The organism is Streptomyces sp. NPDC001544 (assembly GCF_042894285.1).
Classification (GTDB): domain Bacteria; phylum Actinomycetota; class Actinomycetes; order Streptomycetales; family Streptomycetaceae; genus Streptomyces.
The window spans coordinates 726,224-781,561 of the sequence record NZ_JBIAVN010000002.1 but is presented as its reverse complement, the minus strand read 5'-3'; the positions used below and the strand labels follow the sequence as shown (position 1 = coordinate 781,561).

Genomic DNA, 55,338 nt, shown 5'->3' with positions numbered 1-55,338 from the left:
CCCGGCGAGTACTTCTACTCGGTCACCTTCAGCACGGACTCGCACCGGGTCGTGGTCGGCAAGGACCTGTACTACGAGATCCAGTTCGGCCACCGGGTGGCGTTCGTGCGCGCCGCCGACGTCAAGGTGGAACCGTCCGCCGGATAGCCGGTTCAGCCCTGCTGGAACAGCTCCGCCGGAAGCGGCTTCAGCAGGGCGTACAGGTCGTCCGTGATGGGGCGGTCCCAGGCGGCGATGGTGACCAGCACACCGTCGCTGCGGTCGAACTGCACGCAGGAGATCCGGCTCTCGGAGAGCTTCAGCCGACGCACGATCAGGAGGTTGTCGCCCTGGAGCACCGGCATGTCCTCGGTGCCGGTGACGGTGACCTCCTCGTCGTTCTCCAGCGCCAGCAGCAGCTGGGCCACCTCGAAGGGGATCTCGCCGTCGGCGACCTCACGGGCCGGGGAACCCTCCGGAAGGTTGCCGATGATCATGGCGGGGCCCCGGCCGCCGAACAGGTCGTAACGCAGGAAGACGCCCTGGCAGCTGCCGTCGGGAGCGGGCAGCAGTCCGGCGCCCAGGTTGCCGGGCCAGTCGCCCGGGTCCATGGCCAGTACGTCGAAGTCGGGCCCGGCGGGAGTGGCGCTGCGGCGGCGGAGGAACGACATGCGGCCATGGTACGTGCCCGGACGCGTTCGGCGCCGTGTGGGCGGCGTCTCATGCGTCCGCTCCCTCCTGCGTCAGGCCATCACGGCGGCCCTGCGACACGATGACGCCATGGCCCACATCGCCCTGTTCCACTCAGCTCTCGGCCTGCGCCCTGCCGAACTTCTCGCCGCCGAGCGGCTGCGTCGCGCCGGGCACGAGGTCGTCACGCCCGACCTCTTCGGCGGTGAGACCGCGGCCACCCTCGACCAGGGATTTCAGCTGATCGACCGGGTCGGCTGGGCAGCGGTGATCCATCGTGCTCGGCAGACCCTCGGAGGTATGCCGGACGAGACCGTGCTCGCCGGTGTGTCCATGGGCGCGGGTGTGATCGGCGATCTCTGGCCCGAGCGCCCCGCTGCCGCCGGCGTTCTTCTCCTGCACGCCACCGCGGACCTGTCCGCATCCGCCCCTCCAGGTCTCAGGGTGCAGTTGCACGCCGCTGAACCGGACGATTTCGCGCCGCCCGAGCGCGTTGCCGCTCTCTGCCGAGCGGCGCGGGAGAGGAGCGTCGACCTGGAGGTCTTCCGCTATCCGGGCGTCGGCCACTTCTACACCGACCGTGAGCTTCCCGATCATGACCGGGCCGCGGCCGAACTGACCTGGCGTCGGGTGCTGGACTTCCTCGATCGAGGTGTTGAGCGGGCAGGACGACCGCGATGACGCGGTGCCGGGTGCCGACTTCATCGATGGACCCGGCCTCGCCGGACAAGTGCGCCCCGGCTGCCGCACCCGACCGCCCCGACGGCAGCCGGTTGATCGTTCACCGGGACCTAGGTGAGATCGAACTCCCCCTCCCGCGCGCCGGAGACGAAGGCGCCCCACTCGGCGGGGGTGAAGATCAGGGAAGGGCTCTCCGGGCGGTCACTGTTGCGCATCGCGATGAATCCCTCGACAAAGGCGATCTGGACATCTCCCAGGCCTCGGCTGCTGGACCGCCACTCGGCGCTGCTGAGGTCCAGTTCCGGCTTGTCCCAGCCCATGAGCGGCTTCTGCTGGGTGGTGCTCTCGGCCACGTCCGTGCTCCTCCCGGTTCGTCGTCCGCGGCCAGCCTAGCGATCGGTTCCGACCGCCGACAGGCCACGTGAGCGGGACTTTCAGGAGTCGGGCGGCTGGGAGCCCACGAGCCACATGGAGAAGAACTGCGATCCGCCGCCGTAGGCGTGCCCGAGGACCTTCCGGGCCCGGTCCACCTGGTGTTCTCCGGCCTGTCCGCGGACCTGGAGGGCGGCCTCCGCGAAACGGATCATCCCGGAGGCGCCGATGGGGTTGGTGGACAGCACTCCGCCCGACATGTTGACGGGCAGGTCCCCGTCGAGTTCGGTCACGCCGGACTCGGTGAGTTTCCAGCCCTCGCCCTCGTCGGCGAAGCCGAGGTTCTCCAGCCACATCGGCTCGTACCAGGAGAACGGCACGTACATCTCGACGGCGTCGATGTCCCGTCGCGGGTCGGCGATGCCGGCCTGCCGGTAGACGTCGGCGGCGCAGTCCTTGCCGGCCTGCGGGGAGACGAAGTCCTTCCCGGCGAACAGGGTCGGCTCGCTGCGCATGGCGCCGCCGAGCATCCAGGCGGGCGGCCGGGGCGCGCGGGCGGCGCCGGCGCGGTCGGTGAGGACCATCGCGCAGGCGCCGTCCGAGGACGGGCAGGTCTCGGAGTAGCGGATCGGGTCCCACAGCATCGGGGAGGCCTGCACCTTCTCCAGGGTGATGTCGTGCTCGTGGAGGTGGGCGTAGGGGTTCTTCAGCGCGTTGCGCCGGTCCTTGTAGGCGACCAGGGAGCCGACCGTGTCGGGGGCTCCGCTGCGCCGCATGTACGCGCGTACGTGCGGGGCGAAGAAGCCGCCCGCGCCGGCCAGCAGCGGCTGCTGGAAGGGGATGGGCAGGGACAGGCCCCACATGGCGTTCGACTCGGACTGCTTCTCGAAGGCGAGGGTGAGCACGGTGCCGTGGACCCGGGCGGCGACGAGGTTCGCGGCGACGAGGGCGGTCGATCCGCCGACGGAGCCGGCCGTGTGCACCCGCAGCATGGGCTTGCCGACCGCGCCGAGTGCGTCGGCGAGGTACAGCTCGGGCATCATGACGCCCTCGAAGAAGTCGGGTGCCTTGCCGATGACCACGGCGTCGATGTCCGCCCATGTCAACTCGGCGTCTGCCAGGGCCCTTACGGCGGCCTCCCGGAGCAGTCCGGCGATCGACACGTCCCGGCGGGCCGCAACGTGCTTGGTCTGGCCGATCCCTGTTACGGCCACGGGCTCCTTGCTCATCGGGGATCCCCCTCGAGGACGGCGACCAGGTTCTGTTGCAGGCAGGGGCCGGAGGTGGCGTGGGCGAGCGCCCGGTCGCTGGCGCCGCGGTGGACACGGGCGGCGGCCTCGCCGATACGGATCAGCCCGGCGGCCATGATCGGGTTGGCGGCGAGGGCTCCTCCGGAGGGGTTCACCGTGACGCTGTCGTCGAGCCGCAGCGCCCTGCGCAGTACGACTTCCTGCGAGCTGAACGGCGCGTGCAACTCGGCGGTGTCCACGGGCCGTTCGAAGGCTCCCGCCTTCTCTGCGGCCAGCCGGGCGGACGGCGAGTCGGTCAGGTCACGCACGCCGAGGGCGTGGGCCTCGATGCGGTGGTCGATGCCACGGATCCAGGCGGGCCGCTCGCACAGCTCGCGGGCGCGGTCCCCGGCCGCCAGGATCACGGCGGCGGCCCCGTCGCCGATGGGCGGGCAGTCGCCGGTGCGCAGGGGCTGTACGAGGTAGTCGCCCTGCGGCACCGGCCCCCGGAGCTGGGCGTGCGGGTTGGCGGTGGCGACGGCCCGGCTGCGCGCACCGATCGCGGCGAGCGCCGGCTCGTCGGTCTGCCCGGCGTCGATGAGCGCCCGCGCCTGCAGGGCCGCCAGGGCGACGGAGTCGGGCCAGAGCGGGGCGACGTAGTACGGGTCGAGCTGCCGGGTGAGAACGTCGCGCACCGAGCCGGGCGAGGACTTGCCGTACGAGTAGACGAGGGCGGTGTCGGCGTCGCCGGTGAGCAGCTTGGTCCACGCCTCGTACAGCGCCCACGCGCCGTCCATCTCGACGTGCGACTCGGAGATGGGCGGCCAGGCGCCCACGCCGTCGAGGGCGAGGGTGAAGGAGAAGGCGCGGCCGGCGAGGTAGTCGCTGGAGCCGGAGCAGGTGAAGTCGATGTCGGCGGTCTTCAGCCCGGTCCGGTCCAGGACCTCGTGCAGCACGGGCATGAGCATCTCCACCTCGGAGAGCTCGTCGCTGGTGCGCCGGTGGACGGTCTGGGCGAAGGCGACGACCGCGATGTCCCGCGTCATATCAGCTCCTTGTACGTCTCGTAGTCCGCGTCGGGTTCGCCGGTCGGCCGGTAGTGGTCGGGGTAGCGGGCCCCCTCGGTCCACACCGGTTCGACCCGCAGGCCCATCCGCACCTGGTCGTACGGGATGCCACCGATGCGGCCGTGCAGGGGGAGGCCGGCGCCGTCGAGGGCGATGTGGGCGTAGACGTAGGGCACTTCGATGTCGAGGTTCTTCGCCTTGATGTTGACGATGCAGAAGGTGGTGACCGTGCCGCGGGGGCCGACCTCGACCTGTTCGGAGGTGGCGACCCCGCAGGTGGGGCAGGCGCCCCTCGGCGGGACGTACACCTTGCGGCAGGACGGGCAGCGCTCCCCGAAGGTCCGGCGGCCGGAGAGGGCGTTGATGTAGGCGGACTGGGCGCGGCCCGGCGAGTAGGTGTAGTCGAGGCGGGCGTGGGCGACGATGCCGGTGACCGGTTCCTCGAACTCGCCCGCGTGCACGGTGACTTCGGTGTCGTCACCGTCGTACGGCTCGAAGCAGGCGATGTCGGTGATGGCGCCGGAGCGCTCCTCGGCCCAGCGGATCCGGACCCGCATGCCGGTGTGCACGGCGTCGGGGCCGGGGGCGTCGAGGGCGTGCAGCAGGGCGGTGTCGGCGCCGTCGAGGCGGACCAGGGCCCAGGCGAAGGGGGTGGTGAGGGGCTGGCCGCGGCGGGGTTCGGGGTTCCAGGCCCAGGTGGTGACCGTGCCGGTGACGCCCACGTGGACGAGGTCGCGGATCTCCTCGGCGGTCACGGGGTCGTACTCGACGGGTGGGACGAGGACGCGTCCGTCACCGGTGCGCACTCCCAGGACGAGGCGTTCGCGCAGTCCGGTGAGGAAGGCGCTCTGGACGGGGCCGAGGGAGCGGGTGAAGGGGAACTCCACGACGAGGGGCGCTTTGAGGACGTCTGGCATGGAAGGTTCTCCTCCGGGGTCAGGCTCGCTTGTAGACGGGGGGCCGTTTCTCCGCGAAGGCGCGGGCGCCTTCCTTGGCGTCGGCGGTGTCGAAGACGGGCCAGCCGCGCTTCAGTTCGGCCGCCAGACCCTCGGTCTCGGTCAGCTCGGCGGTCTCGTACACCGACGCCTTGACGGCCTCCACGGCCAGCGGGCCGCAGGCGTTGATCTGCTCGGCGATCTCCAGCGCTTTCTCCAGCGCCGTGCCGTCGGGGACCACGTGCCCGATCAGGCCGATGCCGGCGGCCTCCCGGGCGGTGTAGGGCCGTCCGGTGAGCAGCATCTCCAGGGCGTGGGTGCGCGGGATCTGGCGTTGCAGGCGGACCGTCGAGCCGCCGATCGGGAACAGGCCGCGCCTGACCTCGAACAGGCCGAAGGTGGCGGACTCGCCCGCGACCCGGATGTCGGTGCCCTGCAGGATCTCGGTGCCGCCCGCGACGCAGTGGCCCTCGACGGCGGCGATGACCGGTTTGCGCGGGCGGTGGTGGCGCAGCATCGCCTTCCAGTGCAGGTCGGGGTCGGCCTTCAGCCGGCCCCGGTGGTGCCGGCCTTCCATGCCCTTGCCGGCCAGCGCCTTGAGGTCCATCCCGGCGCAGAAGGCGCCTCCGGCTCCGGTGAGCACGATGGAGCGGACCGCGTCGTCTGCGTCGGCCGCGAGCCAGCCGTCGTACAGGCCGACGAGCATCGGCAACGAGAGCGCGTTCCTCGCCTCGGGCCGGTTGAGCGTGAGCACCAGTGTGGCGCCTTCGCGCCGCACGGTGAGGTGTTCGGTTCCACCCATCGCCCATCTCCCCTCTGACAGAACGAGAACAGGTTGCAGTAGTGGAGGGGGCACTTCAAGGGTTTTCTGACAGTCAGTCAGATTTCTGGTCGGCATCTCTTCACAGTTGCCGCCCCCTTTGCTCTGATGACCGGCGAGCCGGCAGATGCCAGGTACGACTGCCCGGGGTCAGGAGGAGCGGTGGAGTACAACCTTGCCGATCTGTTCGAGTCGGTCGTCGACGTGGTCCCGGACCGCGAGGCGCTCGTGTACGTCGACCACCCCGGCACCGGCGCGGAGCGCCGTCTGACGTACGCGGAACTGGACGCCGCCGCCAACCGCGTCGCCCACCACCTGATGGACCGCGGGATACGCCCGGGTGAGCATCTGGGCCTGCACCTGTACAACGGCGTCGAGTACCTGCAGACGGTGCTGGGCTGCCTCAAGGCCCGGATCGTGCCGGTGAACGTCAATTACCGGTACGTCGAGGAGGAGCTGGTCTACCTCTACCGGGACGCCGACCTGGTCGCGCTGGCCTTCGACGCGGAGTTCGGCGGCCGGGTCGCGGCGGCCCTGCCGCGTGCGCCGAAGCTGCGGCATCTGCTGGTGGTGGGCGGGCCGGCCGAGGTGCCCGGCGCCGTCCCGTTCCCCGAGGCCGAGACCGGCGGCTCGCCCGAGCGGGGCTTCCCGGCGCGTTCGGGCGACGACCAGTTCATCATCTACACCGGTGGCACGACCGGGATGCCCAAAGGGGTGATGTGGCGTCAGGAGGACCTCTTCTTCGCGGGGCTGGGCGGCGGGGCGCCGACCGGTGAACCGGTGGGCAAGCCGGAGGAGCTGGCCGAGCGGGTCGCCGCAGGCGGCTCGGGGATCACCTTCTTCCCCACTCCCCCGCTGATGCACGGCACCTCCACCCTCACCGCGTTCATCGGCTTCAACTTCGGTCAACGGGTCGTCATCCACCGCAAGTTCGTCCCGGAGGAAGTCCTGCGCACGATCGAGAAGGAGCGGGTCACCAGCATGTCCCTGGTCGGCGACGCGATGCTGCGCCCGTTGATCGACGCGTTGAGCGGGCCCATGAAGGGCACGGACTGCTCCTCCATGTTCAGCGTCTCCTCGTCGGGCGCGGTCATGTCGGAGACGGTGCGCCGCCAGTTCCGGGAGCTCGTCCCGAACGCCATGCTGCTGAACAACTTCGGCTCCTCCGAATCCGGGTTCAACGGAACGGCGACGGAGGACTCCGGCCCCGAGCGCGGTTTCCGCATCCGTGTCAACTCCCGTACCACCGTGGTGGACCCGGCCACCCACGAGCCGGTCGCGCCCGGTGAGATCGGCCGGGTCGCCCAGTGCGGTCATGTGCCGCTCGGCTACTACAACGACCCGGGGAAAACCGCCGAGACCTTCTTCGAGAGGGACGGCCGGCGCTGGGTGCTGCTCGGTGACATGGCGACCGTGGACGAGCAGGGCGTCGTCACCGTCCTCGGACGCGGCTCCCAGTGCATCAACACCGGGGGCGAGAAGGTCTACCCGGAGGAGGTCGAGCAGGCGCTGAAGTCGCACCCGGACGTGTACGACGCCCTGGTGGCCGGCGTGCCGGACGCCACCTGGGGCAACCACGTCGCGGCGGTGGTGCAGCTGCGCGAGGGCTCCGCCCGGCCGTCCCTGGCCGACATCCAGGCCCACTGCCGTACCCAGTTGGCCGGGTACAAGGTCCCCCGCCAGCTGGTGATCACGGAGTCCATCCAGCGGTCACCGAGCGGCAAGGCCGACTACCGGTGGGCGCGGGAGGTGGCGGCGTCGGCGGACCGGTGACCCGCCCGGACCTACGCGGGTGTGCGGAGGAAGTCGGCGACCCGGCGGACGAACAACTCCGGGTCGTCGAGCCACGGGTAGTGCGCGGCGCCGGGCTGCACCGCGAGTACGCCGTGCGGGAAGGCGTCGGCGGTGCGGCGGGCGAGCTCGGGGTGGGGGTTGCCGTCCAGTTCTCCGGCGAGGACGAGGACCGGGGCGGCCAGGTCGGTGAGTGCTGAGCGGGTCGCGTCGGGGTCGAAGGCGCCGGCGGAGAAGTAGACGTCGGCCGCTTCCTCGTTGGTCTGCTCCTCGGTGGCCGCGTCGTGGACCCGCGCCGCCTCGTCCCAGCGGCCGTAGAAGAACGGAACGCACGCGAGGTCGAAGTCGCCGTCCCCCGCCAGCAAGGACTCCAGCGCCCGGAGCGCCTTCTCGAACCACGGCTCCGCCGCGCGGGACCGGGCGACCGCCAGTCGTTCCTCGACGGTGGCCCGCATGCCGAGGGCCGACGGGTTGGGGGTGATCAGCGCGAGCCGCCGCACCCGTGCCGGCCGGCGCGCCGCGTACAGCGTCGCCAGGCTGCCGGCCGCCGAGTGCGCGAGCAGATCCATGCGCTCGAGCCCCAGATGGGCGCGCATCGCCTCCACGTCGCCGACCATGCGGTCGCACCGGTACGTCGCCGGATCCGCCGGCGGCGCGGAGTCGCCGGTGCCCCGCAGGTCGAGGAGGACGAGCCTGCGGTGAGCGGTCAGTCCGCCCAGGTCGCCGAGGTAGGCGGAGGCTCGCATCGGCCCGCCCGGCAGGACGACGAGGGGCTCTCCCTCGCCGCGGAGGTGATAGGCGAGCTCGGTCCCGTCGGGCGCGGTGAAGGTCGGCATGGTGCCGATCATGAACCGCGGGCCGGCCGGCCGCAACGTAGTTCTCCGAAGTGCGGCCCGGCCTCTTGCCGGGGGCGGGGCGGGCGGCGTTGACTGGCCCCGAGGACTCGACCGAACGATCGGTCGAGAGGACGGACGGCTGAGGGAGAGCATCCATGGTGGAGGCGAGGGACCTGCTCGACGCGGGCGAACGGCTCGACGCGTCCGCGCTGCGGGCACTGCAGCTGGAGCGACTCCAGGCGTCCCTGCGGCATGCCTACGCCCACGTGCCCTTCTACCAGGAGTCCTTCGACAAGGCCGGGGTCCGTCCGGAGGACTGCCGCTCGCTCGCCGACCTGCCCCGTTTCCCCTTCACCACCAAGGCCGACCTGCGGGAGAACTACCCGTACGGGATGTTCGCCGTGCCCCGCGAGCGGATCCGCCGCATCCACGCCTCCAGCGGCACCACCGGACGCCCCACGGTGGTCGGCTACACGGACAACGACCTGTCCATGTGGGCCGACATGGTGGCCCGCTCCCTCCGGGCGGCGGGCGGGCGGCCCGGTGACACGGTCCATGTGGCCTACGGGTACGGGCTGTTCACCGGCGGACTGGGCGCCCACTACGGTGCCGAGCGGCTGGGCTGTACGGTCGTCCCGGCGTCCGGCGGCATGACGGCCCGGCAGGTCCGGCTGATCCAGGACCTCCGGCCCGGGGTCATCATGGTCACGCCGTCCTACATGCTCACGCTGCTCGACGAGTTCGAGCGGCAGGGCGTGGACCCCCGTTCCACCTCCCTGCGGGTCGGTGTGTTCGGTGCCGAGCCCTGGACCGAGGAGATGCGGCGGGAGATCGAGGAACGGTTCGCGATCGACGCCGTCGACATATACGGGCTGTCCGAGGTGATCGGGCCCGGGGTGGCCCAGGAGTGCGTGGAGACCAAGGACGGCCTGCACGTCTGGGAGGACCATTTCCTCCCGGAGGTGGTCGACCCGGTCACGGGCGAGGTGCTGCCGGAAGGTGAGGAGGGCGAGCTGGTGTTCACCTCGCTGACCAAGGAGGCGATGCCGGTGATCCGGTACCGCACCCGTGATCTGACCCGGTTGTTGCCGGGCACCGCCCGGGTGTTCCGGCGCATCGCCAAGGTCACCGGCCGCAGCGACGACATGGTGATCCTGCGCGGGGTGAACCTGTTCCCGACGCAGATCGAGGAGATCGTTCTGCGCACCCCGGGCGTCGCCCCGCACTTCCAGCTGCGGCTCACCCGCGAGGGCCGCCTGGACTCGCTCACCGTGCGTGCCGAGGCCCGTCCCGGCGCCGGCCCGGAGGCACGGGACGTGGCGGCCCGGGACATCGCGGCTGCCGTGAAGGACGGCATCGGTGTGTCCGTCGCCGTCGAGATCGTCGAACCGGAGTCGCTGGAGCGCTCGGTGGGCAAGATCCGCCGCATCGTGGACCTGCGCCCCAGGTAGCTTTCCGGCACCGGCCGACCGTCAACCGCCGGGCGGGGCGCCCGGAGCCAGTGCCGGCCGAAAGGACGCTGACGCTCAGCCGCTGAACCGGTCCCGCAGCTCCCGCTTGAGGATCTTGCCGCTGGCGTTGCGCGGCAGTTCGTCCACGAACAGCACCCGCTTGGGCGCCTTGAAGGAGGAGAGTTTCTCCCGTGCGTGGGCGATCAGTTCCTCCTCGGTGACCTCGCCGCGCCGGACGACGACCGCCGTGACGGCCTCCACCCACCGTTCGTCGGGCAGGCCGATCACGGCCGCCTCGGCGACGGCCTCGTGGGTGTACAGCGCGTCCTCCACCTGCCGGGAGGCGACCAGCACCCCACCGGAGTTGATGGCGTCCTTCACCCGGTCGACGATTCTGAAGTAGCCCTGCGCGTCCCGTACCGCCAGGTCACCCGAGCGGAACCAGCCGTCGCGGAAGGCAGCGGCCGTCTCCTCGGGCTTGTCCCAGTAGCCCTCGCACAACTGCGGTGAACGGTAGACGATTTCGCCGGCCGTGCCGTCGGGCACGTCCTCGCCGTTCTCGTCGACCACCCGTGCGTCCACGAACAGCACGGTCCGCCCGCAGGAGTCCAGCCGGCCCTTGTGCTCGTCGGGTGAGAGGACGGTGGCCAGGGGGCCGATCTCGCTCTGGCCGAAGCAGTTGTACAGGGCCAGTTCCGGCAGCCGTTCGCGCAGCCGCTCCAGAACGGGGACGGGCATGACCGACGCCCCGTAGTACGCCTTGCGCAGACCGCCGAGGTCGCGGGTGGCGAAGTCGGGCCGGTTCGTCAGCCCGATCCACACGGTGGGCGGGGCGAACAGGCTGTCCACGCGGCCCGTCTCGATCAGGTCGAACAGGCGGTCCCCGTCGGGTGCTTCGAGGATGATGTTCGTCGCGCCGACGGCGAGGTAGGGCATCAGGAAGACGTGCAGCTGGGCCGAGTGGTACAGCGGCAGGGCGTGCGCCGGCCGGTCACCGGCGCTCAGGTCCAGTGCGGCGATGGCGCTGAGGTACTCGTGCACCAGGGCCCGGTGGGTCATCATCGCGCCCTTGGGCAGGGCGGTGGTGCCCGAGGTGTACAGCAGTTGCACGAGGTCCTCGGTGCGCGGTTCCGGACCGTCGTACGGCGCCGTGTCCGCCAGCCGCGCGAGCAGCGAGTCGTCGGTGTCCCGCAGCGGCAACACCCGTACGCCGTCCGGCAGTCGGCCCAGGATGTCGGGGTCGGCGAGCACCAGGCCGCTGCCCGACTGCCGGACGATGTACGCCAGGTCGTCGCCGGTCAGGTTCTGGTTGACCGGCACGTGGACGAGGCCCGCGCGGGCGCAGGCCAGGAAGGCGATCAGGCAGGCGTCGGAGTTGTGGGCGTAGACACCGACCCGGTCACCGAGGGCGAGGCCCTCGCCCAGGAGTGCGGACGCCGCGCGCGAGACGGCGTCGTCGAGTTCCTCGTACGTCCACGCGCGCTCGCCGTACTCCACCGCGACACGTGCCGGGGTGCGGCGGGCGCTGCGCCGCAACACCCCGTCGACTGTGCTTCCCTGAACCTGCGTCATGCCACCTGATCTTCGGCCCGCTCGCGGGACAGGTCAAGGAACGGGCGGGGCACGGGCCCGCGACGCGGGTCACACCGGCCGGGTGCGGCCCTCCCAGTACGGGTCGCGCAGCCGCCGCTTGTACAGCTTGCCGTTGGGGTCGCGGGGCATCTCGACGATGAAGTCGACGCTCTTGGGGCGTTTGTAGCCCGCCAGTTGCCCGGCGCAGTGGGCGAGCAGGGCGGCGGCGAGGGCGGGACCGGGCTCGTGGCCGGGGGCGGGTTCCACGACCGCCTTGACCTCCTCGCCCCAGTCGTCGTGCGGGATGCCGAAGGCGGCGGCGTCGGCGACGGCGGGGTGGGAGAGCAGCACGGACTCGATCTCGGCGGGGTAGATGTTCACACCGCCGGAGATGATCATGTCGATCTTGCGGTCGCGGAGGAAGAGGTAACCGTCCTCGTCGAGGCAGCCCAGGTCACCGACGGTGAAGAAGTCACCGATGCGGTTCTTCCGCGTCTTCGCCTCGTCCTTGTGGTAGGCGAAGCCGCCGGTGCTCATCTTCATGTACACCGTGCCGAGTTCACCGGGCGGGAGCCGGTTGCCGTCGTCGTCGAAGACGGCCAGTTCGCTGATCGGCCAGGCCTTGCCGACGGTGCCGGGCTTCTTCAGCCAGTCCTCGGCGGTGGCGAAGGCACCGCCGCCCTCGCTGGCCGCGTAGTACTCCTCCACGCAGTGCCCCCACCAGTCGATCATGGCCCGTTTGACGTGGTCGGGGCAGGGGGCGGCGCCGTGGATGGCGTGCCGCATGCTGGAGACGTCGTACCGGGCGCGCACCTCCTCGGGGAGGGCGAGCAGCCGGTGGAACTGGGTGGGGACCATGTGGGTGTGGGTGCACCCGTACTCGTCGATGAGGCGGAGCATCTCCTCTGGCGTCCACTTGTCCATCAGCACCAGGCGGTGGCCGATGTGCAGGGACGCACCCGCGAACTGCAGGACGGCGGTGTGGTAGAGCGGCGAGCAGACCAGGTGCACGTTGCCGTCGAACGGCTTGATGCCGAAGATGCCGAGGAAGCCGCCGAGATAGGACTCCTCGGGCCGCTTGCCGGGCAGTGGGCGGCGGATGCCGCGCGGCCGTCCGGTCGTCCCCGAGGTGTAGTTCATGACCCAGCCGAGCTCGCGCTCGGCGGGCGCCGACTCCGGTTGGCCGGCCAGGAGTTCGGCGTAGGGGCGGAATCCCTCGACCGTGCCGACCGCGTACCGGTGGGTGGCGGGCAGGCCCGCCTCGTCGGCGGCGTGGCGGGCGGGGGCCGCGAACCGCTCGTGGGCGATGAGGACCTTGGCTCCGGAGTCGGAGACGATCCAGGCGATCTCGGGGCCGACGAGGTGGTGGTTGACGGGGACGAGGTAGAACCCGGCCTGGGTGGCGGCCAGATAGGCGGTGAGGAACTCGACACCGTTGGGCAGGACGACCGCGAAGGCGTCGCCGCGTTCCAGGCCGGCCGCGCGCAGGCCGTGGACGAGACGGTTGGCGGCGGCGTGCAGTCGTCCGGCGGTCCACTCCTCGCCGTCGGGGGCGACGAGGACGGTGCGGTCGGGGTCGGCGGTGGCCTGGGCCCAGAAGCCCGTGGGGGGTGTGCTCACGACTGGCCGCTCCTTCCGGCGATGCGGTTCAGACGGTCGACGGCCTGCTCGAAGCCGCGGGTGAGGTCGTCGAAGACGTCCCGCACACTGCGTTCGCTGTTCATCCGGCCGACGATCTGGCCGACGGGGGTGCCGAGCAGCGGGTCGACCTCGTACTTCTGGATGCGGGAGACCGCCTCGGCGACCAGCAGGCCCTGCAGCGGCATGGGCAGGGTGCCGGGGCCCGCCGGGTCGTCCCAGGCGTCGGTCCACTCGGTGCGGAGCTGGCGTGCGGGCTTCCCGGTCAGGGCGCGGGAGCGGACGGTGTCGCCGGAGCCCGCGGCGAGCAGTTTGCGGGTCAGGGCGGGCGAGTGGAGGTCGGACTCCGTGGTGGTCAGCCACAGCGAGCCCAGCCACACCCCTTGGGCGCCGAGCGCCAGCGCGGCCGCCACCTGTTGCCCGCTGCCGATGCCGCCCGCGGCCAGCACGGGCAGCGGGTCGACGGCCTCGACCACTTCGGGGGTCAGCACCATGGAGGCGATCTCACCGGTGTGACCGCCCGCCTCGTAGCCCTGGGCCACGACGATGTCGATGCCCGCCTCCTGGTGCTTGCGGGCGTGCCGGGCGCTGCCGGCGAGCGCGGCCACCAGGACGTCCCGGTCGTGGGCGCGGGCGACGACGTCCGCGGGCGGGGAGCCGAGGGCGTTGGCGAGCAGCTTGATCGGATAGTCGAGGGCCACGTCGAGCTGGGTGCGGGCGACCTGCTCCATCCAGCCGGTGATGCGCCAGCCGGACGCCTCTCCCTCGGCGAGTTCGGGCACACCGTACTTGGCGAGGGTGTCCTGGACGAACTGGCGGTGCCCCTCGGGGATCATCGCCTCGACGTCGGCCTCGGTCACCCCCTCGACCTTCTTGGCGGGCATGACGACATCGAGGCCATAGGGTCTGCCCTCGATGTGCTCCTCGATCCAGTCCAGGTCGCGTTTGAGGTCGTCGGGGGCCGTGTAGCGGACCGCGCCGAGCACTCCGAAGCCGCCGGCCCGGCTGATGGCCGCGGCGACGGCGGGGAACGGCGTGAAGCCGAAGACGGCGTGCTCGACTCCCAGTTTCTTGCTCAGCTCCGTCTGCATGGGGCGCAGGATGCCGCAGTCCCCCGGAGGACGGAAGGCTCTTTCTGATAGTCCGTCAGATTTTCCTCGACGGACTCGGGCGCACTCAGGCGGACTCCAGCACCGCCATGGCCGCGTTGTGCCCGGGTACGCCGCTCACCCCTCCCCCGCGCACCGCGCCCGCCCCGCACAGCAGGACGTTGGCATGCCGGGTCTCCACGCCCCAGCGGCCGGTTGCCTCCTGGGCGTACGGCCAGGCGAGGGCGCGGTGGAAGATGTTGCCGCCGGGCAGGCGCAGGTCGCGTTCCAGGTCCAGCGGGGTCCTGGCCTCGATGCAGGGGCGGCCTTCCGCGTCGGTGGCCAGGCAGTCGGTGAGCGGCTCGGCGAGGTGGGTGTCGAGCTGGGCGAGGGTCGACTTCAGCAGCTCCTCGCGGACGGCGTCGTTGTCGCGGGCGAAGAGCCGGGCGGGGGTGTGCAGGCCGAAGAGGGTGAGGGTCTGGTAGCCGCGCTCCACGAGTTCGGGGCCGAGGATGGTGGGGTCGGTCAGGGAGTGGCAGTAGATCTCCGAGGGCGGCACGGTGGGGAGTGCGCCGGACGCGGCCTGGGCGTGGGCGGTGGCCAGTTGTTCGTAGCCCTCGGCGATGTGGAAGGTGCCGGCGAAGGCCTCGCGCGGGTCGACGTCGGTGTCCCGCAGTCGCGGCAACCGCTTGAGCAGCATGTTCACCTTGAGCTGGGCGCCTTCGGCGGGTGTCGGGGACGGATCGCCGGTCAGTGCCGCGAGCTCCTGCGGGGAGGCGCCCACCAGGACGTGCCGGGCGGCGACGGTGCCCTCGCCGTCGGCCGTGCGGTAGCCGACCTCGGCGGAGCGCCCGTCGGTGTCGACGCGTACCGCCTCGTGCCCGGTCGCGAGCACCGCGCCGGCCTGGCGGGCGGCGGTGGCCAGGGCGTCGGTCAGGGCGCCCATGCCGCCGACGGGGACGTCCCAGGCGCCGGTGCCGCCGCCGATGACGTGGTAGAGGAAGCAGCGGTTCTGCGCCAGGGAGGTGTCGTGGGCGTCGGCGAAGGTGCCGATGAGCGCGTCGGTGAGGACCACGCCCCGCACCAGGTCGTCGCCGAACTCCTGCTCGATCGTGACGCCGATCGGCTCCTCGAACAGAGCGCGCCAGGCGGTCTCGTCGTCGATGCGGCGGCGCAGCTCGTCGCGGGTGGGCAGCGGTTCGGTGAGCGTCGGGAAGACCCGCTGGGCGATCTGACCGGTCATGCCGTAGAAGCGCTGCCACGCCTCGTACTCCCGGGTGCCGCCGGTCAGCCGGGCGAAGGCCTCCCGGGTGCGCCGCTCGCCGCCGCCGACCAGCAGCCCGGTGGGCCGTCCGGCCCGCTCCGCGGGGGTGTACGAGGAGATGGTGCGGCCCCGGACGCGGAAGGTGAGGCCGAGGTCGCGGACGATCTTCCTGGGCAGCAGGCTGACCAGGTAGGAGTACCGCGACAGCCGGGCGTCGATCCCGGCGAAGGGGCGGGTGGAGACGGCGGCGCCGCCGGTGTGGTCCAGCCGTTCGAGCACCAGCACGGACCGGCCGGCCCGGGCCAGGTAGGCGGCGGCGACGAGGCCGTTGTGGCCGCCGCCGACGATGACGACGTCGTAGGTCCGGGACAGCTCGCGTGGGGGCATGGTTCTTCGTAACACGTGATGATCTACGGCGGCCAGAGGCGTGCCGGTGGCGACCGAGGGTCCGCCGGACGCCCGCCGTCGGCGCAGTGGGCTACCGCCCTGCTTTGTACGGTGCCGGGCGTGCCCCCGGCCCGAGCCTCGCCATGGCGCGCAGGATGTGTCTGGGCGGCAGTTGCCAGCGCAGACGCGCGGGGATCGCGCGCAGCAGGGTGCCGGTGGCGCGCAACCGCCGGGTGACGGTGGCGGGTGCGGGGGCCGCTCTGCCGTACAGCTCGTGGGCGTACGGCGGCAGCGAGGCGTACGCCAGGTGCGCCACCCGCCGCCACAGCACCTCGCGCACCGGGACCAGCAGGGGGTGCGCCGGCGGGCGGAGCAGGAAGTCGTCCACCTCGCGCGCCTCGGCGCCCGCGGCCAGGTGCGGCCGTACCGTCTGGAAGTAGGCGGCCATCTCCGCGCTGTCGCCGGGTACGTCGGCGGGGTCGAGGCCCACGAGGCGGGCGCTGACCCGGTGCTCGGCTATGTAGCGGTCGGCGTGGGCGTCGGTGAGGGGGAAGCCGGAGCGGCGCAGCACGTGCAGGTAGGAGTCGATCTCCGCGCAGTGCACCCACAACAGCAGTTCGGGTTCGTCGACGCCGTACCGCTCCCCCGTCTCCGGATCGGTCGCCTTGAGCATCGCGTGGATCTTCCGCACCCGGGCGCCGGCGCGTTCGGCGGCCTCGGTGGTCCCGTACGTCGTCGTCCCGACGAAGTTCGCGGTGCGCATCAGCCGCCCCCAGGCGTCCTGCCGGAAGTCGGAGTTCTGCATGACACCGCGTACCGCTCGCGGGTGCAGGGCCTGCAGGTAGAGCGCGCGGATCCCGGCGACCCACATCATGGGGTCGCCGTGCATCTGCCAGGTCACGGAGGAGGGCGTGAACAGCCCCGGATCGTCTGCCCGTGTGATCTCCACCCGGGCAGTGTGACCGAGCTCGCTGGTCGGCACCAGGCCACGCTCATCAGCCACAACGGATACGCGGACTTCGATGAGGTAGCCATCCGGGTCGCGCAGAGGTCGGCCAGTCCACGGGCCTGCTCCAGGGTGTCCTGCCGCGCACCGGTACCGAAGCCTGACCACTGCACCGCGCTGCGCTGCTGACCGAATTCGTCAGATACGACGGACCGGGTCCGTGATTCCGCCGGGGCACGCGAGCGCCGCGATGTCCCATCCGGCGCGCCCGGCCCCGGCCTGGTAGGCGCTTTCGTAGAAGGCGAGCACGGCGGCACGTGGATCGGCCTCGGCGCGGGCCGCGTCGTAGCGCAGTACGGCCAGGTGGCTGCCGCCGCGCGCGACCCACTGCGCGGACGCCGGGCTGAGCGGCGCTTCGGCCAGGCCCGTGGGCTCGGGGGCGGTGTACGAGTAGAACGCGGGCTCGGCAAAGGTGTCGTCGCCGAACCAGAAGCCGAAGCTGATCACTTCCGAGGAGTAAGCCTCCCGGGTGACGGGGTCGGCCTGCCTGGGCTGGTCGACCCGGCGTCCGGAGAACCGGCTGTGGGCGATGTCGAAGGTGTGCCAGAAGTGGTGCACCGGGCTGGCCTTTCCCGAGAAGCCCGCCGCGAACTCCTCCAACACGGCCGCCACCTGGCTCAGCACCCGCCAGTAGCGGTTTGCGGCCACCGGGTCGTAGGTCGCGTGCTCGGTGTCCTCGGCGAACGGCCGGTCGGCGTCGGGTAGATCGAAAGGCCTGGGAATGGCGACGTCCACCCGGACGCCCAGCGCGGCCAGAGCGGCCAGGGTCTGGTCGTGGAAGGACGCGACGGACTGGCCCGGAAGCGGAAAGGACCGCTCTTCGCCGTCCAGCGTCATGACGGCGAGCCGGTGGTCGACGAAGTCGAAGTCGACCGTGAAGATCGGATTGCCGTCGACCTGACCCATCGGACGGGTGGTGATGCCGCGCCCAGTGACATGGAACGGGACGTTCCACCAGTGGTTACGACGGACGCTCGCGGCCAAGCGGATCTTGCCGACAATCTGCGCGAAGCGGTGCAGCGTCTCCTTCGTGTCCCGCCACTCCGGCAGCGGCACCGGCGGGAACAGCTCCATCACCTGCCCCTTCCCGCCCGGCGCTCCCGCGGCGGCCGGGCCGTCTCATCATGACCCCGCGGGGGACATCCCGCACGCCGCCGAGGGAGCGGTTCGGCCCAGCCGCCGCACGGGCCGCCGCCCAGGTCCCGCCGTCGTCCGGCCGGCGGCGGGAAGCCGGCGGGCCACGTCATGGACGGTCGCGGGCACGCTAACGCCGCACCCGGGGCATCCCCAGCCCGATCCAGGAGATGATCTCGCGCTGGATCTCGTTGTTGCCGCCGCCGAAGGTGAAGATCACCGCGGAACGGTAGCCGCGCTCCAGTTCACCGTGCAGGACCGCGCCCGCGGAGCCCTCCTTCAGCGGGCCGGCGGCGGCGAGGATCTCCATGAGCGCGGCGTAGGCGTCGCGGCGGGCCTCGGAGCCGTAGACCTTGACCGCCGAGGCGTCCTGGGGGGTGAGCGTGCCGTCCTGGACGGCGGTGACCATCTGCCAGTTCAGGAGCTTCATGGCGTCGAGGCGGGTGTGCGTCCGGGCGAGCAGCCGGCGCACCCAGGGCAGGTCGACGACGCGGCGGCCGTCGGCGAGCTTGGTCTCCATGGCCCAGCGCTGGACGTCGCGCAGGGCGCGGATCGCCATGGTGCCGTGGGCGGCGAGGGTGACGCGTTCGTGGTTGAGCTGGTTGGTGATCAGCCGCCAGCCCTGGTTCTCGGCGCCGACCCGGCGGGAGACGGGGACGCGGATGTTCTCGTAGTAGCTCGCGGTGGTGTCGTGCGAGGCGAGGGTGTTGATGAGGGTGCAGGAGTAGCCGGGGTCGAAGGTCGGCACCAGGAGCATGGTGATGCCCTTGTGCGGCGGGGCGGCGGGGTCGGTGCGGGTGGCCAGCCAAACCCAGTCGGCCGTGTCGCCGTTGGTCGTCCAGATCTTCTGGCCGTTGACCACGTACTCGTCGCCGTCCCGCACGGCGCGCGTCTTCAGGGACGCCAGGTCGGTGCCCGCGTCGGGTTCGCTGTAGCCGATGGCGAAGTCGATCTCTCCGGAGAGGATGCGCGGCAGGAAGTAGGCCTTCTGTTCGTCGCTGCCGAACTGCATGATCGTCGGGCCGACCGTGTTCAGCGCCATCAGGGGCAGCGGGACGCCGGCCTGCGCGGCCTCGTCGAAGAAGATGAACTGCTCCATCGGCGTCAGGCCGCGCCCGCCGTACTCCTTCGGCCAGCCCACGCCGAGCCAGCCGTCGGTGCCGAGCCGGCGGATGGTCTCCCGGTAGAAGCGCTTCTGGGCCACCGGGTCGGCGTACCGCGCGTACGCGTTGTCCGGCACCAGGCCGGCGAAGTAGGCGCGCAGTTCGGTGCGCAGCCGCTGCTGCTCGGGCGTGTGGTCGAGGTGCACGGCGCCTCCAGGCTCCCGGGGCGGGTCGGTCCTGTCGGCGCACACCGTAGAACGTGTTTCAGTAATTGGGAAGCGACAGCGAGCGCCGCCCGGTGTCGCCGCGCACCTCAGCGCAGCGTCGCGATGAACTCCGTGCAGGCCCGCGCACACGCCCGGCACGCGGCCGCGCTCTCCTCGGCGCCGGGCTGCGCGTCGAAGGCGTGCGCGCACTCGAGGCAGACCGTCCGGCACAGCTCCAGCTGGGCGCGGATACCCTCCTCGTCCAGGCAGTTCTGCTCGGACAGCACACGGCAGGTGGCGTCGCACACCTCGGCGCACATGATGCCCCGCCGCCGCGCCCGCTCCTGCTCCTCGCTTCCGCCGGGATCCAGGAGGCTCGCGCGCAGCGCGCACGCCCGGGCGCACTCCGTACACGCCTGCGCACACGCGAAGCGGTCCTCCAGGAACCGGTAGAGCTCCTGTTGGGAAATCGTCGTCGGTGTCACACTCGGCGGGTTGCCGCGACACGGACGGTCAAACCATCACCACGAATGTCCGGTTCGCGCTGTTCTGTGGGGGTATTCAGCCCGTATGAGTACCGCAGCGATGCAGCTGGCCGCCGCGAGTGGCCTGATGAGCCTGTTCCTCTTCCTCGTGGCCGTCGCCGTGCTCGCGATCCTGGCCGGGGGTTTCTGGCTGACCTCCCGCGTCCGGTACAACGAGTCGCCCCGTCCGCGTCCGGAGGAGCAACCGCACCTGCCGCCGGGCGGCGCGGTGCGCGAGGTCCGGGAGAACCGGCAGTCGGAGGAGGTGCCCGTGGTGACCAAGGGCGAACGCCCCATCACGCCCTACGAGCTGAGAAACCAGGACACCAAGCCCAGCGAGTCGAAGGACCGGCCCCGCTGGAGCAGGGGATCGAGCGGTTCGTTCGGCGGCGGCGGTCTCGGCGCCCACTGACGGTCCGGGGAGCCTGACGGCTGGTTTCCGCTGCAGGGCGGCGGGCACCCGGGCGCCGTGCTGCTGAGGAGATCGAGGCCGCGGGCGAGGCGCGTCGCCGACGAGCTGGACGCCCGCCTCCCCCTGTACGAGGGGGGCGGTCTGCTGCGCAAGGCCTTCCCTCACCACTGGTCGTTCTTCCTGGGCGAGCTCGCCCTCTACAGTTTCGTCGTCCTGCTGCTGACCGGTGTCTGGCTCACCCTGTTCTTCCACCCGTCGATGACGGAGGTCGTCTACAACGGCTCGTACCGCCCGCTGGAGGGGGTGCGGATGTCGGAGGCGTACCGGTCGACGCTGCACATCAGCTTCGACGTGCGCGGCGGGCTGCTGATCCGGCAGCGGCACCACTGGGCGGCGCTGGTCTTCGTCGCCGCGATCGGCACGCATCTGCTGCGGATCTTCTTCACCGGGGCCTTCCGCCGTCCCCGTGAGCTCAACTGGATGATCGGCGTGACGCTGTTCCTGCTGGCGCTCGCCGAGGGCTTCGCCGGTTACTCGCTGCCGGACGACCTGCTGTCCGGGACGGGGCTCAGGATCGCCCAGGGCGTGATGCTGTCGATCCCGGTGGTGGGGACGTACCTCAGCATGTTCGCGTTCGGCGCCGAGTTCCCCGGGCACGACCTGATCCCCCGGCTGTACGCGCTGCACATCCTGCTGCTGCCCGGGATGCTGCTCGCGCTGGTCGGTCTCCACCTGATCCTGGTGGTCCACCTCAAGCACACGCAGTGGGCGGGCCGGGGCCGCACCGAGCGCAATGTCGTGGGCAAGCCCATGGTCCCGCAGTTCTCGGCGACTTCGGGCGGCCTGTTCTTCATGGTGAGCGGCGTGCTGACGCTGCTCGCGGGACTCGCGCAGATCAATCCGGTGTGGGTGTACGGCCCCTACCGGCCGGACGTCGTCTCCACGGGGTCGCAGCCCGACTGGTACGTCGGTTTCCTGGAGGGCTCGCTGCGGCTGGTGCCGCCGTGGGAGACGGCGGTCGCCGGGCACACGGTGATGTGGAACGTGCTGCTGCCCGCCGTGGTGCTGCCGCTGGCCCTGTTCGCCGTGCTGTACGCGTATCCCTTCCTGGAGGCCCGGGTCACCGGGGACCACCGGGAACACCATCTGTGCGACCGCCCGCGGGACGTGCCGGTACGCACCGGCCTCGGCGTGGCGGCGATCTGCCTCTACGGCGTCCTGCTCGCGGCCGGCGGCAACGATGTGCTTGCGCACACCTTCAAGATCTCTCTGAACGCGCTCACCTGGACCTTCCGGATCGCCCTGCTGGTCCTCCCGCCGCTCGCCTTCTTCGTGACCCGCGCGGTGTGCCATGCGCTGCGCGAGGCCGACATGGAACGGCTCACCGAGGGCGTGGAGACCGGCGAGATCCGGCAGACCATCACCGGCGGGTACGTGGAGACCAGCGTGCCGATCGACCAGGAGCAGCGGTACGTGCTGGAGGCCTACGGGGTGCCCGAGCGGGACTCCGGGACCCGGCGGGACGGCGCGGAGGACTGAGCCTCCCGGTCGGCGTACTGCAGGACCATTCCGAAGACGCCCGCCGCGAGTACGCCCAGGCCGATCAGGGCCAGCCACAGGCCGAAGACGACGCCGAGGGCCAGCAGGACGGCCCCGAACGCGATGGTGATCGGCCACGGGCTGTGCGGCGGGAAGAAGGCGATCGGCCCGGCGGTCTCTACGACCTCCGCGTCCGGGCGGTCCTGCGCGCGGGCGCCGCGCCGGCGGTGCTGGACGTACAGGAAGAAGGCGACGAGCGCGGCCATCAGGCAGGCCACGGCGAGGGCGGCCGTGCCGGCGGGCTCGGCGGAGCGCCAGCCGTAACCGGCGGCGGTGACGGCGAAGAACACCGCCACGCCGGCGAACAGACGGGCCTCGGTCCGCATCACGCCTCCTTCGGTATCTCGGGGTGGTGCAGGTCGAACGCGGGGGACTCGGACCGGATGCGGGGCAGGGCCGTGAAGTTGTGGCGCGGGGGCGGGCAGGAGGTGGCCCACTCCAGGGAGCGGCCGTATCCCCACGGGTCGTCGCCGTCCGCGCGGCGGCCGTGGTGGGCGGTGCGCCAGACGTTGTAGAGGAACGGCAGTGTGGACAGTCCCAGCAGGAAGGCTCCGGCGGAGCTGATGGTGTTGAGCAGCGTGAACCCGTCGGTGGGGAGGTAGTCGGCGTAACGGCGGGGCATCCCGGCCTCGCCGAGCCAGTGCTGGACCAGGAAGGTGGCCTGGAAGCCGACGAACAGCGTCCAGAAGTGGATCTTGCCGAGGCGTTCGTCGAGCATTCGTCCGGTGAGTTTCGGCCACCAGAAGTAGAAGCCCGCGAACATCGCGAAGACGACCGTGCCGAACAGCACGTAGTGCAGGTGCGCCACGATGAAGTACGAGTCGGTGAGGTGGAAGTCCAGCGGCGGCGAGGCGATCAGGACACCGCTCATGCCGCCGAGCAGGAAGGTCACCAGGAAGCCGCAGGACCAGAGCATCGGTGTCTCGAAGGAGAGCGACCCGTGCCACATGGTGCCGATCCAGTTGAAGAACTTCACCCCCGTCGGCACCGCGATGAGGAACGACATCAGTGAGAAGAACGGCAGCAGCACGGCTCCGGTGGCGAACATGTGGTGGGCCCACACGACCGACGAGAGCATGGTGATCGCTATGGTGGCGCCGACCAGGCTGACGTAGCCGAAGACCGGCTTGCGGCTGAACACCGGGATGATCTCGGTGACGATGCCGAAGAACGGCAGCGCCACGATGTAGACCTCGGGGTGCCCGAAGAACCAGAACAGGTGCTGCCACAGCAGCGAACCCCCGCTCGCCGCCTCGTAGATGTGCGCGCCGAACTTCCGGTCCGCCTCCAGGGCGAGCAGGGCGGCGGTCAGCACCGGGAACGCGGGCAGGACGAGGATCGAGGTGAACAGCACGTTCCAGGTGAAGATCGGCATCCGGAACATGGTCATGCCGGGCGCGCGCAGGCACAGGATCGTGGTGATGAAGTTGACCGCGCCGAGCGTGGTGGAGACGCCGGTCACGACCAGGCCCATGGTCCACAGGTCCCCGCCCGCGCCGGGGCTGTGGACGGCGCTGTTGAGCGGGGCGTAGGCGAACCAGCCGAAGGCGGCCGCTCCCCCGGGCACCAGGAAGCCGGAGACCACCATCAGACCGCCGAAGAGGTACAGCCAGTACGACAGGGCGTTCAGCCGCGGGAAGGCCACGTCCGGGGCGCCGATCTGCAGCGGCATGATCGCGTTGGCGAACCCGGCGAACATCGGGGTCGCGAACAGCAGCATCATGACCGTGCCGTGGATCGTGAAGAGTTGGTCGTACTGATCCTGGCTCACCAACTGCAGTCCCGGCCGCGCGAGTTCGGCCCGCATCAGCAGAGCCAGGACACCGGCGAAGAGGAAGAAGGAGAAGGCGGTCGCCAGGTACAGGTTGCCGATGACCTTGTGATCGGTCGTGGTCGCCCAGCGCAGCAGCGCGCGGCCCAGCGGCGAGCGCCGCGTCGGCCGCGGCGGCACTGGATGCGTCCGGGCCGATGTGTTGTGCACCACCATGCGCCGCCGGGTACCCGGGTGTGGCACACCCATGTGGTCCGGTCAGGCGGGGGTGCGACCGGTCATGCGGGGGTGCGGGCCCCGTCCATCCTCGAAACGTGGGCGACGTTCTGCCGGTCCTCGGCGTCCTCGCTGGGCCGCGCCGCGAACCAGGCGTCGAGGATCTCCTTCAGCACCGCCCCGGAGGTGAGGCGCAGACCGAGGGCCAGCACATTGGCGTCGTTCCAGCGGCGGGCGCCGTCCGCGGTGTACGCGTCCGTGCACAGGGCGGCCCGCACGCCGGGCACCTTGTTGGCGGCGATCGACGCGCCCGTCCCGGTCCAGCAGCACACCACCGCCTGCTCCGCCGTCCCGGCGGCCACGTCACGGGCCGCGGCCTCGGAGCAGACCGCCCACTGCGGGTCCGCGCCGGGGTCGAGGGCGCCGTGGGCGCGCACCTCGTGCCCGCGCCGGCGCAGCTCCTCGACGAGGAGACGGGCCACGGGTTCGTCCATGTCGGAGGAGACGGAGATCCGCATGCTCCGAGGTTAACGCGCCGGTGCCAGGATGCGGCCCGGACCGCCGGGGCGCGATGGCCGGATATCGATGCACGGCCCGGACATCGGGGCGATCGCGCCCTCTGCCCATGTGACCGGCCGGTACGGTGCGGCCATGGAGGATTCCGAGATCAGGATCACCGCGCGCCGCCTGCTGGAGAAGCTGGGCGCCGGCGGGCTGTCCCTGGACGCCGTGGCCCGCGAGGGCGGTGTGGCCGTCGCCGACGTGGAAGCCGTCTTCCCGCACCGGGACGACCTGCTCACCGCACTGGTCGTCGACGCCTACAACGAGTCCGCCGCCGCGATGGAGCGGGCCGACCGGGCCGCGCATGACTCGGGCGCGTCGGCGGGCGCGCGGCTCCTGGCGGTCACGCGCGCGCTGCGGCAGTGGTCCTTCGCCAACCCGGCCGAGTTCTCGCTGATCTACGGTTCGCCCGTACCGGGCTACCACGCCCCGCAGGACACGGTGCCGCCCGCCTCGCGCACTCCCGCGGTACTGGCGGCCATCGTGCGTTCGGCGCTCGAGGCCGGTGAACTCGCCCCGCCCCGGCGGGCGGTGCCCGGCCCGCCCCTGCTGCTGCCGGCGGCCGTGGAGCTCTTCGGCGGTGTGCCCGAGGCTCCGTTCTCGGACATCGTCGAGCGCGGCATCGTGCTGTGGAGCAGTCTGATCGGGCTGCTGGTGTTCCAGGTCTTCAGCCGCACCCACGACAGTGTCCGGGACCAGTCCGCGTTCTTCGACTTCGCCGTCGCCGTGGCGGCCGAGGGGATCGGGCTCGTGGTTCCCGTCGGCGAGGGCACCGGCTGAACCCCGCTCTCCGAACTCCGTTCGCGGATCGCCTCACAGCCTCTTCCGATGCGACCGAAATATGCCCATCCAGGCGTACTTCTGCGTACTCGACCGATAGGCCGCCATATTGACGGCGCCACGCATCGGCGTGTAACACGACGGCGTTTCCCAGACGCTGAAGTAGGCAGAAACAGGCCACGTGCCGAGGCGGAAACGCGCCGTCTTCGGTCGACCCGGCCCGCAAGACCACGCGCCAGACGGGATTTCCTGTGGACGGCACCGGCCCGGCCTCCGGGCGCCGACCACCCGTCTCTTCACTGACCGGTCACGGGATCGCCGCCCGGATCAGCCGGGCCTGACCGAATGCACGGGCGCTCACAGTCTGGGCGACAACGGAAGGAAAAGCGGTGACATTCACCCCGACCACAACACAGCACGCACCGATCTACGAAGAGCTGGTGCGTGAACTGGGTGACGCCATGGCGGAGGCCCAGACGGCCGCCGAGCACACGCAGCACCAGGCGGCGGAGCTGCTGGGACCGGCCGGCACCCAGCCGGGCAACAGCGAGAGCTGACGCCCGGGCCGGCCGGTGGGAGGCGGTGCTGCCCGGTGGCCGTGGCCTTGGCGGACACCTTGGGCCTACGCCGTCCGAAGATGCCGAGGGAGCAGACGGCGGCGGACGAACGGTCAGCGCGCCACGCGGTAGCGGAGGTGGACGACCCTCGAGGTGAAGGTGCGGGTCTCGACGAGTTCCAGATCCACCCGGCGCTCGTGCCGGGGGAAGAACGGGATGCCACCGCCGACCAGCACCGGGTAGACCCTGGGCCGGTACTCGTCGATCAGGCCCCACGCTGCCGCCTCGGCGGCGAGAGTCGCGCCGCCGATCGCGATGCCACCCTCCCCCGGCTCGGCTCGCAACCGCTCGATCTCCTCCGCCAGGCTTCCGGCGGCCAAGCGGGCATTGCCCCGCACCGCCGAGAGCGTGGTGGAGAACACCACCTTGGGGAGCCGCCTCCAGATCGCGGCGAACTCGAGCGTCGAGACGTCGAGCGAGGGATCCTGGTCGGCGGTCTCCCAGTACAGCATCGTCTCGTACAGCCGGCGTCCCAGCAGGTGGACGCCGGCCCTTCGCACCTCGTCGGTGGCGAAGCGAAAGACCTCCTCGTCGGGCGCCGTCCAGTCGAAGCGGCCGTCCGGCCCGACGATGTAGCCGTCCAGGGAGACACCCATCGAATAGGTCACGCTGCGCATCACAAGCCCTCCGCCGATGACCCTTGGTCGCCATTTCACTACTGATCGTAAAACCGGCACGGCCGCAGGTGACCTCCGCTGCCGCAAGGTCGATACTTCCGGTAGAGGGAGGAGCGGCCATCTCCAGCAGGTGACCGCCGACCCCTGACGACCTGTCACCGAAGTCAGCATCGAGTCAGCCACAGACCCGCCCGCGACCGACCTCCGACCCCACTGACCGCCAAGATCAAAGACCATCCTTCACGCCGGTGACCTGCGAATAAGCGGGCCCTGAGCCCGAGGCTCACGTTCACGAGGAGAGTCAGATGAAGATGCTGATCAACGTCCCGGAGACCGTGGTCGCGGACGCGCTGCGGGGTATGGCGGCCGCTCATCCCGAGCTGACCGTCGACGTGGAGAACCGGGTGATCGTACGGCGGGACGCCCCCGTGTCCGGGCAGGTGGCGCTGGTCTCGGGCGGAGGGTCGGGGCACGAGCCGCTGCACGGCGGGTTCGTGGGTCACGGCATGCTGTCCGCGGCCTGTCCCGGTGAGGTGTTCACCTCCCCGGTACCCGACCAGATGGCGCGCGCGGCCGCCGCCGTCGACAGCGGGGCGGGCGTGCTGTTCGTGGTGAAGAACTACACCGGCGACGTGCTCAACTTCGACATGGCTGCCGAGCTCGCCGAGGACGAGGGCATTCAGGTCGCCAAGGTGCTGGTCAACGACGACGTGGCGGTCACCGACAGCCTCTACACGGCCGGCCGGCGCGGCACCGGTGCCACGCTGTTCGTGGAGAAGATCGCGGGCGCCGCCGCGGCCGAGGGCCGGCCGCTGGAGCGGGTGGAATCCATCGGCCGCCAGGTGAACGAGAGCTCCCGCACCTTCGGTGTCGCACTCAGCGCCTGCACCACCCCGGCGAAGGACAGTCCCACGTTCGACCTGCCGCCGGGCGAGCTGGAGCTGGGCATCGGGATCCACGGCGAGCCGGGCCGGGAGCGGCGCGCCATGATGACCTCCGGCGAGATCGCGGACTTCGCGATCCACGCGATCCTGGAGGACCTCACTCCGCGCAACCCCGTCCTCGTACTGGTCAACGGCATGGGCGCCACCCCCCTGCTGGAGCTATACGGCTTCAACGCCGAGGTGCAGCGGGTGCTCGGCGAGCGCGGTGTCGCCGTGGCGCGCACGCTCGTCGGCAACTACGTCACCTCACTGGACATGGCGGGCGCCTCGGTCACCCTGTGCCAGGTCGACGAGGAACTGCTCCGGCTGTGGGACGCGCCGGTGCGGACCCCGGCCCTGCGCTGGGGCATGTGAGGCACACCGGAGCGACCGACCCACCCACCACGCGAGGAGACCCCGTGCTCGACGCCGACTTCTTCCGCCGTTGGATGACGGCGACCGCCGCGTCCGTGGACCGCGAGGCGGAACGGCTCACCGCCCTCGACTCGCCCATCGGGGACGCCGACCACGGCAGCAACCTGCAGCGCGGGTTCACGGCCGTGCGGACCGCCCTGGAGAAGGAGGCGCCGGACACGCCGGGTGCCGTCCTGACCCTGGCCGGGCGCCATCTGATCTCCACGGTCGGCGGCGCCGCCGGGCCGCTGTACGGCACCCTGCTGCGCCGTACGGGCAAGGCGCTCGGGGACGCCGCCGAGGTGAGCGAGGAGCAGCTCGCCGAGGCGCTGCGGGCGGGTGTGGACGGGGTGATGGCGCTCGGCGGTGCCGCGCCCGGGGACAAGACCATGATCGACGCTCTGGTGCCGGCCGTCGACGCGCTCGGTGACGGCTTCTCGGCGGCCCGGTCCGCCGCCGAGGAGGGCGCCGAGGCCACCACTCCGCTGCAGGCCCGCAAGGGCAGGGCGAGTTACCTCGGGGAACGCAGCATCGGCCACCAGGACCCGGGCGCCACCTCGTCGGCGTTGCTGATAGCGGCGCTCCAGCAGGCCGCGGAGGCGGCAGGTGAGTGACGGCGGGCTGGTCGGGATCGTGCTGGTGTCACACAGCGCGGAGGTGGCCGCTTCCGTCGCCGAGCTGGCGAAGGGACTGGCCGCCGGCGGTTCGGCGGTGCCGGTCGCCTCGGCGGGCGGCACCGAGGCCGGCGGGCTCGGGACCAGCGCCGAGCTGATCGCGGCCGCGGCCGCGTCCGTGGACCGGGGCGCCGGGGTCGCCGTGCTCACCGATCTGGGCAGCGCGGTGCTCACCGTGAAGGCACTGCTCGCGGAGGGGGACGAACTGCCGCCGCACTCACGGCTGGTGGACGCTCCCTTCCTGGAGGGTGCGGTGGCCGCGGTGGTCACGGCGGCGACGGGCGCCGACCTGGACGCGGTGGAGGCAGCGGCCGTGGAGGCGTACACCTACCGGAAGACCTGACCCGAAGGGCGGCCCCTCCTGGGGGCCGGTGAGCGAGCCGCCGCGTCCGAGTCCGGCTCAGTCGCCGTTGACGAATCGCCGCGCCAGCCGCTCACCGGCCGCCACCGCCGCCGCGTGGTCCTCGATCGCCTTCACCCGCGAGTCCTTGAAGACGATGTACGTGACACCGGACGGCACCCCGCCGGTGCGCGGGTCGGCCGGGATACCGAGGTCCCGGGCGGTGGCGTACGAGGCCTCACCGATGATGTCGCCCGGCCCGGTGTCGCCGACGACCGCGTACCGCACGGTGTCCCGGTAGACGACGGCGGCCACCGAGCCGCCGCGCACGCCGTGCACGCGGGGATCCCAGATGCGGCTGCGGGCGGGCACGACGATGTAGGGCAGGCGTTCGGCGCTCAGATGGCGGCCGTCGGACTGCTGGTAGGCGGTGGCGGCACAGAACAGCGGGTCGGTGCGGCGGTTGCAGCGGGCGGTGGGCCGGCCGTCGCAGTCGATGTCCATGTCGGCCTTCCAGAACACGGCGTCGTGGGTGGCGCAGACCCGGATCCTCGCGGAACCCGTGGCGTCGGAGCGGTAGCGGCCGTGGGAGACCGGGACGCAGTCGTGCGCCTTGGCCAGCAGGTCCGCGGCCTGGATCCGGCCCTCGCTCCGGGGCTGGGGCGCCACGCGGTGGCGTACGGCGAAGGCGGGACCGGGCTGCGGCGTGGGAACGAGCAGGGCGGCGGCGCCGGCCGCGGCCAACGTCAGTGCCTGGGCACGCACAATGAGAGACCCTCTCGTGGGGGGACGAGGACAGTAACCCGGCCAAATCTGACATATCGGACACCTCATGAGATGCCGGGAGACCGGGGACCCGAGTCCGTGTCGGCCCAGGCCGCCCCGGCCGCCCGCACAGGCGCGGGATCGGCGACGACAGCGTTTCCGCGCCCCAGGCTCGAACTGGTCTGTTCTACAAGGCAGTTCAGCCGTGAGGTTGCTCAGCATACGTAACCCCCACCGCCGGTCGCCAAATAGGACCATCACACTCATCCGACAGGCTTGAGGTGATCACACCAACGGCACACGGGGCGGCGCCCGCCGCGACCTGGCAACGCGTCACCCGGCCGGGTGCGGTCCGCATGCGGGACGGTCCGGACGCACGTTTGCTGACCCTGAGGCAGCACGGACGTTTCCGACCCCCGGCGGCGCATGGGACGTACCGCCAACCGTGCCGCCGGAGGGCAGCCAATGCGCACTACTCGACTTCTCCTCCGCTCCGGCCTCACCGTGGCGGCCGCCGCCGCGCTCCCGATCTGGCTCGCCGGGCCGGCCGGCGCGGTCTCGGGGATCTCCGTCAACACCACAGGCTCCACGGTGTCGGTCACGACCAGCGCCTGCACCCAGGTCAACGGCAGCTGGGGCACCGCCTCGCTGCTCACCAGCAGTCAGGGCAGCTTCGCGCAGGGCCGCCAGGTGGCCCTGTCGGGCACGAGCGTCACCCAGTCCGCCGCCTGGTCGGGGGTGAGCCCCGGGACGTACACCGTCGTGGTCGTCTGCTCCAACGGCATCACCGCCGGCACCCAGGCGGTCATCGTCGCGCCCCCCTCGAAACCGACGATCTCCGCCACGTCCGCTCCCTCGCCGTCACGCGGCGTCATGGGCGGCACGGGCGGCACCGCGCACGACTACGGCCCGGTCACGATCGCGGTGGGCGGGGCGCTGGTGGGCGTCGGTCTCATCGCCACGGGCTGGGTGCTGCGCCGCCGCTCGAAGCCGTACCGGCTCTGACCGGGCCGCTGTCAGGCTCCGTCTCCCGAGGCGTCACCGGGCAGCTCGCCGAACTCGGTCAGGGCGTGGGTGAGCCACTGGGTCCAGAAGGTCTCCAGGTCGATGCCCGCGCGCAGCACCAGATGACGCAACCGGTCCTGCGCGCTGTCCCGGTCCGGCGGGAAGTCGCGTCGCTCGATCTCCCGGTACTCCGCCAGCTGCCGCCGGTGCAGCTCCAGATGACGGCGGATGTCGGCCTCCAGCCCGGCCGTGCCGACCACCGCCGCCGCGCGCAGCCGCAGCAGCAGGGCGTCGCGGTGCGGCCTCGGCTCCTGGGACGCGGAGGTCCAGCGGGCCAGTTCGGCGCGGCCCGCGGGCAGGACCTCGTAGCTCTTCTTCTGCCCGCGGGTCGGCTGCTCGGCCGGAAGGGCGCGGATGTAGCCCTCGGCCTCCAGCTTTCCCAGCTCGCGATAGATCTGCTGGTGCGTCGCCGACCAGAAGTAGCCGATCGACTTGTCGAAGCGGCGGGTCAGCTCCAGCCCCGACGACGGCTTCTCGAGCAGGGCGGTGAGGATCGCGTGCGGGAGTGACATGTCCTCATCCTAGGGACGGCGGTGTGTCGTTCCGGCGTCGTCTACAGGGCCGCGGCCAGCTCCGTGCCCTGCTTGATGGCGCGCTTGGCGTCCAGTTCGGCGGCGACGTCGGCTCCTCCGATGAGGTGCGCGGGGCGTCCGGCGGCGACCAGGTCCTCGTACAGGTCGCGGCGCGGCTCCTGGCCGGTGCACAGCACGATCGTGTCGACCTCGAGGACGGTGCTCTGGTCGCCGACGGTGATGTGCAGTCCGGCGTCGTCGATCCGGTCGTAGCGCACGCCGGGGACCATGGTGACGCCGCGGTGCTTGAGCTCGGTGCGGTGGATCCAGCCGGTGGTCTTGCCCAGCCCGGCGCCGACCTTGGTGGTGCTGCGCTGCAGCAGGTGCACGGTGCGCGGCGGCGCGGGCCGCTCGGGGGCGGTGAGGCCGCCGGGTGCGCGGTAGTCCATGTCGACGCCCCAGGCGCGGAAGTACGTCGCCGGGTCCTCGCTCGCCTTGTCGCCGCCGTCGGTGAGGAACTCGGCGACGTCGAAGCCGATGCCGCCCGCGCCGAGGATGGCCACCCGGTCGCCGACGGGGGCGCCGCCGCGCAGCACGTCGAGGTAGCCCACGACGCGGGGGTGGTCGACGCCGGGGATGTCGGGGGTGCGCGGGGTGACGCCGGTGGCGACGACGACCTCGTCGTAGTCGGCCAGGTCCTCGGCCGCCACCGGGGTGTTCAGCCGTACGTCCACCTCCTGCGCCTGGAGCTGGTGGCGGAAGTACCGCAGGGTCTCGTCGAACTCCTGCTTGCCCGGGACCTTGCGGGCCACGTTCAGCTGGCCGCCGATCTCGCTCGCGGCGTCGAAGAGGGTGACCCGGTGGCCGCGTTCGGCGGCGCTGACCGCGCAGGCGAGGCCGGCGGGACCGGCTCCCACGACGGCCACGCGCTTCGCCAGCCGGGTCGGCGAGAGGACCAGCTCGGTCTCGTGGCAGGCGCGCGGATTCACCAGGCAGGAGGTGATCCGTCCGCTGAACGTGTGGTCGAGGCAGGCCTGGTTGCAGCCGATGCAGGTGTTGATGGCCTCGGGCTTCCCGGCGGCGGCCTTGGCGACGAAGTCCGGATCGGCGAGCATCGGGCGGGCCATGGAGACCATGTCGGCGCAGCCTTCGGCGAGCAGTTGCTCGGCGAGCTCCGGGGTGTTGATGCGGTTGGTGGTGACCAGCGGGACGGACACCTCGCCCATCAGCTTCCTGGTGACCCAGGTGTAGGCGCCGCGCGGCACCGAGGTGGCGATGGTGGGGATGCGCGCCTCGTGCCAGCCGATGCCGGTGTTGATGATCGTCGCTCCGGCGGCCTCGACGGCCTTGGCGAGGGTGACGACCTCCTCCAGGGAGGAGCCGCCCGGGACCAGGTCCAGCATGGACAGCCGGTAGACGATGATGAAGTCCTCGCCGACGGCCTCGCGCACCCGCCGGACGATCTCGACCGGGAAGCGCATGCGGTTCTCGTAGGAGCCGCCCCAGCGGTCGGTGCGGTGGTTGGTCTGCGCGGCGATGAACTCGTTGATGAGATAGCCCTCGGAGCCCATGATCTCGACGCCGTCGTAGCCTGCCTGCCGGGCCAGGCGGGCGGCACGGGCGTAGTCGTCGACGGTCCGCTCGACCTCGTCGTCGGTGAGCTCACGGGGCGGGAAGGGGCTGATCGGCGCCTGGATCGGGCTCGGCGCGACGAGGTCCTTGTGGTAGGCGTACCGGCCGAAGTGCAGGATCTGCATCGCGATGCGGCCGCCCTCGCGGTGGACGGCGGCGGTGACGGCGGCGTGCCGCTCGGCCTCGGCCTCGGTGGTGAGCTTGGCGCCGCCCTCGTAGGGGCGCCCCTCCTCGTTCGGCGCGATACCGCCGGTGACGATGAGTCCCACTCCCCCGCGCGCACGGGCCGCGTAGAACTCCGCCATCCGCTCGAACCCGCGCTCGGCCTCCTCCAGCCCCACATGCATGGAGCCCATGAGCACACGGTTGGGCAGCGTGGTGAAGCCCAGGTCCAGCGGGGTCAGCAGATGGGGGTAACGGCTCATCGGGGCCCTCCGTACGCGGTGTCGTCGCCTGTAGTTGTAGAGGAGGGACGAGGGGTTATGCAACTAGTTGCATAAACCGCGGACAGTGAACCGCGCCACTCTGTACCTACTGGTATGTACACTCGGCACGGTCACATCGCCTCCCCCGTCCGGAAAGGAACTCGCGCCATGCCCTTCGTCCGCATCGACGCGCTCGGTACCGACCGCGACCGCCTGCTATCCCTCGGCCGGGCCGTGCAGGACGCCCTCGTGGAGGCGCTCGGCGTTCCAGGTGCTGACCGGCCATGACGGCGTGACCGGCACCCTGCGGTACGACGACTACCTCGGCATCCACCGGGACGACGGCGTCGTCTTCGTCGCGATCACCATGCGCTCCGGGCGCACCCCGGGGCAGAAGCAGGCGCTGTACCGGCGGATCGCCGAGCTCGCACACGCCTACGCGGGCACCGAACCTCGCAACGTACTCGTCACCGTCACCGAGAACGAGTCGGTCGACTGGTCCCTCGGCTTCGGCCAGACGCAGTACGCCCCGGCCGCCGGTGGGGCGGTCGGGGCGTCCTGACGGCGGGCCGGAACCCGGTCAGCGGCTTTCGAGCCGGAGGTGGAGGTCCCTCTCCTGGTCGCCGGAGGCCGTACAGGTCTCGTGGACGGTGAACATCGAGTCCAGGGTGTGCCGGAACCGGTCGACGGCCCAGTAGCCGCCCTGGACGTCGGCGAGAACCGGCGAGGAGAGCCGGACCGGCGAGCAGGACACGGGATGGGAGTCGGCGACGTCATAGGTACCGAGCCACACCATGGGACGGGTCTCACTGAGTTGCTGCGGCACCTCCTCGGGGCCTCGGTCGGAGGTGAAACAGTGGCTCAGGGCGTCGAAGACGACCCGGGCGTCCTCCTTGGAGCACCCGCTGATCTCCACCGAGACGGTTTCCGGATGCGACCGCTCCGCGTTCATTTTGATCGCTCCTTTCGTGGCCGCGCTGCGGTGGAACGGGGTACCCCGTCGAACCGCGTCCATCCTCAGGAAAGCATTACTCGCACGGGAGCACTACGCCGGAGAGCCGGTGTGGGCGCGGTGGAACGTGTGAGCGCGGTAGAACAAGGAGAGGCGGCACTGGGGAACGCGTGCCGTGTGGACGGCAGGAAGCGGTGCGTGGCATGAGTGCAGCCGAGGCTCCCTTGGGCGGGAGCGGGGAGACCCCGCGCGGGCCGGTGCGGCCCAGCGGCCTCCTCGACGTGCTGGGTGTGGCCTCGGTGGTGCTGGACCTCCGTGGACGCGTCGTGCTGTGGAGCCCCCAGGCGGAGGAGCTGTTCGGCTACTCGGCGCGGGAGGCGCTCGGGCAGTACGCGGCCCGCCTGATGGTCCACGAACAGCACATCGAGCTGGTCGGCGAGCTCTTCGCCGACGTGCTGCGGACCGGCCAGAGCTGGGCCGGGGGGTTCCCCGTCCGGCACAAGGACGGCAGCACCCGTCTGGTGGAGTTCCGCAACATGCGGCTCCTGGACGACCGGGGCAACGCGTACGCGCTGGGTCTGGCCGCCGACCAGTCGACGGTCCGCCGGCTGGAGCAGGACCTGGCGCTGTCCCAGCGCATGGTGCGCCAGTCGCCGATAGGCCTGGCCGTCCTGGACACCCGGCTGCGGTACGTCTCGGTCAACCCGGCGCTGGAGCGGATCAACGGTGTGCCCGCCGCGGAGCACACCGGACGGACCATGCGCGAGGTGGTGCCGGGGCTGGACGCCGACGCGCTGGAGTCCGCGGCCCGCGAGGTCCTGGACACCGGGACGCCCGTCGTCGACCGGTCCACCGTGGGCCGCACCCCGGCCGACCCGGACGAGGACCATGCCTGGTCGGTGTCGCTGTACCGGCTGGAGGACGCCACGGGCACGGTGCTGGGCGTGGCGGCGTCGATGGTGGACACCACCGAGCAGTACCGGGCGGGCGTCGAGGCCGAGGCCGCGCGGCGCCGCCTCGCCGTGATCGCCGACGCCTCGGCCCGGATCGGCACCACGCTGGACCTGGACCGCACCGCCCGGGAACTGGCCGACGTCGCCGTGCCGGAACTCGCCGACGTGGCCGCCGTGGACCTGCTGGACGCGGTCGTCGAGGGCCGCCGCAGCTCGCTGGGGCCGGCCGAACCGGCGCTGATCCGCGCCCTCGCCGTCCGCGCGGAGGGCGGGTCGGACGCCCTGCGCGCCGCCGACCCGCCCGGGCAGATCGCCCGGTACGCACCCGACCGGCTGGTCACCGAATGCGTACGCACGGGCAGCCCGGTCCTGGTGGCCCAGGTGAAGGACGAGGACCTGCCCCGCATCGCCCGTTCGGTCGAGGCGGCCGTCCTGCTCGGCCGGGCCGGCATCCACTCGTATCTGGCCGTACCGCTGATCGCGCGTGGCGAGGTGCTCGGCGCCCTCGACCTCAAACGCACGCGGAACCCCGAGCCCTTCGGCGAGGACGACGTGCTGCTCGCACGGGAACTGGCCGCCCGTGCGGCCGTACAGATCGACAACGCCCGCTGGTACCAGAACGCCCGCAACACCGCGCTCACCCTGCAGCGCAGTCTGCTGCCCAGCCATCCGCCGGAGACCACCGGCCTGGAGGTGGCCTCCCGCTACCAGCCGGCCGGGGCCACCAGCGAGGTCGGCGGCGACTGGTTCGACGTCATCCCCCTGGAGGACGGCAAGACGGCACTGGTCGTGGGTGACGTGATGGGCAGCGGCATCAGCGCGGCCGCGACCATGGGCCGGCTGCGGACCGCGACGACCACGCTGGCCGCGCTCGACCTGGATCCCGCGGCCCTGCTGGAACACCTCGACAAGACCACCTCGGGGCTCGACCACTCCATCGCCACCTGTGTGTACGCCGTGCACGACCCCCGGCTGCGCCAGTGCCGGATCGCCAACGCGGGGCACCTGCCCCCGGTGCGGGTGCGGGCAGGTGGCTCGCCCGAACTGCTGGAACTGCCGACGGGCGTGCCACTGGGTGTCGGGGGCGTGGGCTTCTCCACGGTCACCGTCGACTTCGCCCCGGGGGACGAGCTGGTGTTCTACACCGACGGTCTGGTGGAGACGCGCCGGCACTCGCTCGACGAGCGACTGGACGCCCTCCTGGCCCTGCTCGACGGGCCCGCCCGTCCGCTGGAGGAGGTCTGCGACCTCCTGCTGCGGACGATGCACCACCCCGACAACCACGACGACGTGGCGCTCCTCATCGCGCGGGCGCAGGAACCGGCGTAGGCCCGTGCCCGGTGTGCACGCCGATCACGACATGGGCGTACAGCTCCTCGGACACGGCCAGACGCGTGGTCAGACCGGCGCGGGCGAAGGCCTCGACGGCCGCCGGGGACTGGTGTGCGCTCGTCTCGACGAGCAGGCAGCCGCCGGGGGCGAGCCAGTCGGGGGCCGCAGCGGCGACCCGGCGCAGGACGTCCAGGCCGTCCGGGCCGCCGTCGAGGGCGACCAGGGGTTCGTGCTCGCGTGCCTCCGCGGGCAGCAGTCCGACGTCCCCGGTGGGTACGTACGGCACGTTGGCGGCGAGGATGCCGACGCGGCCTCGCAGGTCGCCGGGGAGTGCCGCGAACAGGTCGCCCTCGTGGACGTGGCCGCCGTACGGGGCGATGTTGCCGCGGGCGCAGCGCACCGCGGCGGGGTCGATGTCGGCGGCGTGCAGCTCGGCCCGGCCCAGGGCGGCGGCCAGGGCCGCGCCGACCGCACCGGAGCCGCAGCACAGGTCGACGACGACGGCCGCCTCCGGGGCCTCGGCGAGGGCCTGTTCGACGAGGAACTCGGTGCGCCGGCGGGGTACGAAGACGCCCGGCTCCACGGTGACCCGCAGCCCGCTGAACTCGGCCCAGCCCACGACGTGTTCGAGGGGCAGCCCGGCGACGCGCCGGTCCACCATCGTGGCGAGCTCCTCCGGGTCGCGGGCGGTGGCGAGGATCAACTCCGCCTCGTCCTCGGCGAAGACGCAACCGGCGGAGCGCAGCGCCGTGACGACGGCGGCGGGGGAAAGAGGGGGAAGAGGAGGAAGAGGAGAAAGAGGTGACATGGAAGCAGAGAGCCTTTCGACGGGCCTGGGGCCGTGGGGCGCTCTCGCGACGCGGTCACCGGTGGCGGTGACCCGTGCCGTCATCGGGAGAGAGCACCCGGGCTGACACAGCGGTAATGGGTCCCACCTCCTCGACAGCCTGCGGCCGGGGACTGTCCTCGGCCGGACGGCAACCTTACCCCAACCCCCCGGACGGCCCGTCGGCCGTGGTGAGTTCACGCCGATGCGAAACTCCGTGGCGCGTACCGGAGGGGCCCGGCTACGCTCACCGCGATGACAACTCACTCCGTTTCCGGATGGGGGGTCCCGTACGCGCAAGGTGAGTGCTGATGCTCACTGCGACCGTGTACGGGGATTCCCGGCTTTCCCTGTGGCTGCGCGTGCGCGAGTTCGCCGTGCCGCCGTCCATGATCGAGACCGCGTCCGCCCGCCGCCGTGCCGGGGACTGGGCGGGGGCGTGCGCCGCCGCCGGTGTCGACGTCGACCTCGATCTGCGTTCCGTCGCCCGCCGCCATGGCCGTGAGCTCGCGGCCCGGGTCCGGGCCGACCTGCGCCGTCTGGCGCCCGACCTGCTGCGCTGGCACATGCCGAGGGTCGCACCCGACGGGCTGCTGCGTCCGGGGACGACCCTGACGCTGGCCCGGTACGACGGCGCCGGGCGTACCGCTGCCGACGCGCCGCACCTGGTGGCCCGGACCCCGCCGGCCTGGGCGGACGCCGGTCAGCGGATCAGCCTGGCACTGTGGGACGGGCCCTGCTCCGGCACCGGGCGGCATCCGCATCCGCGCCCCGACCGGCGCTTCCGGCTGGACCTGCACCGCCACCTGTGGGACGCGCGCAGGTCGGACGAGCTGCGGGTCCGCTCCGGCGCCGACCGGCCGCCGCCCACCGACGGCGGTCCGTCCGCGGATCCGGCCCCGCCGGGGAACGTGCCGCCGGGGCTCGGCCTCGCCGTCGACCGGTGGGCGGCGGAGGCGGGGATCCTGCTCCGGGCCGAAGGGCGGTCCTCCGGGGCCGTCGCCGTACGGTTCGGCGCCCGGCGGCGGCTCGTCCTGGACCTGGCCGCGGCCGAGGACGGCACGCCCCCGGGCGAGGCAGGGGCGGCGACGGGCGGGGCACGGGTCGCGACGGCACCCCCGGACGGCGGGTTCTCCGCGCTGCCCGTCCTGCCCGACGCGGCGACCTGGGTCCTTCCCGACCTGGCGCTCCTCCGCGCCGGACTCCTCGGACCCGACCGGCTGCACCCACTGGTCGCCTCCGCGCTGGCACCGGATCGCACGCCGTCCGGCTCCTCCCCTCCGCGCGCCGCGCCGGGCGGACCACGCCTGATCGAGTGCCGGGGCGCCCGGCACCGCATCGGCCTGGTCGACGGTGTGCTGACCGCCCTGGACCACGAACCGGCCGAGATCCGGCGGGAGGAACTCCTGGCCGCGCTGGGCGGGCCCGCGCTGCCCTGCCTGCAGGTCATCGACGAGGCGCACCGCCGCCCCGACTGTCTCACCGGCGTCCGCGAACGCCTGGACCACGGCGACACCGCCGGTGCGCTCGCCGTCGTCGAGGGCCTCCTCGGCCCCGGGGCGCTGCTGCGCGGCGGGGAGCTGCGGGACGAACTGCGGGCGGCCGCGCAGCGCCGCGTCATCCACGGGCTCTACCGGGCCGATCTCGTCGGCCCCGGCCGGGCCCCCACCCATGGAGACCGCCGCCGTACCCCCGCGCACCGCAGCCGCCCCCGCCTCGCGACCTTCGACTGACACCCCGCCCCGGGCCCCCGGGCTCCCCCGTCACGCCTTCACACACCCAAAGGTGATCACTCATGCCCGCACACGTAACCGCCGTAACCCCTGCCTCGACACCCCGCACCCCTTCCGCCCCCGTCTCCCGGCTGGACGTCGCCGGCGAGCTGCTGGCCCTGCTGGGCGACACGACCACCGAGCCGCGCGCCGACACCCAGCTGGAGGCCCTGACGCTCGCCGTCTACGCCGACCTGCCGGTGCTCCTGTGGGGTGAGCCGGGGATCGGCAAGACCGCGGCCCTGACCCAGCTGGCCGCGGCCCTGGAGCTGCCGCTGACCACCGTGATCGCCAGCGTCCACGAGCCGTCCGACTTCTCGGGGCTGCCCGTGGTGGGCGACGATCCGGCGGAACAGGGCGTCCCGATGGCCCCGCCCGACTGGGCGGTGCGTCTGGTCCGGGCCGGGCGGGGTCTGCTGTTCCTGGACGAGCTGTCCACCGCGCCCCCGGCCGTGCAGGCCGCTCTCCTCCGACTCGTACTGGAACGGCGGATCGGCGCGCTGCGGCTGCCGCCGGGTGTGCGGATCGTGGCCGCCGCCAATCCGCGCTCGTCGGCGGCCGACGGCTGGGAACTGAGCCCTCCGCTGGCCAACCGGTTCGTGCATCTGCAGTGGACCCATGAACACGACGTCGTGGTGCGCGGGCTCGGCGGCACCTGGCCCCGGGCGACCCTGCCCCGGCTCGACCCGGAGCGGCTGCCGGAGGCCGTGTCCTTCGCCCGACGCGCGGTGTGCGGGTTCCTCTCCGCCCGCCCGGGGCTCGTGCACCGGCTGCCCACGAGCGAGACACGCCGGGGCGGCGCCTGGCCCTCTCCCCGCAGCTGGGAGGCGGCCCTTCGGCTGGTCGCCTTCGCGACCGCCGCGGGCTCCTCGCGGGAGGTGCTGTCCCTGCTGGTGCGAGGCACCGTGGGGGACGGTCCGGCGTTCGAGCTGCTGGCGAGCGTGGACCGGATGGACCTCCCCGACCCCGAGGCGCTCCTGGCCGACCCGGCGGCTGCCGTCCTGCCCGAGCGCGGGGACCTGCGGCAGGCGGTGCTGGACGGGGTGGTGGCCGCGGTCCGGGGGCGGCCGGAGCGGGCACGCTGGGACGCCGCCTGGGCGCTGCTGGTCCGCGCGCTGGAGACCGGGGCCCCTGACGTGGTGGTCGTCCCCGCGACCACGCTGGCCGCGCTGCGCCGGGCGGACTGGGACGTTCCGGCGTCGATCGAGCGGCTGGCCGGGGCGGTGTCCCTGTCCCGGCGGGCCGACGCCGCAGCGGCCCGGGCCGAGGCGGCCGGCAAGGCGGGCCGGTGACGGCGGACGCGCCGGCGGCGCTGGACCGCGACAAGCTCTTCGCCGCCCGGCTGCACGCGGCCCGGGTACGGCCGTACCTGGCCACGGCGCTGTTCGCGCTGCACGTGGTGGAGTCCCGGCAGGTGCCGACGATGGCGGTCGACCGGCACTGGCGGTGCTACGTCTCACCGGCGTTCGTGGACCGTATGCCGGTGGAGGAACTGGCCGGGGTGTGGGTGCACGAGGTGTCGCACCTGCTGCGGGACCACCACGGGCGCAGCGACCGGGTCGCCCGGGAGCGCGGGCTGACCGGCCGCGCGGAACGGCTGCGGATGAACATCGCCGCGGACTGCGAGATCAACGACGACGTGTACGGCGACGGGCTGGTCCGCCCCGAGGGCGCCGTCGATCCCCAGCGGTTGCGGCTGCCTCCGGACGAGCTGATGGAGGACTACCTGCGGCAGTTCCAGTTGGGGCCGCTCCTCGGAGAGCTGGCCTGGCTGGACTGCGGCAGCGGCGCCGACGGGCTGGACCGGGAGTGGGACCTGGGGCCCGACGGCGCCCACGGCCTCAGTGAGCAGCAGCGGGACGCGGTCCGGTTCCGGGTCGCGCGGGGCATCAGCGGCCGGCCGGGAAACGCCTCGAAGGGGTGGCGGCGATGGGCGGAGGAGGTGTTCCATCCGCCGCAGCCCTGGCGGGAGTTGCTGGGCGCGGCGGTCCGCTCGGCCGCCTCCGCTCCGGGCGTCGGCGAGGACTACAGCTACGGCCGCCCGTCGCGGCGCTCGGCCGGGGTGCCCGGCGCCGTCCTGCCCAGCCTCAGGCGCAGGCCGCCCCGGGTGTCGGTGATCGTCGACACCTCCGGGTCGGTCAGCGACGCCGAACTGGGCAGCGCGCTGCTGGAGGTCGCCGCGATCGCGCGTGCGGTGGGCGGCCGACGCGACCTGGTCACCGTGCTGTCGTGCGACGCGGCGGCCCAGGCGGTGGTCCCGCTGTGCCGGGCCGAGTCCATACCGCTGGTGGGCGGCGGCGGGACGAATCTCCGCGCGGGGTTCGCCCGGGCGCTGCGGGCGCGGCCCCGGCCCGACGTGGTCGTGGTCCTGACGGACGGCCACACGCCCTGGCCGGACACCCGGCCGTCCTGCCGGACGGTGGTGGGGCTGTTCCCGCGCCAGGGGGCGGGAGGGTCGTGGGCCGAGGACGATCCCGACTACGTCCCGCCGACTCCACCGGAGTGGGCTCGCGTGGTGGCCATCGGATCCGCCGCGCCCTGAACCGGGAACCGCCTCCACCACTAGTTGTAGTATGCAACCAGAGTGGCGGAGGAGGTACACCCGTGACAGCAGCCGAGACGGCCGTCGAGACGATCCAGCGCGAGATGACCATCTTCGCCCGCCGGGCCCGGGCCTCGGCGGGGCGCATGCATCCGGAGCTGTCACTGGTGTCGTACACGCTGCTCGGGCACCTGGAGGAGGTCGGCGGCTGCCGGGCCACCGACCTGGCCGCGCACTACGCCCTGGACAAGTCCACGGTCAGCCGTCAGGTGGCCGCGCTGGAACGGGCCCGTCTCATCGAGCGACGCGCCGACCCGGAGGACCACCGGGTCAGCCTGCTGCACCTGACCGGGGCGGGGCAGGAGATCCTCGCCCAGGTCACCCGGCGTCGCCGGGCGGTCTTCCGGGAACGGCTGGCGGGCTGGCCCGAGGAGGACCTGAGGCGCTTCGCCGCGTACCTGGAGCGGTACAACGCGCGGTCCCCGGAGACCGGCGGCGCCGGGTGAGCGGATCTCCGGGTCACGCCACCGGCACTGCCTCCCGGCCGTCGGCGAGCGGGGCGGGTGCCCGGGCCGCGAGGAAGGCGGTGCGGCGCCGGAGCCGGAAGCCGAGCGACTCGTAGAGCCGTATGGCACCGGTGTTCTCGGCGCTGGTGTGCAGGAACGGGGTCTCGCCGCGTTCCCGGATGCCGTGCGCGACCGCGAGGATCAGCCGGGTCGCCAGGCCCTCGCCGCGGAAGGCAGGGTCGGTGCAGACCGCGCTGATCTCGGTCCAGCCCGGCGGGTGCAGCCGCTCCCCCGCCATGGCGACCAGCGTGCCCTCGCGCCGGATGCCCAGGTAGGTGCCCAGCTCGACGGTGCGGGGCAGAAACGGTCCGGGCCTGGTGCGTTCGACCAGGCCGAGCATCTCGGGTACGTCGGCGGGGCCGAGGCGTACCGCCTCCGCGTCCGGTGCGGCGGCCAGGCCGTCGTCGACCAGCTGGACGCCCTCGATCCGGAACGTGATCTCCCAGCCGTCCGGAACCTGCCCCCGGAAGCCGGGCAGCGGCACCTCGGCACCCGGTCCGGCCAGCGCCGCGAGGTCGGCCCAGTCGTCGGCGTCGGGCTCGTCGGGCAGGGCCAGCCACGGGGACACGTCGACCGGGTAGCGCAGGACCCGGCCGCGCCGCTCGGCGAAGTGGGCGTGCGGGCCGGTCAGTGAGGCGAGGGCGGGGTTGTCGAGGACGTGCTCGCCCACGGTGCTCATCGGGCGACCTCGATCACGGTCTTGCCGCGCGCGTGCCCGTCCTCGACGGCGCGCAGGGCCTGCCCGGCCCGTTCCAGCGGGAAGGTGCCGGTGACGTGCGGGTCCAGATCGCCCTTGACCACGAGTTCGGCCACCGCGTCCAGGACGGCCGAGGTGCGGGCGCGGGCCACCCGGGCGCCACCGAGGTCGGCGACGGTCTGTTCCGGGGCGCCGGCGGTGATCAGCTTCGTCCGGTCGGTGAGCAGCCCGGCGGCCTCGGTCAGCACCTCGGCGCCGACCAGGTCGTACACGCCGTCGACCCCGTCGGGCGCGGCGGCCCGCACCCGGTCGGCCAAACCCGGCCCGGAAGGCACGTGCACGGCGCCCAGCGACTGCACGAACTCCTTCTTGCCCTCGCTCGCGACGCCCACGACCCGCACCCCGAAGGCACGGGCGATCTGCACGGCGGCGGCCCCGACCCCGCCGCCGGCGCCCGTGATCAGCAGCGTGGCGCCCGCGGGCAGACCGAGCTGGCGCACACCGTCGTAGGCGGTGGCGGCGGCGACCGGCAGGGCGGCGGCGTCGGCGAAGGAGAGCCCGGCCGGCTTGTGCGCGGTCACCTCGACCGGCAGCAGCGCGTACTCGGCGTATCCGCCGGCCACGGTGTTGCCGAAGACCTCGTCCCCGGCGGCGAAACCGCTCACTCCCTCCCCGGTCGCCTCGACGATGCCGGAGACCTCGTTGCCGAACACGGCCGGGAACACCCGGTCGCCGCTCTCGCCGGGGCGGCGGTAGCCGGTGCGCAGTTTCCAGTCGACCGGGTTCACGCCCGCCGCGCGGACGGCGACCAGGAGCTGACCGGGGCCGGGGCTCGGCCGGTCGACGTCCACGAGTGCCTCGGTCTCCGGTCCGCCGTACCGTGTGAAGACGTACGCCTTGGGCATCTTCTGCTTCCTCGCTCTCCTTCGCGCTGCCTGCGCCGGGACACCGGCGTCGGCACTCAGCGGCAAGGAGTGGCGCGCGAGGGCTATTCCCGGGCCCGTGCGGAGTTCAGCGAAGTTCATACGGCCGCAATGATCGGCGGGACGAGTCCCGTGGGCGTCCAGCGCCGCTGTAGGGGTCTTTGCCAGGCTCGCTTCGGTGTGCCGGGCTCAAGTGGTGGTCCGCAAGGTGAGCGAGTTGGGCCGTACGGGGTACGAGAGCGGTGTGGACGCTCGCACGCGTGCGACGTGCGCGGGGAGGAACGAGCCGGCTGCGGCGAAGACCGGCCCGCCCTTCTGCTCGGGTGACGGCGAGGAGGTCGAGATGCGGACCCGGGTGCGCGGATGGCGCTGGCGGCGCAATCCGCTACGACGCCGGTCGGACGTCGTGGAGGCGTGGACGGCACTGGCCGTCGCCGTCCTGCTGCTGGTGGGCGCGCCGCTGGCCGGGGCGCTGGCGGGTCTGTGGGCCCATGACCAGGCGCGGACGGTGGCCGCGGCACAGCGCGCCGAACGCCACCGCGTCCGAGCCGAGGTGGTCGGCGCGGCGCCCGAGCAGCTGCCTTCGGTGGGCGACCGGCACGCCTACCTGACCACCGTGCGCTGGACGGAGCCCGGCGGTGGGACCCGTACGGTGTCGGCGCGGGTTCCGGCGGGGGCGCGGCAGGGGGACGTGGTGGACGTGTGGTTCGACTCCCGGGGCCGCAGCGTCGCACCGCCGCCGAACGACGTCGCGGTCTGGCAGCACACCGTCGGCATCGGCCTGTGCGTGGCGGGCGGCGCGGCGGCCGTGGTCCTCCTCGGCCACGGCATCGCCCACCGTGTGTCGCTGCGGCACCGCATGGACGAGTGGGAGCGGGAGTGGGCCCGCACGGGGCCGGACTGGACCCGGCGCAGGGCCTGAACCGGGCCGGGAGACCGCCGCGTGGGCCTGGCGGGTCCTCCGACCACCCACGTACGGTGTGATCATCCGCACGCTCTCACTCAAAGGCGATTGTTGATGGCCCTGTTCGACCTGCCCCTCGACGAACTCCGCACCTACCGCAGTGAGTCCGCCGAGCCCGAGGACTTCGACGCCTTCTGGTCCAAGACACTCCAGGAGGCTCGCGAGCACGACCTGGACGCGCGCTTCGAACCGGTCGACACCGGGCTGTCGACGGTTTCGGTGTACGACGTGACGTTCGCCGGATTCGGTGGCCACCCGGTGAAGGGCTGGCTGACCCTGCCCGCCGGTGCGCAGGAGCCGCTGCCGCTGGTGGTGGAGTTCGTGGGCTACGGCGGCGGGCGCGGTCTGCCCCACGAGCACCTGCTGTGGGCGTCGACCGGCCGGGCGCACTTCGTGATGGACACCCGCGGCCAGGGCAGCGCCTGGGGCGGCGGGGGCGGCACCGCCGACCCGGTGGGCGGCTCGCCCGCGTACCCGGGCTTCATGACGCGCGGCGTCGACGCCCCGGAGAACTACTACTACCGGCGGGTGTTCACGGACGCGGTACGCGCGGTCGAGGCGGCCCGCTCGCACCCGCTGGCCGACGCGGCGCGGACCGTGGCGACCGGCGGCAGCCAGGGAGGCGGCATCACCCTCGCGGTGGGCGGGCTGGTCCCGGACCTGGTGGCGGTCGCCCCGGACGTGCCGTTCCTGTGCAACTTCCCGCGGGCGGTGACCCTGACCGACCGCCACCCGTACCGGGAGATCGGCCTCTACCTCCAGACGCACCGGGGCCGCACCGAGGACGTCCTGCGCACGCTGTCCTACTTCGACGGTGTGCACTTCGCGGCCCGCGGCCGGGCGCCCGCCCTGTTCTCGACGGCGCTGGAGGACCAGACCTGCCCGCCGTCGACGGTCTTCGCGGCGTTCAACGCCTGGGCGGGCGACGACAAGAAGATGGAGGTCTACGACTTCAACGACCACGAGGGCGGCGGCCCGTACCAGCAGGCGGCCAAGCTGCGGTGGCTGCGCTCCTACGCCTGAGCCGCCGCGTCCCCTCGCTTGCCCCGGGCCGCGGTGTCGCGGCCCGGGCTCCTGCTACGGGTGCACGGTGCCGGCGGCGGGGTGAGGGCCGCTGCGCGCCACCACGAGCCGGGCGCGGGGGCTGCCGTCCGGGCGCCGCCCGAACCCGGGCAGGGCGTGCAGGTCCGCCACGAACCCGGCGCGCTCCAGTTCCCTCAGCAGGTCCCCGAACCGGACGGCGCGGTAGTACATGACGAACGGCGGACGCCACACGGCGTTGCGCACCCGCATACCCGTGTCGAAGCCGAGCAGCATCCAGTAGCCGAGGGACGACGGCCGGGGCGGGGCCATGACGGGGAACGCGAACCGGCCGCCCGGGCGCAGCACCGCGTGCACCTGGGCGAACAGACCGGGCAGCTCGCGGGGCAGGAAGTGGCCGAGCGCCCCGAAGCTGACGACCAGGTCGAAGGCGGGACCGAAGGGCAGGGCACGGGCGTCGGCGCGGACCAGCCGGACGGGTGCGCCGGCCCGCGCCCTGGCCTCGGCGAGCATGCCCGCGCTGAGGTCGACGCCGGTGACACCGCCCCGGCACACCTCGGCGAGGACGTCGAGGCCGGCGCCCGTGCCGCAGCACAGATCCAGCCCGTCCTCGTAGGGGGCCGTCCGCCGCAGCACCGCGGCCACCGCGTCGAGCACCGGGCCGGGAGTGCGGAAGGGGGTGTGGTCGAACTTCGGGGCGAGCAGGTCGTAGCCGTGCTCGACCGACGAGAGCGCCTGGACGGCGAGTTCACGCAGGGTGGGGCCTTCGGGGCTGAACATCCGGGTCAGCCCAGAGCCACGCGCTGCTTCAGAATCGCCAGTACCCGCTCGCACCAGCGGACGTTCTCCTCCTCGAAGGCGATGCCGGCCATCAGGGTCAGATACGGGCCGATGCGGTCGTTCTCGCTCAGGTACTGGTCCTCGGTACGGCCGTCGAGGAGCCGTTCGCGTGTACGCAGATAGCGGTCGAGCTTGCCGCGCGCCCAGGACATGCGCTCCTCGACCAGGTCGCGGGTGACGGCCGGATCCACGCCGTCCATCGCCTGGACCTTGATGAGGAGTTCGTCGCGGAGGGCGGTGGGCCTGCGGGGCGGCTCGGCGGCGAAGGAACGAAGGTCCGCGCGCCCCGCCTCCGTGAGGGTGAACATCCGCTTGTTGGGCCGCCGCTCCTGCTGCACCACCCGGGCCTCGACCAGACCGTCCGCCGCGAGCCGCTCCAGTTCGCGGTAGAGCTGCTGCGGGGTCGCCGGCCAGAAGTTGGCCAGGGAGACGTCGAAGACCTTGGACAGTTCGTAGCCCGAGGCCTCACCCTCCAGCAGCGCGGCCAGGACGGCGTACTTCAGCGACATGTGGACACGGTAACAGCAGGTGATTATTCTCGTTGGCACCTATTCAACTAATTGATTATGAGGGTGATCCGATGCGTGCGTTCCGCGAGGCGGTCGAGGCGGGCGACATGGACGCCGTGGAGGCGCTCCTGGCCGAGGACGTCGTCTTCACCAGCCCGGTCGTGTTCAAGCCGTACCCGGGCAAGGCGATCACGGCGGCGATCCTGCGCGGGGTCGCACGGGTCTTCGAGGACTTCCGGTACGAGCGGGAGCTCACCGGCGGCGACGGGCGCGACCACGCACTGGTCTTCGCCGCCCGGGTGGGCGACCGCGAACTGACCGGCTGCGACTTCATCCATCTGAACGAGGACGGCCTGATCGACGAACTGACGGTCATGGTAAGGCCGTTGTCGGGCGCCCAGGCCCTGGCGGCGGCCATGGGCGCGCGATTCGAGGAGATCGCGAAGGAGGCGGAGGCGCGGTCGGCCTTCGCCTCCTGACGCCGGTCGGGGTCAGTCCTTGAGGTTCTCCAAGGTCGCCTTCGTGTCCGTCTTCAGCCAGTCGGTCACCTCGGCGAGCTGCGGCGGGTCCTTGTCCTTGTCGTACGAGGACAGATAGGCGCTGTAGCTCATGGTGTACGTCATCCAGCCGTCCCGTACGGCCAGCGTGGCGTACCGGGAGCCGCTGGAGGAGCCGCTGGTGGTGTCCTCGGTGACGAGGTAGGCCTCGTCACCGATGCCGCTCACGGTCTCCACGTCGTAACCCGAGTGGCTGGCGTCGTAGTTCTTCCAGGTGGCAGTGAACTCGGGCCCGGGGTCGGTCTTCTTGTGCAGGTCCACCTGGGTGGTCAGGTAGGCGTCCGCGTAGCTCGAACCGGTCTTCTTCAGGCTGAGACTGCAGTAGCCCTCGTCGAGGGCGGCGGCCTTCAGGGAGTTGTGGGCCGGGGCGGTGTCGTTCTCCGGGTACTCGTCCTTGAAGGAGGAGTAGTCACCGCCCGAGCAGAGGTTCGAGGGCGCGGAGTAACCGCGCAGGTCCGCGCTGTCCTTGGCGCCGACCACGAAGACCCCGACCCCCCAGGCCGCGGACGCCACCACGGCGCCCACCGCGGCCCAGAGAACAGCCTTTCCGACGCCACCGTTGCCGCCGCCGGACGGTGGGGCCGGCACGGACCCGTAAGGGCCCTGCTGCACATACGGATTGCCGGGTTGCGGTTGCGGCGGACCGCCCGGTTGCGGCTGGGCCGGCTGGCCGACCATGGTCGGCTGGGCGTAGAAGTTCTGGGCCGGGAGCGTCGGGGACGCCGGGGGCGGGAATCCGGCCGGCCCGACGGGCGGCGGCGACTGCGGCGCCGGATAGGGATACGCGGTGGGCTGACCGGGTGCGTCCGACGGCTGGTCGGGGTGCTGCGGCGGCGTGGACATGACGTGAAGATAGAGCATGTGGGCGGTCAAGTCCCGCCCCGTCCGGGATCGTTATGGTCTGGGGACTTGTGGTGGGAACCGGTGACGGCGTCCCGAACGCCGTGAGCGGGCGCCACGGGAATGAATCCGGTCGACGCCATGTTGACGGACGCGGGACCACTGGTACAGTGCGAGCAGCATCGAGGCGCGGCCTTTGTCCGGCGCCGGTGCCGGTTCCATTTCGTTCAGCCGCTTCGCCCGTCGCTTTCCGACCGGCACACCGGCTTCTCCGCACCACCTCGTGAACAGGGCTTCCGCGCGGCTTGCGCGTCGTGCCCCCGTCACCCGAGGTGCTGCTCCCACCGCCGAGGCGTGTTCCTGCGCCCCTCCCGCGCGGTCCGATCCCCTCCCATGCCTTTTTTCCCACCGTCCGGAAGGACCCCATGACCACCACGATCGAACACCCTGCCGCACGACAGCAGCCCCCGGCCGACCAGCTCGTCACCGGTGTCCTCGACATCGACACGCACGGGAAGGGGCACCTGCGCGCCGAGAGCTGCCTGCCCTCGCCCGCCGACCTCCAGGTCTCCCCCGCCCTGATCCGGCGCCACGGCCTGCGCCGGGGCGACCTCGTCGAAGGCGTCCGCGGAGAGCGGCGCGCACTGACCGACGTGGCCCGCGTGGGCGGACGCACACCGGGGGCGCTGCGCGGACGCCGCCACTTCCGTGACCTGACTCCGCTGCACCCGCGCGAGCGCATCCGGCTGGAGCACCCGGCGTCCGGCCTCGCCGGACGCCTCGCCGACCTGTTCACACCCGTCGGCAAGGGCCAGCGCGGGCTGATCGTGGCCCCGCCGAAGACCGGCAAGACCGTGCTGCTCCAGCAGATCGCCGCCGCCGTCGCGGGCAACCACCCCGAGTGCCGGCTGATGGTGGTGCTGCTCGACGAGCGCCCCGAGGAGGTCACCGACATGCGGCGCTCCGTGCGCGGCGAGGTGTACGCCTCGACGTTCGACCGGCCGGCCGGGGAGCACATCGCACTGGCGGAACTCGTGATCGAGCGTGCCAAGCGGCTCGTCGAGGACGGCGAGGACGTCGTCATCCTGCTCGACTCCCTGACCCGGCTGTGCAGGGCCCACAACAACGCGGCCTCGGCCGGCGGCCGCACCCTCAGCGGCGGTGTCGACGCGGGCGCGCTGCTCGGCCCCAAGCGGTTCTTCGGCGCGGCGCGGCACGCCGAGGAGGGCGGCTCGCTCACCATCCTCGCCACCGCGCTGGTGGACACCGGCTCCCGTGCCGACGACCTGTTCTTCGAGGAGCTGAAGAGCACCGGCAACCTGGAGCTCCGTCTGGACCGGGAACCGGCCTCCCGCCGCCTGTTCCCTGCCGTCGACCTGGACCGGTCCGGCACCCGCCGCGAGGAACTCCTGCTGTCCCCGGCCGAATCGACCGTCGTAGGGGGGCTGCGCCGCGCACTGCGGTCGCGGGACGGCGGTCCGGCGAACCTGGAGACCCTGTTGCGAAGGCTGCGTGAGACCCCCGACAACGCGACGTTCCTGCGGCGGGTCCTGCCGACGCTGCCGGCCGACTGACCCGCGTGCGGCATCCGGGTTGCTCCCCGGCGCCCTCCGGCCCGGGCAACGTGGTGCACGGCGCGTCCGTTCCTACGTTGATTCATATGATGATCGGACTCTCTTCCCGGGTGGCCGCCTCGATCTGCGCCCTGTGCGCGGCGGGCGTGCTCGCGCTGATGCCGGCGGCGGCGGACCCCGCCCCGCCCGGCCGGCCGAGGGCGGCGGTCCCGCAGCCGTCGCTCCTGTACCGCTCCGGCATCCAGGTCCGGCCGCACCCCGGGGCGCCCGGGGTGCCGTACGTCTCCGCGCTGTCGTGGCTGGTGGCGGACGCCGGCAGCGGCGAGGTGCTGGCCGCGTCCGACGCGCACCGCCCGCTGCCGCCCGCCAGCACGCTGAAGACACTGTTCGCCCTGACCGTGCTGCCGTCCCTGCCCGGCGGTACCCGGCACACCGTCGACGCCAGGGAACTGGCGGACGTCGGCGAGGGCAGCAGCCTCGTCGGGGTCGTCGAGGGCCACACCTACCGGGTGGCCGACCTGTGGCGGGGGGTCTTCCTCAGCTCCGGCAACGACGCCGTGCACGTCCTGGCCTCACTCGGCGGCGGCTGGGAGGCCACGGCGGCGCGCATGCAGTCCAGGGCCCGTGCGCTCGGCGCGCTGGACACCAAGGTGGTCTCGCCGGACGGCTACGACATGCCCGGCCAGGTGTCGTCGGCGTTCGACCTCGCGGTGTTCGGCCGCGCCGGACTGCGCAACCGCGACTTCGCCCGGTACTGCTCCACCGCCGAGGCGCAGTTCCCCGGTGACGACGGCGGGTCGTACGGCATCGAGAACACCAACCGGCTGCTGACCGGCGAGGACGGCGTGGCGCCGTACCCCGGCCTGATCGGCATCAAGAACGGCTACACCAGCAATGCGGGCAACACGCTCGTCGCCGCGGCGCGCCGGGGTGGACGCACGCTCGTGGTGACGGTGATGAACCCTCAGGAGGGCGGCGGCTTCGCCGTGTACGAGGAGGCGCGGGCCCTGCTGGACTGGGGCTTCGCCGCCTCCGGCCGGGTCGATCCGGTGGGCTCGCTGGACGCCCTGGCCCCGCGCCGGCCCCACCCGGCCTCGTCCGTGCCGCCCCTGGCGGCGCCGGCACCGTCCCCCGCGGACTCCGGGTCCGACTGGCCGGGCGCCGGTGTCATCGCGGGCGCCGCCGGCCTCGGCACGACGGCCGTGGCGTTCGCGCTGCGCGCCAGGGGCAGGCGGAAGGCGAGCGGCTGACCGGCCGGCAGGCCGAGCAGCAGACCGAGCGTGATCCACGTGTAGGTGTTGCTGCCCAGGAATCCGTCGAGGCCCGAGGCGTCGTCGTACCAGAGCCACACCACGCTGGTGCACATCACGGCGTACAGGGCGCCTGCCGAGCGGCGGTGCCCGGCGCGGACCAGTACGGCGAAGGACGGCAGCAGCCACACCAGGTGGTGGACCCAGGTGATCGGGCTGACCAGGCAGGCCGTGAGGCCGGTGAGGGCGAAGGCGGCCGGCCAGTCACCGGCCGCGACCGCCCGGCGTGAGCGCCAGGCCCACACGCACAGCACGAGCAGTACGGCCGTCGCCCACACCGGGCGGCCCGGCTCACCGAGCCGGGCCAGTACGCCCTGGAGGGACTGGTTCGAGACGTAGTCCAGCCGGCCCACCCTGCCGGTGTCCCAGAGCGCCTCGGTCCAGTAGAAGCGGGAAGCGCCCGGATCCGCCCAGGTCGCGAGCGCGCTCGCCCCGGCGGCGACCACCGTCGCCAGCGCGGCGGCCCGCCAGCGGCGGGCGAGCAGCAGCAGGCCGATGAAGAGTGCGGGGGTGAGTTTGATCGCGGCGGCCAGTCCGATACCGGCGCCCGCCCAGCGGCCCCGCCCGTTCGCCAGCAGCCATCCGTCGCCGAGCACGAGGGCCAGCAGCAGGAGGTTGACCTGGCCGAAGCCGAAGGTGTCGCGCAGCGGTTCGAACAGGGCCAGCAGACAGACGGCCAGGGACCAGCGGTACCAGCCGTGCCGTCGCCAGCCGGGCCCGGCCAGGATGCGCAGCACGACCGCCAGCGCGGCCAGGTTCAGCAGCACGGACGTGGCGACCGCGGCGGGCAGACCCATCAGCGCCATCGGCAGCATGGCCAGGGCGGCGAACGGGGGGTAGGTGAACCCGTACGGCGTGCCCGGCATGCGGTAGTCGTAGATCCGGCCGCCGTGGTGGATCCAGCCGTCCACGGTGCCGTAGTAGACGCGCAGGTCGAACCAGCCGCGCAGCAGCGGCACGGTCGCGGTGAAGACGGTGACCGCGACGGCGAGGGCCAGGACGAGCAGCAACCGCCCCCGGTCGGTCTCCGGCCCCCTCACGCCGCACGCCCCAGGACCGGCGTCCGGGCGGCTTGATGGGCCTGGTGGGCCTGCGCCAGGACGACCACCGCGAGAACGCCGCCGGAGACCGCCAGCACCAGTTGCCCGGTGTCCGCCGGGCCGCCGCTCGGCAGGACCGCCAGCGCGAGCACGCCCGTGACGGCCGCCACCCGCCGCCGTACCGAGGTGCTGGGCGCTGCCGCCGCGATCAGGAACAGGCCCCACAGGGCGTACCAGGGGCGGATCGCCGGGCCGAAGGCGGCCACCACCGCAAGGCTCAGACCCAGCGCGTACACCGGGGTGGGCCGCAGCCGCAGCCAGATGAGCAGGACGGCGGCGGCGGTGACAGCGAGACCGAGCACGTGCCACGCCGGGACGGCGAGCGGGGCCAGGCCGCTGCCGAGGCGCGCGAGCAGTGCGCCGCTGGCACGGCCGAGCAGACTGGTCAGCGCCCAGTTCTGTGGGGAGACGGGCGTGTCCAGGGCGGCGATCCAGCCGTAACCGGTGCCGGCGACGGCGGTCGCGACGGCGGTGGTCGCACCGGCCGCGAGCGAAGTCGTCAGGACGGCTCGCAGGGGCCTGCACCCGCCGCGCACCAGTACGACGACGACCGCCGGCAGGCCGAGCGCGGCGGGCGCCTTGACCAGGGCGGCGAGGGTGACGAGGACGGCGCCCAGGACGGGCCATCGCCCTGGAGGGCGGCGCAGCGCCGCCACCAGGCCCAGCCCGAGCAGGCCGAGCATGATGGCGTCGTTGTGGGCCCCGGCCACCAGGTGCAGCAGGACCAGCGGGTTCAGGGCGCCCAGCCACAGGGCGGCGGCCGGGTCGGCGCCGCTGTGCCGGGCGAGGCGGGGCAGCGCGGCAGCCATCAGCGCCACCCCGGTCAGCGCCAGGAGCCGCATCCCGATCAGCCCGGCGGGCAGCTCGCCCCGGGTCAGCCCGGTCAACGCGGAGGCCACCGCCATGAAGGCCGGACCGTAGGGAGCCGCCGTGTTCCGCCACACCGGGGCGACCTCGTCGGCGAGCGGACCGCCCAGGCGGTCCGGGCCGTGCGCGTACACGTCGATGTGGGCGTCGACCATGGCGCCCTGCGCGAGATAGCTGTACACGTCCCGGCTGAACAGCGGCGGCGCCAGCAGCAGCGGGGCCGCCCACACGGCGAGGACCAGCAGCAGGGCGCGCGGGGTGGGCGGACGGTCAGCGCGCACCAGGCGGCCCAGCAGCAGCCAGGCCGCGATCAGCAGGACGACCCCGAAGTACACGCCGACCAGGCCGAGGGCGGCGCGGGCGGAGGCCGGGGCGAGGACGTCCCGGACGGGCAGGGCGCCGGCCGTCTCACCGCCCAGCGCCAGACAGGCGGTACCTGCCAGGCCCAGTGTCCGGCAGCGGCGGAGATCGACGGGAGATGCCATGGCCAACACCGCGGCAGAATCGCAACGCCGGATGGCCGGAAAACGACGTTTCTCCTTCCGGCGGGCGGCCTGCTCGTGACCGGGGTGTGATGGCGCCTCGGGCCCTGTACGGGATCAGAACACCGAGAGTCCGGTGAGGGTCGTGAACCTGTCGAGGGCCGCCACACCCGCCACCGAGTTGCCGCGCTCGTCGAGCCCCGGGCTCCACACGCACAGGGTGCAGCGGCCCGGCACCACCGCGATGATCCCGCCGCCGACCCCGCTCTTGCCGGGCAGGCCGACACGGTAGGCGAAGTCCCCGGCCGCGTCGTACGTCCCGCAGGTCAGCATCACCGCGTTGACCTGCTTGGCCTGGCTGCGGGTGAGCAGGCGGGTGCCGTCGGCGCGGATGCCGTGCCGGGCCAGGAAGGTGGTCGCGAGCGCCAGGTCGGCGCAGGAGGCGGCGACGGAGCACTGCCGGAAGTACTGGTCGAGCAGGACCGGGACCGGGTTGTCGATGTTGCGGTAGGACGCCATGAAATGGGCGAGGGCGGCGTTGCGGTCGCCGTGCGCGGCCTCGGAGGCGGCGACCTCCTTGTCGAAGTCCAGGGCCGCGTTGCCGCTCTCGGCGCGCAGGAAGGCCAGCAGCTCTCCGGCCGCGTCGCCGGTACGGGTCTGCAGTCGGTCGGTGACGACCAGCGCGCCCGCGTTGATGAAGGGATTGCGCGGAATGCCGTTCTCGCACTCCAGCTGCACCAGGGAGTTGAACGGGTTGCCGGAGGGCTCCCGGCCCACGTGCTCCCAGAGTTCGTCGCCCTCGCGGGCCAGGTCGAGGGCGAGTGTGAAGACCTTGGTGATGGACTGCGCCGAGAACGGCCTGCGGCAGTCCCCGACGCCGTAGACCGTGCCGTCCAGCTCGGCGACGGCCATGCCGAAGCTGCGGGGGTCGCAGGCCGCGAGCGCCGGGATGTAGTCGGCGGGACGCCCGCGGCCGGGCGTCCGCGCCATCTCCTCGGCGATGCGCTCCAGGACCGGCAGGAAGGCGGGGGACGACGTCGTTGTCATGATCACCATTGTGCTCCGGCCGGTCCGGGTATGCGAACGTGCCTGCGTCGGCGCAGGTCAGGCGAGGGGCGCCCCGCTGCCGGCGAGGACCTCCGGGCGCAGCAGGCCGGCCAGCGTATCGGCGGGCAACAGGCCCTTCTCCAGGACCAGTTCGGCCACGCCGCGGCCGGTGGCGAGGGCCTCCTTGGCGATGTCGGTGGCGGCCGTGTACCCGATGTGCGGGTTGAGGGCGGTGACCAGGCCGATGGAGTTCTCGACGGTGGCGCGCAGGGCCTCGGTGTTGGCGGTGATGCCGTTCACGCACCGTTCGGCGAGGGTGACGCAGGCACTCTGCAGATGCGTGATGCTCTCCGACAGGGAGTGCAGGATGATCGGCTCGAAGGCGTTGAGCTGGAGCTGCCCGGCCTCGGCGGCCATGGTGATGGCGACGTCGTTGCCGATCACCTCGAACGCGACCTGGTTGACGACCTCGGGGATCACCGGGTTGACCTTGCCCGGCATGATGGACGAACCGGCCTGCACCGGCGGCAGGTTGATCTCGCCGAGGC

53 protein-coding genes and 3 pseudogenes (2 of these 56 only partly in view) are annotated in these 55,338 nt (G+C 72.5%); 23 read left to right on the top strand and 33 right to left on the bottom strand.

The window, feature by feature from the left end; genetic code table 11:
* Positions 1-147 carry the 3' portion of an N-acetylmuramoyl-L-alanine amidase gene (locus ACFY0F_RS08975; RefSeq protein WP_388790990.1) on the top strand. It extends 1,827 nt beyond the left edge of the window, so only the last 147 of its 1,974 coding nucleotides appear in the window; its start codon lies off the left edge, out of view; its stop codon occupies positions 145-147.
* 5 nt (positions 148-152) lie between these two features.
* On the opposite strand, the gene ACFY0F_RS08970 is transcribed toward ACFY0F_RS08975, so the two are convergent.
* Positions 153-650: a hypothetical protein gene (locus tag ACFY0F_RS08970; protein ID WP_388790988.1), complete on the bottom strand. Its 498-nt coding sequence runs from the start codon at positions 648-650 to the stop codon at positions 153-155.
* Positions 651-759: 109 nt separating this feature from the next.
* Here ACFY0F_RS08970 and ACFY0F_RS08965 point away from each other — a divergent pair, with 109 nt between their 5' ends.
* A complete protein-coding gene (locus tag ACFY0F_RS08965; protein ID WP_388790986.1) occupies positions 760-1,350 on the top strand; it encodes a dienelactone hydrolase family protein in 591 nt (196 codons plus the stop codon).
* Between the two features lie 110 nt (positions 1,351-1,460).
* Here ACFY0F_RS08965 and ACFY0F_RS08960 read toward each other — a convergent pair whose 3' ends face one another.
* From ACFY0F_RS08960 to ACFY0F_RS08940, 5 genes are all read right to left on the bottom strand, one after another.
* On the bottom strand, positions 1,461-1,703 hold the full coding sequence (locus ACFY0F_RS08960; protein WP_388790984.1) for a DUF397 domain-containing protein: 243 nt from the start codon (positions 1,701-1,703) through the stop codon (positions 1,461-1,463).
* Positions 1,704-1,784: 81 nt separating this feature from the next.
* Positions 1,785-2,951 (bottom strand): thiolase domain-containing protein, encoded by a 1,167-nt coding sequence (locus ACFY0F_RS08955; RefSeq protein WP_388790982.1) that lies wholly within the window; start codon positions 2,949-2,951, stop codon positions 1,785-1,787.
* Positions 2,948-3,997, bottom strand: a complete 1,050-nt coding sequence (locus tag ACFY0F_RS08950) for a thiolase domain-containing protein (protein WP_388790980.1) — start codon at positions 3,995-3,997, stop codon at positions 2,948-2,950. Before ACFY0F_RS08950 ends, ACFY0F_RS08955 begins: the two co-directional genes overlap by 4 nt.
* Entirely contained in the window at positions 3,994-4,935 is a 942-nt protein-coding gene (locus ACFY0F_RS08945) for a Zn-ribbon domain-containing OB-fold protein (protein ID WP_388790978.1), read from the bottom strand. The genes ACFY0F_RS08950 and ACFY0F_RS08945 overlap by 4 nt, the downstream gene beginning before the upstream one ends.
* A 19-nt stretch (positions 4,936-4,954) precedes the next feature.
* The gene (locus ACFY0F_RS08940; protein WP_388790976.1) at positions 4,955-5,755 is read right to left on the bottom strand and encodes a crotonase/enoyl-CoA hydratase family protein; all 801 of its coding nucleotides are present in this window, start codon (positions 5,753-5,755) and stop codon (positions 4,955-4,957) included.
* Positions 5,756-5,935: 180 nt separating this feature from the next.
* On the opposite strand from ACFY0F_RS08940, the gene ACFY0F_RS08935 reads away from it, so the two are divergent.
* Positions 5,936-7,546 carry an acyl-CoA synthetase gene (locus tag ACFY0F_RS08935; RefSeq protein WP_388790974.1) on the top strand — a complete coding sequence of 537 codons (1,611 nt, stop codon included), beginning with the start codon at positions 5,936-5,938 and terminating at the stop codon, positions 7,544-7,546.
* Between the two features lie 11 nt (positions 7,547-7,557).
* On the opposite strand, the gene ACFY0F_RS08930 is transcribed toward ACFY0F_RS08935, so the two are convergent.
* Positions 7,558-8,400, bottom strand: coding sequence for an alpha/beta fold hydrolase (locus ACFY0F_RS08930; RefSeq protein WP_388790972.1), 843 nt, complete (start codon positions 8,398-8,400; stop codon positions 7,558-7,560).
* A gap of 155 nt (positions 8,401-8,555) precedes the next feature.
* Here ACFY0F_RS08930 and paaK point away from each other — a divergent pair, with 155 nt between their 5' ends.
* On the top strand, positions 8,556-9,851 hold the full coding sequence (gene paaK, locus ACFY0F_RS08925) for a phenylacetate--CoA ligase PaaK (protein WP_388790970.1): 1,296 nt from the start codon (positions 8,556-8,558) through the stop codon (positions 9,849-9,851).
* A gap of 75 nt (positions 9,852-9,926) precedes the next feature.
* On the opposite strand, the gene ACFY0F_RS08920 is transcribed toward paaK, so the two are convergent.
* From ACFY0F_RS08920 to ACFY0F_RS08885, 8 genes are all read right to left on the bottom strand, one after another.
* On the bottom strand, positions 9,927-11,423 hold the full coding sequence (locus ACFY0F_RS08920) for an acyl-CoA synthetase (RefSeq protein ID WP_388790968.1): 1,497 nt from the start codon (positions 11,421-11,423) through the stop codon (positions 9,927-9,929).
* 69 nt (positions 11,424-11,492) lie between these two features.
* Positions 11,493-13,043, bottom strand: a complete 1,551-nt coding sequence (locus ACFY0F_RS08915) for an acyl-CoA synthetase (RefSeq protein ID WP_388790966.1) — start codon at positions 13,041-13,043, stop codon at positions 11,493-11,495.
* Positions 13,040-14,152 (bottom strand): NAD(P)H-dependent flavin oxidoreductase, encoded by a 1,113-nt coding sequence (locus ACFY0F_RS08910; RefSeq protein WP_388790964.1) that lies wholly within the window; start codon positions 14,150-14,152, stop codon positions 13,040-13,042. Before ACFY0F_RS08910 ends, ACFY0F_RS08915 begins: the two co-directional genes overlap by 4 nt.
* Before the next feature lie 85 nt (positions 14,153-14,237).
* Complete coding sequence (locus tag ACFY0F_RS08905; RefSeq protein WP_388790962.1) at positions 14,238-15,800, bottom strand: phytoene desaturase family protein; 1,563 nt, start codon at positions 15,798-15,800, stop codon at positions 14,238-14,240.
* Positions 15,801-15,891: 91 nt separating this feature from the next.
* Entirely contained in the window at positions 15,892-16,689 is a 798-nt protein-coding gene (locus tag ACFY0F_RS08900) for an oxygenase MpaB family protein (protein ID WP_388791339.1), read from the bottom strand.
* 255 nt (positions 16,690-16,944) lie between these two features.
* Complete coding sequence (locus ACFY0F_RS08895) at positions 16,945-17,880, bottom strand: DUF5996 family protein (RefSeq protein ID WP_388790960.1); 936 nt, start codon at positions 17,878-17,880, stop codon at positions 16,945-16,947.
* A 190-nt stretch (positions 17,881-18,070) separates the two neighbouring features.
* Positions 18,071-19,249, bottom strand: coding sequence for an acyl-CoA dehydrogenase family protein (locus ACFY0F_RS08890; protein WP_388790958.1), 1,179 nt, complete (start codon positions 19,247-19,249; stop codon positions 18,071-18,073).
* Between the two features lie 107 nt (positions 19,250-19,356).
* Positions 19,357-19,734, bottom strand: coding sequence for a four-helix bundle copper-binding protein (locus tag ACFY0F_RS08885; protein ID WP_388790956.1), 378 nt, complete (start codon positions 19,732-19,734; stop codon positions 19,357-19,359).
* A gap of 85 nt (positions 19,735-19,819) precedes the next feature.
* On the opposite strand from ACFY0F_RS08885, the gene ACFY0F_RS08880 reads away from it, so the two are divergent.
* The gene (locus ACFY0F_RS08880; protein WP_388790954.1) at positions 19,820-20,185 is read left to right on the top strand and encodes a DUF6479 family protein; all 366 of its coding nucleotides are present in this window, start codon (positions 19,820-19,822) and stop codon (positions 20,183-20,185) included.
* Between the two features lie 57 nt (positions 20,186-20,242).
* Positions 20,243-21,724, top strand: coding sequence for a cytochrome bc complex cytochrome b subunit (locus ACFY0F_RS08875; RefSeq protein WP_388790952.1), 1,482 nt, complete (start codon positions 20,243-20,245; stop codon positions 21,722-21,724).
* Here the strand turns inward: ACFY0F_RS08875 and ACFY0F_RS08870 are convergent.
* The 3 genes from ACFY0F_RS08870 to ACFY0F_RS08860 form a co-directional block, all read right to left on the bottom strand.
* Positions 21,670-22,110: a cytochrome c oxidase subunit 4 gene (locus ACFY0F_RS08870; RefSeq protein WP_388790950.1), complete on the bottom strand. Its 441-nt coding sequence runs from the start codon at positions 22,108-22,110 to the stop codon at positions 21,670-21,672. The two genes, ACFY0F_RS08875 and ACFY0F_RS08870, sit on opposite strands and share 55 nt — an antisense overlap.
* On the bottom strand, positions 22,110-23,771 hold the full coding sequence (ctaD, locus tag ACFY0F_RS08865) for a cytochrome c oxidase subunit I (protein WP_388790948.1): 1,662 nt from the start codon (positions 23,769-23,771) through the stop codon (positions 22,110-22,112). The genes ACFY0F_RS08870 and ctaD overlap by 1 nt, the downstream gene beginning before the upstream one ends.
* A gap of 62 nt (positions 23,772-23,833) precedes the next feature.
* Positions 23,834-24,289 carry an RpiB/LacA/LacB family sugar-phosphate isomerase gene (locus ACFY0F_RS08860; protein ID WP_388790946.1) on the bottom strand — a complete coding sequence of 152 codons (456 nt, stop codon included), beginning with the start codon at positions 24,287-24,289 and terminating at the stop codon, positions 23,834-23,836.
* Between the two features lie 133 nt (positions 24,290-24,422).
* On the opposite strand from ACFY0F_RS08860, the gene ACFY0F_RS08855 reads away from it, so the two are divergent.
* Together ACFY0F_RS08855 and ACFY0F_RS08850 are read left to right on the top strand one after the other, a co-directional pair.
* Positions 24,423-25,112: a TetR/AcrR family transcriptional regulator gene (locus ACFY0F_RS08855; protein WP_388790944.1), complete on the top strand. Its 690-nt coding sequence runs from the start codon at positions 24,423-24,425 to the stop codon at positions 25,110-25,112.
* Between the two features lie 389 nt (positions 25,113-25,501).
* Entirely contained in the window at positions 25,502-25,669 is a 168-nt protein-coding gene (locus ACFY0F_RS08850; protein WP_388790942.1) for a hypothetical protein, read from the top strand.
* A 113-nt stretch (positions 25,670-25,782) separates the two neighbouring features.
* Here ACFY0F_RS08850 and ACFY0F_RS08845 read toward each other — a convergent pair whose 3' ends face one another.
* A complete protein-coding gene (locus ACFY0F_RS08845; RefSeq protein WP_388790940.1) occupies positions 25,783-26,346 on the bottom strand; it encodes a dihydrofolate reductase family protein in 564 nt (187 codons plus the stop codon).
* A gap of 305 nt (positions 26,347-26,651) precedes the next feature.
* Here ACFY0F_RS08845 and dhaK point away from each other — a divergent pair, with 305 nt between their 5' ends.
* From dhaK to ACFY0F_RS08830, 3 genes are read left to right on the top strand one after another with little or no spacing between them, the layout of a single operon-like run.
* Positions 26,652-27,644, top strand: a complete 993-nt coding sequence (gene dhaK / locus ACFY0F_RS08840) for a dihydroxyacetone kinase subunit DhaK (protein WP_388790938.1) — start codon at positions 26,652-26,654, stop codon at positions 27,642-27,644.
* A 44-nt stretch (positions 27,645-27,688) separates the two neighbouring features.
* Positions 27,689-28,297, top strand: coding sequence for a dihydroxyacetone kinase subunit DhaL (dhaL, locus tag ACFY0F_RS08835; RefSeq protein WP_388790936.1), 609 nt, complete (start codon positions 27,689-27,691; stop codon positions 28,295-28,297).
* Entirely contained in the window at positions 28,290-28,700 is a 411-nt protein-coding gene (locus tag ACFY0F_RS08830) for a PTS-dependent dihydroxyacetone kinase phosphotransferase subunit DhaM (protein WP_388790934.1), read from the top strand. Before dhaL ends, ACFY0F_RS08830 begins: the two co-directional genes overlap by 8 nt.
* 57 nt (positions 28,701-28,757) lie before the next feature.
* Here ACFY0F_RS08830 and ACFY0F_RS08825 read toward each other — a convergent pair whose 3' ends face one another.
* A complete protein-coding gene (locus ACFY0F_RS08825) occupies positions 28,758-29,462 on the bottom strand; it encodes a glycoside hydrolase family 75 protein (RefSeq protein WP_388790932.1) in 705 nt (234 codons plus the stop codon).
* A gap of 465 nt (positions 29,463-29,927) precedes the next feature.
* Between ACFY0F_RS08825 and ACFY0F_RS08820 the strand changes: the two genes are divergently transcribed.
* Entirely contained in the window at positions 29,928-30,467 is a 540-nt protein-coding gene (locus tag ACFY0F_RS08820; RefSeq protein WP_388790930.1) for a hypothetical protein, read from the top strand.
* Between the two features lie 11 nt (positions 30,468-30,478).
* Here the strand turns inward: ACFY0F_RS08820 and ACFY0F_RS08815 are convergent, their stop codons facing one another.
* Positions 30,479-31,039, bottom strand: a complete 561-nt coding sequence (locus ACFY0F_RS08815; protein WP_388790928.1) for a PadR family transcriptional regulator — start codon at positions 31,037-31,039, stop codon at positions 30,479-30,481.
* Positions 31,040-31,080: 41 nt separating this feature from the next.
* Positions 31,081-33,096, bottom strand: a complete 2,016-nt coding sequence (locus ACFY0F_RS08810) for an FAD-dependent oxidoreductase (RefSeq protein WP_388790926.1) — start codon at positions 33,094-33,096, stop codon at positions 31,081-31,083.
* A gap of 168 nt (positions 33,097-33,264) precedes the next feature.
* Between ACFY0F_RS08810 and ACFY0F_RS08805 the strand changes: the two are divergent.
* A pseudogene (locus tag ACFY0F_RS08805) lies at positions 33,265-33,658 on the top strand (tautomerase family protein).
* Between the two features lie 18 nt (positions 33,659-33,676).
* On the opposite strand, the gene ACFY0F_RS08800 reads toward ACFY0F_RS08805, so the two are convergent.
* Positions 33,677-34,048, bottom strand: a complete 372-nt coding sequence (locus ACFY0F_RS08800) for a hypothetical protein (protein ID WP_388790924.1) — start codon at positions 34,046-34,048, stop codon at positions 33,677-33,679.
* Positions 34,049-34,251: 203 nt separating this feature from the next.
* On the opposite strand from ACFY0F_RS08800, the gene ACFY0F_RS08795 reads away from it, so the two are divergent.
* Positions 34,252-36,330 (top strand): SpoIIE family protein phosphatase, encoded by a 2,079-nt coding sequence (locus tag ACFY0F_RS08795; protein WP_388790922.1) that lies wholly within the window; start codon positions 34,252-34,254, stop codon positions 36,328-36,330.
* On the opposite strand, the gene ACFY0F_RS08790 is transcribed toward ACFY0F_RS08795, so the two are convergent.
* Positions 36,302-37,141, bottom strand: coding sequence for a putative protein N(5)-glutamine methyltransferase (locus tag ACFY0F_RS08790; RefSeq protein WP_388790920.1), 840 nt, complete (start codon positions 37,139-37,141; stop codon positions 36,302-36,304). The genes ACFY0F_RS08795 and ACFY0F_RS08790 overlap by 29 nt on opposite strands.
* A gap of 329 nt (positions 37,142-37,470) precedes the next feature.
* Between ACFY0F_RS08790 and ACFY0F_RS08785 the strand changes: the two genes are divergently transcribed.
* The 4 genes from ACFY0F_RS08785 to ACFY0F_RS08770 all read left to right on the top strand — a co-directional run bounded on the left by ACFY0F_RS08785 (position 37,471) and on the right by ACFY0F_RS08770 (position 41,979).
* Positions 37,471-38,892, top strand: coding sequence for a hypothetical protein (locus tag ACFY0F_RS08785; RefSeq protein ID WP_388790918.1), 1,422 nt, complete (start codon positions 37,471-37,473; stop codon positions 38,890-38,892).
* A 62-nt stretch (positions 38,893-38,954) separates the two neighbouring features.
* Positions 38,955-40,223, top strand: a complete 1,269-nt coding sequence (locus ACFY0F_RS08780; protein ID WP_388790916.1) for an AAA family ATPase — start codon at positions 38,955-38,957, stop codon at positions 40,221-40,223.
* Entirely contained in the window at positions 40,220-41,473 is a 1,254-nt protein-coding gene (locus ACFY0F_RS08775) for a VWA-like domain-containing protein (protein WP_388790914.1), read from the top strand. The genes ACFY0F_RS08780 and ACFY0F_RS08775 overlap by 4 nt, the downstream gene beginning before the upstream one ends.
* Before the next feature lie 104 nt (positions 41,474-41,577).
* Positions 41,578-41,979 carry a MarR family winged helix-turn-helix transcriptional regulator gene (locus ACFY0F_RS08770; RefSeq protein WP_388791337.1) on the top strand — a complete coding sequence of 134 codons (402 nt, stop codon included), beginning with the start codon at positions 41,578-41,580 and terminating at the stop codon, positions 41,977-41,979.
* 13 nt (positions 41,980-41,992) lie between these two features.
* Here the strand turns inward: ACFY0F_RS08770 and ACFY0F_RS08765 are convergent, their stop codons facing one another.
* Both ACFY0F_RS08765 and ACFY0F_RS08760 read right to left on the bottom strand, forming a co-directional pair.
* The gene (locus ACFY0F_RS08765) at positions 41,993-42,718 is read right to left on the bottom strand and encodes a GNAT family N-acetyltransferase (RefSeq protein WP_388790912.1); all 726 of its coding nucleotides are present in this window, start codon (positions 42,716-42,718) and stop codon (positions 41,993-41,995) included.
* Positions 42,715-43,641, bottom strand: coding sequence for an NADP-dependent oxidoreductase (locus tag ACFY0F_RS08760; protein WP_388790910.1), 927 nt, complete (start codon positions 43,639-43,641; stop codon positions 42,715-42,717). Before ACFY0F_RS08760 ends, ACFY0F_RS08765 begins: the two co-directional genes overlap by 4 nt.
* A 361-nt stretch (positions 43,642-44,002) precedes the next feature.
* On the opposite strand from ACFY0F_RS08760, the gene ACFY0F_RS08755 reads away from it, so the two are divergent.
* Positions 44,003-44,581, top strand: a complete 579-nt coding sequence (locus ACFY0F_RS08755) for a hypothetical protein (protein ID WP_388791335.1) — start codon at positions 44,003-44,005, stop codon at positions 44,579-44,581.
* A 96-nt stretch (positions 44,582-44,677) separates the two neighbouring features.
* On the top strand, positions 44,678-45,646 hold the full coding sequence (locus ACFY0F_RS08750; RefSeq protein WP_388790908.1) for an acetylxylan esterase: 969 nt from the start codon (positions 44,678-44,680) through the stop codon (positions 45,644-45,646).
* A 54-nt stretch (positions 45,647-45,700) separates the two neighbouring features.
* On the opposite strand, the gene ACFY0F_RS08745 is transcribed toward ACFY0F_RS08750, so the two are convergent.
* A complete protein-coding gene (locus ACFY0F_RS08745) occupies positions 45,701-46,444 on the bottom strand; it encodes a class I SAM-dependent methyltransferase (RefSeq protein ID WP_388790906.1) in 744 nt (247 codons plus the stop codon).
* Positions 46,445-46,449: 5 nt separating this feature from the next.
* A complete protein-coding gene (locus ACFY0F_RS08740) occupies positions 46,450-47,013 on the bottom strand; it encodes a PadR family transcriptional regulator (protein WP_388790904.1) in 564 nt (187 codons plus the stop codon).
* A 71-nt stretch (positions 47,014-47,084) separates the two neighbouring features.
* Here ACFY0F_RS08740 and ACFY0F_RS08735 point away from each other — a divergent pair, with 71 nt between their 5' ends.
* Positions 47,085-47,492 carry a nuclear transport factor 2 family protein gene (locus tag ACFY0F_RS08735; RefSeq protein WP_388790902.1) on the top strand — a complete coding sequence of 136 codons (408 nt, stop codon included), beginning with the start codon at positions 47,085-47,087 and terminating at the stop codon, positions 47,490-47,492.
* Between the two features lie 12 nt (positions 47,493-47,504).
* Here ACFY0F_RS08735 and ACFY0F_RS08730 read toward each other — a convergent pair whose 3' ends face one another.
* Positions 47,505-48,413, bottom strand: a complete 909-nt coding sequence (locus tag ACFY0F_RS08730; protein ID WP_388790900.1) for a hypothetical protein — start codon at positions 48,411-48,413, stop codon at positions 47,505-47,507.
* Between the two features lie 422 nt (positions 48,414-48,835).
* Here ACFY0F_RS08730 and rho point away from each other — a divergent pair, with 422 nt between their 5' ends.
* Both rho and ACFY0F_RS08720 read left to right on the top strand, forming a co-directional pair.
* Entirely contained in the window at positions 48,836-49,984 is a 1,149-nt protein-coding gene (rho, locus tag ACFY0F_RS08725) for a transcription termination factor Rho (RefSeq protein WP_388790898.1), read from the top strand.
* A gap of 86 nt (positions 49,985-50,070) precedes the next feature.
* A pseudogene (locus tag ACFY0F_RS08720) lies at positions 50,071-50,889 on the top strand (D-alanyl-D-alanine carboxypeptidase family protein); the annotation flags it as partial.
* Between the two features lie 59 nt (positions 50,890-50,948).
* On the opposite strand, the gene ACFY0F_RS08715 reads toward ACFY0F_RS08720, so the two are convergent.
* The 4 genes and pseudogenes from ACFY0F_RS08715 to aspA form a co-directional block, all read right to left on the bottom strand.
* Positions 50,949-52,334, bottom strand: coding sequence for a glycosyltransferase family 87 protein (locus tag ACFY0F_RS08715; protein WP_388790896.1), 1,386 nt, complete (start codon positions 52,332-52,334; stop codon positions 50,949-50,951).
* Positions 52,331-53,809, bottom strand: a pseudogene (mptB, locus tag ACFY0F_RS08710) (polyprenol phosphomannose-dependent alpha 1,6 mannosyltransferase MptB); the annotation flags it as partial. The gene ACFY0F_RS08715 and the pseudogene mptB, both read right to left, overlap by 4 nt.
* A 51-nt stretch (positions 53,810-53,860) precedes the next feature.
* The gene (locus tag ACFY0F_RS08705) at positions 53,861-54,799 is read right to left on the bottom strand and encodes a glutaminase (protein WP_388790894.1); all 939 of its coding nucleotides are present in this window, start codon (positions 54,797-54,799) and stop codon (positions 53,861-53,863) included.
* 48 nt (positions 54,800-54,847) lie between these two features.
* Positions 54,848-55,338 carry the 3' portion of an aspartate ammonia-lyase gene (gene aspA, locus ACFY0F_RS08700; RefSeq protein ID WP_388790892.1) on the bottom strand. Its footprint extends 922 nt past the window's final position, so only the last 491 of its 1,413 coding nucleotides appear in the window; its start codon lies beyond the right edge, outside the window — the gene reads right to left on this strand; its stop codon occupies positions 54,848-54,850.

Coding starts and splice junctions, on each gene's coding strand:
- ACFY0F_RS08780 (WP_388790916.1), top strand. CDS start 38,955: ATGCCCGCACACGTAACCGCCGTAACCCCTGCCTCGACACCCCGCACC.
- ACFY0F_RS08965 (WP_388790986.1), top strand. CDS start 760: ATGGCCCACATCGCCCTGTTCCACTCAGCTCTCGGCCTGCGCCCTGCC.
- ACFY0F_RS08785 (WP_388790918.1), top strand. CDS start 37,471: ATGCTCACTGCGACCGTGTACGGGGATTCCCGGCTTTCCCTGTGGCTG.
- ACFY0F_RS08900 (WP_388791339.1), bottom strand. CDS start 16,689: ATGCACGGCGACCCCATGATGTGGGTCGCCGGGATCCGCGCGCTCTAC.
- ACFY0F_RS08930 (WP_388790972.1), bottom strand. CDS start 8,400: ATGCCGACCTTCACCGCGCCCGACGGGACCGAGCTCGCCTATCACCTC.
- ACFY0F_RS08860 (WP_388790946.1), bottom strand. CDS start 24,289: ATGCGGATCTCCGTCTCCTCCGACATGGACGAACCCGTGGCCCGTCTC.
- ACFY0F_RS08750 (WP_388790908.1), top strand. CDS start 44,678: ATGGCCCTGTTCGACCTGCCCCTCGACGAACTCCGCACCTACCGCAGT.
- ACFY0F_RS08790 (WP_388790920.1), bottom strand. CDS start 37,141: ATGTCACCTCTTTCTCCTCTTCCTCCTCTTCCCCCTCTTTCCCCCGCC.
- ctaD (WP_388790948.1), bottom strand. CDS start 23,771: ATGGTGGTGCACAACACATCGGCCCGGACGCATCCAGTGCCGCCGCGG.
- paaK (WP_388790970.1), top strand. CDS start 8,556: ATGGTGGAGGCGAGGGACCTGCTCGACGCGGGCGAACGGCTCGACGCG.
- ACFY0F_RS08765 (WP_388790912.1), bottom strand. CDS start 42,718: ATGAGCACCGTGGGCGAGCACGTCCTCGACAACCCCGCCCTCGCCTCA.
- ACFY0F_RS08895 (WP_388790960.1), bottom strand. CDS start 17,880: ATGGAGCTGTTCCCGCCGGTGCCGCTGCCGGAGTGGCGGGACACGAAG.
- ACFY0F_RS08760 (WP_388790910.1), bottom strand. CDS start 43,641: ATGCCCAAGGCGTACGTCTTCACACGGTACGGCGGACCGGAGACCGAG.
- ACFY0F_RS08855 (WP_388790944.1), top strand. CDS start 24,423: ATGGAGGATTCCGAGATCAGGATCACCGCGCGCCGCCTGCTGGAGAAG.
- ACFY0F_RS08705 (WP_388790894.1), bottom strand. CDS start 54,799: ATGGTGATCATGACAACGACGTCGTCCCCCGCCTTCCTGCCGGTCCTG.
- dhaK (WP_388790938.1), top strand. CDS start 26,652: ATGAAGATGCTGATCAACGTCCCGGAGACCGTGGTCGCGGACGCGCTG.
- ACFY0F_RS08770 (WP_388791337.1), top strand. CDS start 41,578: ATGACCATCTTCGCCCGCCGGGCCCGGGCCTCGGCGGGGCGCATGCAT.
- ACFY0F_RS08820 (WP_388790930.1), top strand. CDS start 29,928: ATGCGCACTACTCGACTTCTCCTCCGCTCCGGCCTCACCGTGGCGGCC.
- ACFY0F_RS08745 (WP_388790906.1), bottom strand. CDS start 46,444: ATGTTCAGCCCCGAAGGCCCCACCCTGCGTGAACTCGCCGTCCAGGCG.
- ACFY0F_RS08755 (WP_388791335.1), top strand. CDS start 44,003: ATGCGGACCCGGGTGCGCGGATGGCGCTGGCGGCGCAATCCGCTACGA.
- ACFY0F_RS08870 (WP_388790950.1), bottom strand. CDS start 22,110: ATGCGGACCGAGGCCCGTCTGTTCGCCGGCGTGGCGGTGTTCTTCGCC.
- ACFY0F_RS08740 (WP_388790904.1), bottom strand. CDS start 47,013: ATGTCGCTGAAGTACGCCGTCCTGGCCGCGCTGCTGGAGGGTGAGGCC.
- ACFY0F_RS08845 (WP_388790940.1), bottom strand. CDS start 26,346: ATGCGCAGCGTGACCTATTCGATGGGTGTCTCCCTGGACGGCTACATC.
- ACFY0F_RS08940 (WP_388790976.1), bottom strand. CDS start 5,755: ATGGGTGGAACCGAACACCTCACCGTGCGGCGCGAAGGCGCCACACTG.
- ACFY0F_RS08800 (WP_388790924.1), bottom strand. CDS start 34,048: ATGAACGCGGAGCGGTCGCATCCGGAAACCGTCTCGGTGGAGATCAGC.
- ACFY0F_RS08950 (WP_388790980.1), bottom strand. CDS start 3,997: ATGACGCGGGACATCGCGGTCGTCGCCTTCGCCCAGACCGTCCACCGG.
- ACFY0F_RS08810 (WP_388790926.1), bottom strand. CDS start 33,096: ATGAGCCGTTACCCCCATCTGCTGACCCCGCTGGACCTGGGCTTCACC.
- ACFY0F_RS08970 (WP_388790988.1), bottom strand. CDS start 650: ATGTCGTTCCTCCGCCGCCGCAGCGCCACTCCCGCCGGGCCCGACTTC.
- ACFY0F_RS08795 (WP_388790922.1), top strand. CDS start 34,252: ATGAGTGCAGCCGAGGCTCCCTTGGGCGGGAGCGGGGAGACCCCGCGC.
- ACFY0F_RS08880 (WP_388790954.1), top strand. CDS start 19,820: ATGAGTACCGCAGCGATGCAGCTGGCCGCCGCGAGTGGCCTGATGAGC.
- ACFY0F_RS08815 (WP_388790928.1), bottom strand. CDS start 31,039: ATGTCACTCCCGCACGCGATCCTCACCGCCCTGCTCGAGAAGCCGTCG.
- ACFY0F_RS08905 (WP_388790962.1), bottom strand. CDS start 15,800: ATGCCCCCACGCGAGCTGTCCCGGACCTACGACGTCGTCATCGTCGGC.
- ACFY0F_RS08735 (WP_388790902.1), top strand. CDS start 47,085: ATGCGTGCGTTCCGCGAGGCGGTCGAGGCGGGCGACATGGACGCCGTG.
- ACFY0F_RS08945 (WP_388790978.1), bottom strand. CDS start 4,935: ATGCCAGACGTCCTCAAAGCGCCCCTCGTCGTGGAGTTCCCCTTCACC.
- rho (WP_388790898.1), top strand. CDS start 48,836: ATGACCACCACGATCGAACACCCTGCCGCACGACAGCAGCCCCCGGCC.
- ACFY0F_RS08920 (WP_388790968.1), bottom strand. CDS start 11,423: ATGACGCAGGTTCAGGGAAGCACAGTCGACGGGGTGTTGCGGCGCAGC.
- ACFY0F_RS08955 (WP_388790982.1), bottom strand. CDS start 2,951: ATGAGCAAGGAGCCCGTGGCCGTAACAGGGATCGGCCAGACCAAGCAC.
- ACFY0F_RS08910 (WP_388790964.1), bottom strand. CDS start 14,152: ATGCAGACGGAGCTGAGCAAGAAACTGGGAGTCGAGCACGCCGTCTTC.
- ACFY0F_RS08730 (WP_388790900.1), bottom strand. CDS start 48,413: ATGTCCACGCCGCCGCAGCACCCCGACCAGCCGTCGGACGCACCCGGT.